Here is a 57,671-nt window from a genome sequence, read left to right as displayed (position 1 = left end):
GCCCTTGGGTGGTGTCAGGCCGCGATCGCGGCTGGTTACCAGGCCAGGTCGGCCGGCGGCTCTCGGCCCTCCCAGACCACGTGTCGCGGGAGGTTCAGGTCTCCCGCCGCCTCGGGGTTCTCGTTCAAGGCCCGCAGGTCCACGCGCACGATCTGGTAGTCGGGGCTGTGGGAGGAGTCGAGCAGGGGCTGCGGATTCTCCATCCCGACCAGGAGGGCCGTGCCGGTCGCGTCCAAGGCCATCGACATGATGCGGTTCCCGGCTGTGAGGATCGTGGCGAGTTTTCTGTCGCCGCGGTGCACTCCGATCGTCCGCGTCGGGGAGGTGGTGTGCACCGCGAGGTGGCGGCCGTCGGGCAGGATGATCTCGGTCGGAGAGGTCCGCGTCAGGACGTCCGGGGCTTCGCTCGGCCGTTCGCCTTTGGGGCCGATCGCGCCCGTGAAGTATCGGCGGACGCCGTTGACGTCGACCGCTCTGCCGTAGGCCACCCGGCCCGTGCCCGAGACGGCCACGCCCGCGACGATGCCCGCGAGCGGTGGTGTGAGGCTCTCGCGCAGCATGGCCTTTCCGTCGGCGTTCACGGTGAGGCGGTGCAGGCGGGAACTCCGGCCCCGAGGGCCGAGGACGGCCGTGACGTAGTGGCCGGCCTCGCGGTCGCGGGTGACGGCGGTGAACGTCGCCGAGTCGAGCGATCTCGGTGGCCACACCACGTCGGAGATGCGGCCGGTCGTCAGGTCGACGACATAGAGCTCGCCGGTGCCGTCGCTCCAGTTCTTCGGCTCCGCGTAGGAGTTCAGGAGGGCGTACCGATGAGTTCCGTCGGCCGTGAGGGCGGGGCCCAGATAGATCTTGGCGGCGCGGTCCTTGACGATCGGCAGGGCGGCGATGACGAGTACGGCGGCCAGCGGCAGAGCCACGACCGACCACCCGGGCCGGGCCTGCGCGGCGACCGCGCCGGCCACGAGGAGAGGCAGGATCGGGCTCTGCGCCCAGGTGAGAAGGGCTGTCAGGCTCATCGACCGGGGCGTGAGGCCGAACTGGCGCATGGTGCACTCGTCGAGCGGGACCGGGTTAAGGTCCAGTGACACGAGGGCGACGGCGGTGAGTGCCACGACGAAGGCCCAGCGGGCGGCCCGCAGGTGGGCCTCGTCGGTGCCGGTCTTCCGCAGGCCCAGGATCGGGAGCAGGAAGAGCAGTGGCAGGGCGCGGGTGAGGTCGTCGCCGATTCCCCGGGCGAACCACTCGACGCGGTCGGTCGACGTCGGTTCGTCGACCATGGTCGAGGGGCAGGCGATGGGGACGACGTCGTATCCGGGCGCCCACTGCAGGAACTCGAACGTCACGGAGTAGAGGGCGGGCTGGACCGCGGTCATGACGGCGATCCACCACCAGAACGTCGGATCACGCCAAGGGGAGGTCGACAGCTCCCGTAAGCCGGTCGGCACCCTCGTAACTTAGCGATCTCCGAGGTCGCCCGGTCTGCGTCTCAGAAGCCCATCGGGTTCTCGGGGATGTCGGCCCTGGCGTAGATCTGGTGGGTCACGCCGTTCTTGAAGACCTTCAGGTCGACCAGTTCCAGCCCCAGCCGCTCGCCGTCGTCGAAGAGGCGCTTCTTGCCCTCGCCCACGATGATCGGGTGGACCAGCAGCCGCAGTTCGTCGAGCAGGCCCTGCCGCAGCAGCCACATGACCAGGGTGCCGCTGCCGGTGATCGAGATGTCCTTGCCCTCGGCGGCCTTCAGGTCGCGGATCTGCGCCGCCACGTCGCCGGAGATGATCGACGAGTCGGCCCAGGTGGTCTCGGTCAGGGTGTCGGACACGACGTACTTGCGGACGTTGTTGATGAAGCTGGAGAACGGCACCTCCGGGCCCTGGGAGGGCCAGTAGCTCTGGAAGTCGGTGAAGGTCCGGCGGCCGAACAGGACGGCGTCGGCGTTGGCGACGGTGCCGCTGACCGCTTCGCCCATCTCGTCGTTGAAGTAGGGGAAGTGCCACTGGTCGGGGGCCTCCACGACGCCGTCGAGGGAGATGAAGAGGCCCGAGATGATCTTCCGCATGTCTGCTCCTTGGAGGGTTGGTCCCCTTGGCGGGGGCCGGTAGCCATAGCTTTTCACCGACAACTTTTCTTGTCAAGAACAATCCAGTGTTCGGATGGGGTCGCGTGTTCATCCATCCCCCGTACGGGCACAAATCGGATCATGGCCATGGTTGAGCCCCACGACATCCGGTCCCTGCTCGCCTCCGAGATTCCCGACGCCGCGCTGGTCGTCGACGACGGGAGGGTGCGCATCGTCAGCCAGGAGCACGCTCACCACGCCGTCGTCGTGGTCACGAAGCAGACCCTCGTCGACAAGCTCGACGCCGGCGGCATGTCACCCGACGAGCTCACCGACGACCACGTCAAGCACATGGCGGCGGCGCTCGATCAGCTCGCCCAGAAACCCGGCGTTTAGCCTCGCTGCGGTCATTCGGCCTTTTCGGGTGATTTACTCTCGGTTGCCACACTCCAGCCGTGAAGATCGTGCGGCTCGCCAACTTCGTCACCGCGACCTCTGGTGGGCTGCGCACCGCACTGGCCGAGCTCGGGGCGGGATACCTCGCCGCGGGACATGAGCCGTTCCTCATCGTGCCCGGGTCGATCGCGTCGGTCCGGGAGTCGGAGTCGGGGCCGGTCATCACCCTGCCCGGGCGGATCGTGCCGGGGACCGGCGGCTATCAGGTCATCACTGCGCGCGGGGCGGTCCGGCGCGTGCTCGAACAGATCAGGCCCGACCGGATCGAGGTCTCCGACCGGTCGACGCTGCGGTGGACCGGGCGCTGGGCGCGGGAGCGCGGGGTCGGGTCGGTCATGGTCTCGCACGAGAGCCTCGCCGCGCTGCTGCCGCCGCTCGCCGATCCGCTGAACCGGGCCACCGCGCGGGCGTACGACACCGTCGTCTGCACGACCAACTGGGCGGCGGCCGAGTTCCGCAGGATCGGCGCGCCGAACATCACCCATGTCCCCCTGGGCGTGGACCTCGACCGGTTCGCCCCCGACCACTTCGATCAGGCCACCCGCGACCGGCTGGCCCGCCCCGACCAGGTGCTGCTGGTCGTCTGCTCCCGGCTGTCGATCGAGAAGAGACCCCACCGGGCCGTCGACGCCCTCGCGGAGCTGCGGCGCCGCGGGGTGAACGCGGTGCTCGCGGTGGCGGGCGAGGGACCGCTGCGGGCCCGGCTGGAACGCCGGGCCGCGGGACTGCCGGTCAGGTTCCTCGGTCATCTCACCGACCGGGCCGGTCTCGCCGCTCTGCTGGCGACCGCCGACGTCGCCCTCGCCCCGGGCCCCGCCGAGACGTTCGGCCTGGCCGCACTGGAGGCGCTGGCCTCCGGGACCCCGGTGGTGGCCGATCGGCGCAGCGCCCTCGGAGAGGTCATCGGCCCTGCGGGGAGATGCGTCTTCGGTCATCCCGGGGCGTACGCCGACGCCGTGCAGGATCTGCTCGGCCGCGACGACCGCCGGGATCTGGCGCGGCGACGCGCCGAACGCTTCAGCTGGGCCGCCTCGGTGGCCGGATTCCTGAAGGTGCACTCGACATGAGGGTCGCCGTCATCTCCGAATCGTTCCTGCCCCAGGTCAACGGGGTGACGAACTCCGTCTGCCGCCTGCTCGACCACCTCGCCGCCAACGGCCACGAGGCGCTCGTCATTGCTCCCGACCCTGGGCCGGCCAGCTACGCGGGGTTCCCCGTCGTGGCCACGCCGGCCCTCGCCCTGCCCTTCTACCGTGACTTCCGCGCCGGGCTGCCGAGCCGCCTGGTGCTGCGCACGCTGCGGCGGTTCCGGCCGGACATCATCCATCTCGCCTCCCCGGCGGTGCTCGGCGCGTCCGGGATCCGGGCCGCGAGCCGCCTCGGCATCCCCGTCGTCGCGGTGTTCCAGACCGACCTGGTGGGCTTCGCCCGCCAGTACGGCCTGCGCGTCGCCGGTCCGTTCATCTGGCGGCGCCTGCGCGCCATCCACGGGGCGGCCGCCCGCACCCTGGCCCCGTCGAGCGCGACGCTGAACGAGCTGCGCGCCAACGGCATCCCCCGGCTGGCCCGCTGGGGCCGCGGCGTCGACCTGACCGGGTTCCATCCCGGCCGGCGCTCCGACGCCCTGCGCGAAGAGCTGGCGCCCGGCGGCGAGGTCGTCGTCGGGTACGTCGGCCGGGTCGCCGCCGACAAGCGGGTGCACCTGCTGGCCGGGGTCGCCGACATCCCGGGCGTGAGACTCGTGGTCGTCGGCGACGGACCGGCCAGGGAGGCGCTCGGGAAGCTCATCCCGCGCGCCGTCTTCACCGGGCTCAAGACCGGCTCGGCGCTGCACGAACTGGTCGCCTCGTTCGACGTGTTCGTGCACCCGGGCGGCAACGAGACCTTCTCCCAGGCGGTCCAGGAGGCCCTCGCCTCCGGGGTTCCGGTGGTGGCGGCGGCTGCGGGCGGGCCGCTCGACCTGGTTCGCGACGGCCGTACCGGACTGCTCTACAAGGCCGACGAGCCCGCCGCGATGCGCGGCGCGGTCGAACGGCTGGTCGCCGACGCCGACCTGCGGCGGCGGATGGGCGAGGCGGCGCGGGCGTCGGTCGAAGACCGGACCTGGAACGCCGTCTGCGCGGAACTTCTCACGCACTACCGGGAGGTGCTGCTCGAAACGGACGCGCGCGACGACCTAGTGTTGACGGATGGCCAAGGGCGAGAAACGTGACGGCGTCGAGCTGACCAACCTCGACGTCCAGCTCTTCGACGGCGCGAACGCGACGAAGCGCGACCTGATCGACTACCTCGACGCCGTCTCGGCGCGGATGCTGCCCGGCCTGCGTGACCGGCCGCTGTCGGTCATGCGGGTCAGGCCCGGCCAGCCGCCCTTCATGCAGAAGAACCTGCCCAAGTACGCCCCCGACTGGATCCGCACCGAGGAGATCTGGGCCGAGGCGTCCAAGCGCGAGGTGCACTATCCGGTCTGCGACGACCGGCGCACCCTGCTCTGGTTCGGCAACCAGCGCGCGGTCGAATACCACGCGCAGCTCTACCGGTCGTCGGACGACGTCCACCAGACCCATCTGGTCCTCGACCTCGACCCGCCCGAGGGCGCGGGCTTCGACGTGGTGGTGAAGGCCGCCGCGCTGGTACGCCAGGCGCTGGCCGACACCGGCCTAGAGGCGGCCGTGAAGACGAGCGGCTCGAAGGGCGTCCACATCCTGGTGCCGCTGGCCGGCGCCCCGTCGTTCGAGGACGTGGCCGCCGCCACCCGCGCCCTGGCGGTCCGGGCAGAGAAGCTGGGGCCCGAGATCGCGACGACCGCGTTCATCCGCGAAGACCGCGAGGGGAAGGTCTTCCTCGACTCGACCCGCGCCGGGGGCGCGACGATCGTCGCGGCCTACTCGCCCCGGATCAGACCCGAGGTGCCGGTCTCCCACCCCGTGGCCTGGGAGGACCTGGAATCGGTCACGCCTCAGGACTTCACCATCAGGACGCCGCTCCCCGACGACGACCTGTGGGCGGCCCTGATGCCCGAGCCGCAGACCCTGCCCGCCGAGCTGATCGAGCACGGCCACACGATCCCGGTGGCCCGGGTGCAGGCGATGCACGAGGGCAAACGCCGGGCGAAGGCCCGCCGGGAGGCCTAGTCGGCCAGCCAGTGGCCGTGGAAGCCGCGCGGCACCCGGCGCGGGAGGTGGACCGAGGCGACGTGGCCGAGGTCTTGGGCGTCGAGGACCAGCAGGTCGGAGCCCTGGTCGGTGAAGACGAGGGAGACCAGCCAGCCGTCGTCCTCGGCGGTGCCCCGGGGTACGAAGACGGCCTCTCCCGGCCCGTTCGCCTCGTGGACCCGGACGGCGCCGGAGGTCAGGTCGTACTTGACGATCTCCCCGCCTCCCGCCGCGTAGACGTAGCGGCCGGGCAGCCCGGTGTGGGCGTCGTTGATCGTCGGGAACTCGACGGTGCGGTCGTCGAGCTGCTCCTCCCTGGCGGTGGCGCCGGAGATGGTCCAGCGGTGGAGGCGCGACCCGATCACCTCGTGGACGGGGTTCGGGCTGCCGCTGATGTGTCCCCACATGCCGGTGAAGGTTCCGGGTGAGTAGCGGACCGCGTCGACGACGATGTTCCCGGCCGCGTCCTCGCGGGCGTTGCCGACGTGGAAGACGTAGCAGGGGTCGACGTCGACCCAGGTCACCGGGCCGCCCGTCTTGCGCATGTAGCCGATGCGGGCGCCGTAGTGGTCGTCCCAGCGGTAGGGCATGCCCTCGCCCTTGAACGCCAGGTCGAGGTCGAACACGACGGGCAGGTCGAGCCAGACCACGTAGTTCTCGGTGATCGCGAAGTCGTGCATCATGGTCGGCCCGGGAACCGGAATCTCGCGGCTCTCGACCAGGACGCCGTCCTTCGACAGGCGGTGGTAGGTCAGGTAGGGCGCGAAGAAGCCGTAGCCGAAGGCGAACAGCTCGCCGGTGATCGGGTCTTCCTTCGGGTGGGCCGTCATCGCGGTGGTGAGCCTGCCGCCGAAGTCGACCGGGCCGATCGTGTCGAGCTCGGGTGACATCTCGTAGGGCAGTCCGGCCTCGACCAGGGCGTAGACGCGGTCGTTGTGCCGGATCACGTTGGTGTTGGCCGGGACCACCGCCAGGTCGAAGTTGCCCTGGTCGTCGACGTAGACGCCCTTCTTGGTCTTGACCCACCGGTTGCGGTACCACTCGGCCCGGCCGTCGCGGAGCCGGACGCCGTGGATCATGCCCGGCCCGGTGAACCAGTGACCGGGATCCTGGCCCGGCAGCGGGTTGGGGCCGTTGCGGAAGTAGCGGCCGGTCAGCTCGGGTGGCAGGGTGCCGGTGATCGGCAGGTCGAACGCCTCGATCTCGTCGGGGACCGGTGCGAGTTGCCCTTCCAGGTACGTCTTCGCCATGTCGCGCTCCTCTGACATTCCAGTAGTGACATGTCGAAGGTAGACGTTCCAATAGAGACATGTCAACGAGGATAGGTAGGGTTCGGGACATGAGCCTGCGCCACGCCCTGCTCGGGCTCCTGTCAGAGGACCCGGCGAGCGGCTACGACCTGCTGAAACTCTTCGAGAACTCGCTCGCCAACGTGTGGCCGGCGACGCAGAGCCAGCTCTATGGGGAACTCGGCCGCCTCGCCGACGCCGGGCTGATCACGGTGCGGTCAGAGGGGGCCCGGGGACGCAAGGAGTACGCCGTCACCGACGCCGGACGCGAGGAACTGCGCCACTGGCTGCTCGACGTTCCCCCGGTGCCGATCAGGCGCTACGACATGCTGCTGCGGGTCTTCTTCTTCGGCCAGATCTCCGCCGACGACGCCATCGCCTACCTGCGCGAACAGCAGCAGGCGGCAGCGGCCGAGGGAGAGCGCCTGGCCGAGCTGGGCAAGATGATCGCGCCCCACCAGGACAACTTCACGGTCTACGGGCGGCTGGCCCTGGAATGGGGCCTGCGCTCCAGCCGCCTGCACCAGGAATGGGCCGAGTGGGCCATCGGCGAGGTCAAGGCCCACGACCCGGCGGCGAACACCGACCCCTGCGAACCCGGCTGATCAGCCCAGGATCCGGCGCAGGCGTTCCCTGGCCGGGCCGCGCAGCCGCGCCAGCCAACGCGTCAGCACGGTCTCGCCGAACCCCTGGATCAGCACCTTCTCCTCGTGCGGGGTCAGGTCGCCCTCCAGACGTTCCTCCACCGCCGGGAGCAGGTCGTCGGCGAACGGGGCGGCCGTGCGGAGCACCAGGTCGCGGCTGACGTTCTGCTCGACCCAGTCGGGCGGCGCGTTCACGTAGCCGCCCAGCGGGCCGGCGATCATCCGCTGCAGCGCCGGTACGCAGCGCGGGTCGCCCTGCTTCACCAGCACGCACATCGCGATCTCACCCAGATCGGGGTCGTCGGCGAGCTCGGCCACCCGGTCGAGGTAGCCCGGTTCGTCGATCCAGGCCACGATGTTCCGCAGCGCCGCCTGCCGCACGCTGAAGTCGGGATGGTCGGTCAGCGCCAAAACCAACGGGCCCAGGGAGCGGCCGTGGTCGCTCTGGGCGGCCAGACCGGCCGCCTCCCAGCAGCAGGCCGCCGGCGGGCGCTTGCGGCTGAGCAGGATGGTCAGCAGACGGCCCAGCGCCTCGGGGCGGCAGCGCAGCCGCTCGCACACCACGCCGGTCACCGTGTCCCATTCGGGGTCCATCCACGGCAGCCGTTCGGCACAGTCGGCCACGCCGTTCTCGGCGCACAGGGCGAGCGCGGCGACCGACGCGTCGTCGGTCTCGCCGGCCCGGATCAGCAGCCCGAACGCCGCGCCGAAGCGCAGCTCCGGATGTTCGGAGCGCAGATGGCCGCGGACGAAGGGGACCTGGGCGGGGTGCCGCGACAACGCGACCAGGGTCGCCATCCCGGCGGCCGTGTCGGGCTCGACCTCCATGTGGCCGCGCAGCACCGGGCCGAGGGCGGGGTCGGGGACGTACGAGAGCGCGAAGGCCACCACCCGCCGCAGCCCGGGTGAGGGGTGGCCGAGCAGGTCGAGCAGCCGGGGCACGTCGCACGTCACGGCGGCCAGCCGCGCGGACCACGGCCCGGCGGGGGAGGCGTCGACCTCGTCGGCGAGCCAGCGCAGGCCGGCGGCGCTCGCGGTGCCAGGTTCGTCGCCCGAGGTGCCGAAGTCCCGGACGACGTCGTCGGCGGCGAACACGCTACGTCGCGGCGAAGTAGGCGGCCATGACCTGCGAGTGCAGGGGGAACGCCAGCTCTTGCGGCTCCTTCACGACCAGCCACTCGGAGGTCTCCGGAGTGGGGGCGAACACCGGGAGGTCCGTGCTCGACAGGGCGGGGCCCCGGCCGAAGACGAGGACGGTGCCGTCGGGGGCGCTGAGCACGTCGAACAGCGTCACGTCGGCGGCGGAGACCGTGATGCCGGTCTCCTCGAACAGTTCGCGGGCCGCGGCCTGCTGCCACGACTCGCCGAGGTCGATGAAACCGCCCGGGAGGGCGAGCTGCCCGAGCCGGGGCTCGATCGCCCGCCGGATGACGAGCAGGCCCTCGTCGACCGGCAGGACCATGACGGCCACCGGCAGCGGGTTCTGGTAGGAGGTGTTGCCGCAGGCGGCGCAGAGGCGGGGCCAGGGCTGGTCGAGCGCGTAGGAGGCGCCGCAGAAGGTGCAGTGTGAGTTCCGGATCGCCACCTGCTGAGCGTATCCGGAAAAGGTGCAGGATAGCCGGGTGAACGCGGGCACCGTCGGCCAGGCCATCGGCCTGTTCGCCATTACGAATGTGGACGATCTCGTCCTGATCGCTCTCTTCTTTTCCCAGACCACCGCTTTCCGCATCGTTCTGGGGCAATACCTCGGATTCGCCGCGATCCTCGCCGTCTCGGTGGTGGTCTCGATCGGCGCGGCGGCGCTGCCCGGCGACCTCGTCAGGTGGCTCGGGTTGATCCCGCTCGCGCTCGGCATCAGAGCGCTACTGAGCAAAGACGACGACGAAACGGAGAAAGCACCCACCGGGGTGCTCGCCATCGCCGGCATCACCCTCGCCAACGGCGGCGACAACATCGGCGTGTACGTCCCGGTCTTCGCCACCCAGGGCGTCGTCGTCTACGTGATCGTCTTCCTGGTCATGGTCGGCGTGCTCTGCCTGGTCGGCCGGTTCCTGGCCACCCGGCCCGTCGTCGCCCAGGCCCTGGCCAAGTGGGGGCACCTCGCCTTCCCGATCGTGCTCATCGGGATCGGGATCCTCATCCTCGTGGCGCATACATGATGACCAGCACCCCGAGCAGGCAGATCGCGGCCCCGGCCAGGTCCCACCGGTCGGGGCGGAAGCCGTCGAACACGATCCCCCACACCAGCGACCCGGCCACGAACACCCCGCCGTACGCCGCCAGGATCCGGCCGAACTCGGCCGAGGGCTGGAGCGTCGCGACGAACCCGTAGATCCCGAGCGCGATCACTCCGGCCCCGGCCCAGACGAGCCCGCGGTCTTCGCGGACCCCCTGCCAGACCAGCCACGCGCCGCCGATCTCGGCCACGGCGGCGATGGCGAACAGCACCAGGGAGCGAACGATCGTCACCCCGGTGACTGTAGTTACTCCTTGGTCGAGTACGAGTGGGCGCCCGCCCCCGCCAGGTGCCCTCCTTCCACGATCAGGTACTCCTCGCGGATCGGGCGGCCCTCGAAGAAGCACTCCAGGATCTCGCGGGTGCCCGCCGAGTAGCGGGCCTGGGCCGACAGGGAGGAGCCCGACATGTGCGGCGTCATCCCGTGGTGGGGCATGGTGCGCCACGGGTGGTCGGGCGGGGCCGGCTGCGGGAACCACACGTCGCCCGCGTAACCGGCCAGCCGGCCGCTCTGCAGGGCCCGCACGATCGCGTCGCGGTCGGTGATGCGGGCGCGGGCCGTGTCGATCAGGTAGGCGCCGCGCTTCATGGTCGACAGCAGCTCGTCGCCGAACAGGCCCTCGGTCTCGGGGTGGAGCGGGGCGTTGATCGTGACGACGTCGCACACCGGGACCATGTCGGCGGTGCTCTCGTGCCACGTCAGGTTCAGGCTCTCCTCGACCTCGCGGGGCAGCCGGTGCCGGTCGGTGTAGTGGAGGTGGACGTCGAACGGCGCCAGCCGCTTCAGCACGGCCAGCCCGATGCGGCCCGCCGCGACCGTGCCGACGTGCATGCCTTCGAGGTCGTACGACCGCTTGACGACGTCGGCGATGTTCCAGCCGCCCTCCTTGACGACCTCCCACGCGGGCAGGTAGTCGCGGACCAGCGAGAGGATCATCATCACGACGTGCTCGGCCACGCTGATGCTGTTGGAGTAGGTGACCTCGGCGACCGTGACGCCCTTCCGCACGGCCGCGTCGAGGTCGGTGTGGTCGGAGCCGATGCCGGCCGTGATGATCAGCTTCAGGTTGCGCGCCTTCTCGAACCGCTCCGCCGTCATGTACGCCGGCCAGAACGGCTGCGAGATCACGACGTCGGCGTCGGGCAGTTCGCGGTCGAACGTCGAGTCGGCGCCGTCCTTGTCGGAGGTGACGACCAGCGTGTGGCCCGCGCCTTCCAGGTATTCGCGGAGACCGAGCTCGCCCGAGACGCTGCCGAGCAGGACGCCGGGGGTGAAGTCGATCGCCGAAGGGGTGGGCAGGGTCTGCCCGCCGGGATATCCGCTCAGTTCCGGCAGTCCGTCGCGCGCGTATTCCTTCGGATAGCCGTCGACAGGGTCGTCGTAGAGCACACACAGGACCTTGGCCATGGGTATCGCCTCTCGTCCGCCAGGAGGTGGTCTAACCCCAGCCTTGAGGCGGCGTCATACCAGGTCAAAGCGTATGTGCCTGTCGTCGATAGGCCGCGCCTATCGGGCCAGGTGGCTCCGGAGCGTGGTGTCGAGGGCGTCGCGGAGGTCCAGGCCGCGGGCGACGTCGAGCAGCGCCCGCACCACCACCGGCTCGGGCGAGCGCTCGGCGGTGACCAGCCCGATCTGGGGCGAGTGCGACGGGGTCTCCATCGGGATGATCCGCATGCCGTCGGGGACGCCGATCATGTGCAGCCACGCGTGCGCGATCACGCTCGACCAGCGGTGGGTGGCGACGTGCGCGAACAGCGCCGACACGCTGTCGGTCTCGATCGCCGGGACCACCGCCGCCCCGGCGTCGTGGAACAGCTCGTCGAGGATGCGGCGGTTGCGCATCTCCTGGCCGAGCAGGCAGAGCGGCAGCGCCGCCACCTCCGTCCAGCGGGCCCTCGGGCGGTCGGCCAGGTCGCCGTCGTCGGGGGTGAGCAGCAGGTAGCGCTCCTCGTAGAGCGGGATGGCGCGCTCGCCGTCCTCGCCGTCGAGGTAGGTGAGGGCGGCGTCGATCTCGAAGTCGGTCAGCCGGCGGTGGATCTCCCGGGACGACAGGCTGCCGAGGGAGATGCGGGCGTGCGGGTGGCGTACACAGAAGGGGGTGGTGAGCAGTGACGCGGCCGCGAGAGCGGTGGGAATGGCGCCGAGGCGGAGCGTGCCGGAGACGCCGGCCCGCATCTGGCCGAGGTCGTCGCGCATGCCGTCGAGGTCGGCGAGGATGCGGTGGGCCCACAGGAGCACCCGCTCGCCCTCCTCGGTCAGGCCGGTGAACCGGCGGCCCCTTCTGACCAGGGTGACGTCGAGGTCGGTCTCGAGGCGGCGGATGCCGGCCGACAGAGAGGGCTGGGAGACGTGGCACGCCTCGGCGGCGCGGGCGAAGTGGCGCTCGCGGGCCAGCGCGACGAGATATTCCAGCTCGCGGAGCAGCATGCCCCCAACCTAAGCCGCCAGGCCGACGGGTGACCGTCGACCTGGCGGCCGGGGCGTCAGAATCCCTGCGACAGGCGGTAGTAGGCCTGGTTCCAGCGCAGTTCCTTGGCGAACTGGCGGGTGGTGGTGTTCGCGTCGATCAGGAGGAGCTCGACGCCGAGCATGTCGGCGAAGTCGTGCAGCTCCTCCGCGCCCACCGCCGCCGACAGCACCGTGTGGTGCGGCGCTCCGGCGGACAGCCACGACTCCGAGGAGGTGCGCAGGTCGGGGCGGGGCTTCCAGACCGCGCGGGCGACCGGGAGGTTGGGCAGGGCCTCCAGCGGCTCGACCACGTCGATCTCGTTGGCGATCAGGCGGAAGCGCTCGCCCATGTCGGCCAGGCCGATGACGACCGCCGGGCCGGGGGCCGCGTCGAAGACCAGGCGGACCGGGTCCTCCCGGCCGCCGATGCCGAGGGGGTGGATCTCGCACGACGGCTTCCCCGCGGCGATGCTCGGGCAGACCTCCAGCATGTGCGCGCCGAGGATGAGCTCCTCGTTCGGCGTCAGGTGGTAGGTGTAGTCCTCCATGAACGAGGTGCCGCCCCCGGGCACCATCGCCTTCAGAGTCCTGAGCAGGACCGAGGTCTTCCAGTCGCCCTCGCCGCCGAAGCCGTAGCCGTCGGCCATCAGGCGCTGCACCGCCAGGCCGGGGAGCTGGCGCAGGCCGCCGAGGTCCTCGAAGTTGGTGGTGAACGCCTTGAAGCCGCCCTCGGTCAGGAAGGTGCGCAGGCCGAGCTCGATCCGGGCGGCGTAGCGCAGCGACTCGTGCCGGGCGCCCTCGCTGCGCAGTTCGGCGGCGACGTCGTAGAGCTCCTCGTACTCCTTCACCAGGGCCGTCACGTCGGCGTCGGCCTGGGCGTCGACCACCGCGACCAGGTCGTTCACGCCGTAGGTGTTGACCGACACGCCGAAGCGGAGCTGCGCCTCGACCTTGTCGCCCTCGGTCACCGCCACGTCGCGCATGTTGTCGCCGAAACGGGCCAGCTTCAGCGAGCCGACCTCGGCCCGGCCGGCCGCCGCGCGCGCCCACGCCGAGATCCGCTCGGCCACCGCCGGGTCGGAGACGTGACCGGTCACGGTCTTGCGGGCCACCCCCAGGCGCGACTGCACGTAGCCGAACTCACGGTCGCCGTGGGCGGCCTGGTTCAGGTTCATGAAGTCCATGTCGATGGTCGCCCACGGCAGCTCGCGGTTGGCCTGCGTGTGCAGGTGCAGCAGCGGCTTGCGCAGGGCGTCCAGGCCGGCGATCCACATCTTCGCGGGGGAGAAGGTGTGCATCCAGGCGATGACGCCGCCGCACTCGTCGTCGGCGTTCGCGGCGAGCATCACGTTGCGGATGGACGTCGCGTCGAGGAGGACCGGCTTCCACTCCAGTTCGAACGGCAGGGCGTGGCCCAACTCCGTCGCGATCGCCCGCGACTGGTCGGCGACCTGGGCCAGAGTCTCGTCTCCGTAGAGGGACTGGCTGCCGGTCAGGAACCACAGTTTCACTTGGAACTCCTCTGTCCGTAGACGTTCTGGTAGCGGTCGTACAGAGCGTCGATGTGTTTCGGCTCGATGGGGATGACGGAGCCGAGCTGGCGGGCGACGTGCACGGTCCGGGCGACGTCCTCGCACATCACGGCCGCCTTCACGGCGGCTTTGGGGGTCGCGCCGATCGTGAAGACACCGTGGTTCTGCATCAGGACCGCCGGGGAGCGGTGGCCCTTCAGGGTGTCCACGAGGCCCCGGCCGATGTCGTCGCCGCCGATCAGGGCGAACGGGCCGATGGGGATCTCTCCGCCGAACTCGTCGGCCATCGCCGTCAGGACGCACGGGATCGCCTCACCGCGGGCGGCCCAGGCGGAGGCGTAGGTCGAGTGGGTGTGGACGACGCCGCCGACCTCGGGCATGTGCCGGTAGATGTAGGCGTGCGCGGCGGTGTCGCTGGAGGGCGCGTAGTCGCCCTCGACCAGGTTGCCGTCGAGGTCGCAGACGACCATCGTGTCGGGGGTCAGGTCGTCGTAGGAGACGCCGCTGGGCTTGATGACGAACAGGTCCTCGCCCGGGATCCGGCCCGAGACGTTGCCCGCCGTCCAGGCGACCAGGCCGTAACGGACCAGCTCCGAATGCAGGGCGCAGACGGTCTTCTTCACTTGGACGCCTCGTTCCGGATCGCGCGCAGCCGGTGGAGCACGGCCCCGTCGGCGAAGTGGTCGTGCAGGGTGCGGTATTCGGCGTAGAGCCGGTCGTAGGCGGCGGCCCGCTCGGGATCGGGGGTGTACGCCCCCGCGATCCGCTTGCCCATCGCCGCCGCCGCAGAGGGGATGTCGGGGTAGGCCCCGGCCGCCACGGCGGCGTGGATGGCCGAGCCCAGCGCCGGTCCCTGGTCGGAGTCGATCACCGACAGCGGCTTGCGCAGCACGTCGGCGTAGGTCTGCATGAGGAACGCGTTCTTCAGCAGGCCGCCCGCGACCACGAGTTCGTCGACCGGCACGCCGGAGGCCTCGAAGGTCTCCACGATGACCCGGCAGCCGAACGCGGTCGACTCCAGCAACGCCCGGTAGACGTCCTCCGGCTTGGTGGACAACGTCTGACCCACGACCACTCCCGAAAGATCGTGGTCGACGAGTACCGACCGGTTGCCGCCGAACCAGTCGAGTGCGACCAGTCCGTGCGCGCCGACGGCCTGCCCGGCCGCCAGAGACGTCAGATGTTCGTGGACGGACACGCCCGCCGCGGCGGCGTCGGCCACGTAGGAGGCGGGCACGTTGTTGTCGACGAACCAGGCGAAGATGTCGCCGACGGCCGACTGCCCGGCCTCGTAGCCCCACAGCCCTGGAACGATCCCGTCTCGTACGACGCCGCACATGCCCGGCACCTCGGCCAGGGTCTCGCCGTTCATGACCAGGCACGTCGAGGTGCCCATGATCGCGACCATCTGGCCCGGCCGCACGGCGTCGGCCGCCGCGGCCGTCACGTGGGCGTCGACGTTGCCGACCGCGACCGCGATGCCCTCGGGCAGCCCGGTCCACTCGGCGCCCTTGGCCGACAGCGACCCGGCCCGTCCGCCCAGCGGCGCCAGTTCGGCGCCGAGCTTGGCGGTGAAACCGGTGAACTCAGGGTTCAGCGCCGCCAGGAACTCCTCAGAGGGGTAGGCGCCGTCCTGGTAGATCGCCTTGTAGCCGGCGGTGCAGACGTTGCGCGTCTCGACGCCGCTGAGCTCCCAGATGATCCAGTCGGCCGCCTCGATCCAGCGGTCGGCCAGCGCGTAGAGCTCCGGGTCCTCTTCGAGCAGCTGGAGGCCCTTGGCGAACGCCCACTCCGAGGAGATCTTCCCGCCGTAGCGGGGCAGCCACGGCTCGTTCCTGGCGGCGGCCAGCTCGTTGATCCGGTCGGCGTGGGCCTGCGCCGCGTGGTGCTTCCACAGCTTGGGCCAGGCGTGCGGCCGGTCGGGGAACCGGTCGCTGAGCGGGGTTCCGTCGGCCAGGGCGGGCAGGATGGTGCAGGCGGTGAAGTCGGTGGCGATGCCGATCACCTCCGACGGCGCCACCCCGGCCGACTCGATCGCCTTGGGCACGGCGATGCGCAGCACGTCGCGCCAGTCGTCGGGCGATTGCAGCGCCCAGTCGGGGGTAGGTCCGGAGATCACCCCCCGGGCGTATTCATGGACGGCGGAGCCGAGTTCGGCGCCGTCCCGGACGCGGACCACCACGGCCCGGCCGGAAAGGGTGCCGTAGTCGACTCCCACCACATAACTGTCATCGTTCACGCGAGACTCCTGTCGTCACAATGAGGCGCTGGAGAAGGATGAAGACCAGGAGCAGGAGACCGATGACGATCTTGGTCCACCACGAGCTGAGGGTGCCCTCGAAGCTGATGACCGTCTGGATCAGCCCGAGCACGAGCACACCGAGAACCGTCCCGAGCAGGTAGCCCGAACCGCCGGTCAGCAGTGTGCCGCCGATGACGACCGCCGCGATGGCGTCGAGCTCCATGCCGACGGCGTGCAGGCCGTAGCCCGAGAGCATGTAGAACGAGAGCAGCAGGCCGCCGAGGGCGGAGCACAGGCCGCTGATGGTGTAGACGGCGATCTTGGTCCGGGCCACCGGAAGGCCCATGAGCAGCGCCGACTGCTCGTTGCCGCCGACCGCGTAGACGTTCCTCCCCAGCCGCGTGTAGTGCAGCGTGTACGTCGCCACGAGCACCACCGCCAGCGCGATCAGCACCGTGGGGGAGATCCACAGCTCGGGGGCCAGGTCGATCCGCGTCTGCGCGATGGCCGTGAAGGTGGGGTCGCTGATCGGGATCGAGTCGGTGCCGATCGTGTAGCACAGGCCACGGGCCAGGAACATCCCGGCGAGGGTCACGATGAACGGCTGGATCTCGAAGTAGTGGATGATCGCGCCCATCGCCGCGCCCAGCACCCCGCCGATCGCCAGGACCAGCAGGATCACCAGGAAGGACGGTGTCGACGGCAGCAGGGAGGCCGCGATCATCGTGGTCAGCGCCACCACCGAGCCGACCGACAGGTCGATGCCCCCCGTGAGGATGACGAAGGTCATGCCGACGGCCACGACCAGCAGGAACGCGTTGTCGATGAAGACGTTCAGGATGATCTGGCCGGTCGCGAAGCCCTCGTAGCGGATGCCGCCCGCCGTGAACATCGCGATGAACAGCGCCCCGGTGACCAGGACGGGCAGGTAGTTGCGCGGCAGCCGGCCGGGCAACTGGCGCGGGAGTGCCAGGGTTTTCACGTGCGGACCGTCACTTTCTCCCCGGCGGGCACCGTCGGCGGGGCCGGTTTTCTACGGGATCGGAAGACCTTGGCCCGGAACGCCGGCGACTGGAGCAGGCAGACGATCGTCACGACGAGCGCCTTGAACAGCAGCGTCGTCTCCGGCGGCACGCCGATGGAGTAGATCGTCGTGGTCAGGGTCTGGATGATGAGGGCGCCCAGGACCGTGCCGCCGAGGGAGAACCGGCCGCCGGCCAGCGAGGTGCCGCCGATGACGACGGCGAGGATGGCGTCGAGTTCGATCCACAGGCCGGCGTTGTTGCCGTCGGCGCTGGACACGTTGGAGCTGATCATCAGGCCGGCGACGCCGGCGCAGAGGGCGCAGAAGGCGTACACGACGATCAGCAGGCCGTGGGACCGGATGCCCGACAGGCGGCTCGCCTCGGCGTTGCCGCCGACCGACTCGATCAGCAGGCCGAGGGCCAGCCGCCGGGTGACGAACGCCATCAGCGCGAGCACGACGGCCACGATGATGATGCTGAACGGCAGGGTCAGCCAGTAGCCGCCGCCGATGAGCTTGTAGGGGTCGCTGTTGATCGTGATGATCTGGCCGTCGGTGATGAGCTGGGCCAGGCCGCGCCCGGCGACCATCAGGATCAGCGTCGCGATGATCGGCTGAATGCCGACGATGGCGACGAGGAAGCCGTTGCCGACGCCGAGCGCGACGGCCAGCCCGAGCGCGATGCCGATGGCGCCCAGGACGCCGCCGATCGAGTCCTGCGACGAGAGGGTGCTGATCTCCAGACAGGCCATCGCGCCGGTGATCGCCACCACCGAGCCGACCGACAGGTCGATGCCCCGGGTCGCGATGACCAGCGTCATGCCGAGCGCCACCAGGATGAGCGGGGCGCCGAAGCGGAAGATGTCGATCAGGCTGCCGTAGAGGTGGCCGTCCTTGATCTCGATCTGGAAGAAGTGGTCGGTGAAGATCAGGTTGACCAGGAGGAGGGCGGCCAGTATGCCCGCCGGCCAGGCGAGGCGCTTCATTTGGCTCCCCCGCTCGCGATGGTCTCCATGAGCACGTCCGTCGTCAGGGTGTCGTCGTTGGGCAGCTCGGCGACCAGCCGCCGGTCGCGGAGCACGGCGACCTTGTGGCTGAGGCGCAGCACCTCGTCGAGTTCGGCGGAGATGAACAGGACCGCCATGCCGCCGTCGGAGAGCTCGACGACCAGCTTCTGGATCTCGGCCTTGGCGCCGACGTCGATGCCCCGGGTGGGTTCGTCGAGGATGAGCAGGCGCGGTTCGAGGATGAGCCAGCGGGCCAGCAGCACCTTCTGCTGGTTGCCGCCGGACAGGTTCCTGATGAGCATCTCCGGGTTGTCCGGGCGGATGTTCAGCGCCTTGATGTACTTGGCGACCAGCTCGTCCTGCTTCTTGCGGGGCACCGGGCGGCTCCAGCCGCGCCGGGCCTGCAGTGCCAGGATGAGGTTCTCCCGTACGGTCAGCTCCGGGACCAGGCCCTCTTCGCGCCGGTTCTCCGAGCAGAACGCCACCCCCCGGGCCATCGCGCCGCGCGGGGTGCGCAGGGTGACCTGGTCGCCGCCGATGCGCAGGGTGCCGGACGCGGCGTGGTCGGCGCCGAACAGCAGCCGGGCGATCTCGGTGCGGCCCGAGCCGAGCAGCCCGGCCAGGCCCACGACCTCGCCCTCGTGGATGGTCAGCGAGAAGGGCGCCACCCGGCCGCCGAGATCGGTGGCCTCCACGAGCGGGTCGGAGGTGCGGGCGGGGGGCCGTTCGTCGAGGCGTTCCAGCTCGGCCAGCTCGCGGCCGATCATCTTGCCGACCAGTTCGACCTGGGGGAGTTCGGCGGTGACGTACTCGCCGACGAGACGGCCGTTGCGCAGGATCGTCATGCGGTCGGCGATCTCGTAGATCTGGTCGAGGAAGTGCGACACGAACAGGATCGCGATGCCCTGCTCCTTCAGGCGGCGCATCACCCGGAAGAGCTGCGCGACCTCGCCGGCGTCGAGGGAGGAGGTCGGCTCGTCGAGGATCAGCACCCGGGCGTCGATGTCGATGGCCCTGGCGATGGCCACCATCTGCTGGATCGCCAGCGAGTAGTGGCTCAGCGGCTTGGAGACGTCGATCGGCAGGTCGAGCTGCCTGAGCAGGGCGGTCGTCCGGCGCCGCATCTCGCCCCATTTGATGCGGCCGAACTTCCGGGGTTCGCGGCCGATGAAGACGTTCTCGGCGACCGACAGGTTCCGGCAGAGGTTGACCTCTTGGTAGACCGTGCTGATTCCGGCCTTCTGGGCCTCCAGCGGGCCGGCGAAGGCCACTCGGTCACCGGCCAGCTCGATCTCTCCGCTGTCGATCGAGTAGACCCCGGTCAGGACCTTGATGAGGGTCGACTTCCCGGCCCCGTTCTCGCCCATGAGGGCGTGCACCTCGCCGGGCAGCAGCCGGAAGTCCACGCCGTCCAGGGCCCGGACACCCGGGAACTCCTTGCCGATCCCGGTCATCCGCAGGATCGCTTCAGCCATGCGCATTCCTTCGATTGGAAAAGGGGCCGCCCCGATCTCAGGGCGGGACGGCCCCCGGCTCCTAGTACTGGCGGGTCGGCAGGGCCTGCTTGGCCTGCTCCTGGGTGAAGGTGGTCTCCTCGGTGACGACCCGGTCGGGTACGGTCTCACCGGCGAGGACCTTCTTGGCCAGGTCCATCAGCTGCGGGCCGAGCAGCGGGGAACACTCGACGATGTAGTTGATCTTTCCGTCGGCGAGCGCCTGCATGCCGTCCTTGACGGCGTCGACCGTGATGATCTTGATGTCCTTGCCGGGCACCTTGCCCGCGCCCTCGATCGCCTCGATGGCGCCCAGGCCCATGTCGTCGTTGTGCGCGTAGAGCACGTCGATGTCCGGGTTGGCCTTCAGGAAGGCGTCCATGACCTCCTTGCCCTTGGCGCGGGTGAAGTCGCCGCTCTGGGAGGCGATCACCTTGAACTTGGGGTCGGCGCCGATGACCTCGGCGAAACCGGCCTTGCGGTCGTTGGCGGGGGCCGAGCCGGTGGTGCCCTGGAGTTCGACGATGTTCACGTCGCCGGTCTCGGAGGCGTACTGCTCGACCAGCCACTGGCCGGCCTTCTTGCCCTCTTCGACGAAGTCGGACCCGAGGAAGGTCTTGTACAGCGTCTTGTCGGGGGAGTCGACGGCGCGGTCGGTCAGGATGACCGGGATGTTGGCCGCCTTGGCCTCCTGGAGGACCGTGTCCCAGCCCGACTCGACCACCGGCGAGAAGGCGATGACGTCGACCTTCTGCTGGATGTACGAACGGATCGCCTTGATCTGGTTCTCCTGCTTCTGCTGCGCGTCGGAGAACTTGAGGTCGATCCCGGCCGCCTTGGCCGACTCCTGCACCGACTTGGTGTTGGCGGTACGCCAGCCACTCTCGGCGCCCACCTGGGCGAAGCCCATGGTGATCGTCGAGTCGCCGCCACCGCTGGCGGGAGCGCCGCCTTCGGCCGTCGTTTCGCCGCCACTGCCGCACGCGGTCGCGAGCACGCCGACCGCCACCAGAGCCATGATCTTCTTGAACAAGGCCAAGTCCCTTCCGTATTTGTTAGCGCTCACACAATTTGCCCGGCCGGGAATCAGAGTGAAGCTTGGTCTGCCGTGTCGACTGTGAGCGCTAACATAGACGAGCGTCAAGAGTCCGCCTCGTCACGGTACGGTCACATGCGCTGAACCGACTTGTGAGCCATGGCGCCGTACGCGAGAGACACCACGACGACCAGCACCGGGAAGGCGATTCCGGCCAGGAGCCCGGTGCTCAGCCCACCCCCGGTCGCGTCGGCGACGGCCCCCGTGGTCCACGGTCCGACCGCCGCGCCGAGGTCGCCGAAGACCGCCAGCACCCCGAACATCGCCGCCCCGCCGAGGGGGAACCGGGCCGACGCGAGGCTGAAGGTGCCGGGCCACAGGAGGCTCACCGCGAACCCGCACAGGGCGCAGCCCGCGAAGGCCAGCACGGGGTTGGACGACAGGCTGGCGAGCAGGTAGCAGAGCGTCGCCAGGGCGCCCGAGAAGACCATCGCCGGCACCAGGGGGATCTTCTCCCCGAACAGTCCGTAGACGATGCGCCCGATGCCCATCAGCACCGCGAACAGGCACGGCCCGGCCAGGTCGCCCCAGACCTTCGACGCCCCGAGCCCTTCTTCGGCGAACAGCGACGACCACTGCGACATCGTCAGCTCCGAGGCGCCCGCCGCCAGCATCAGCACCATCGCCGCGATGAACGCGGGCGTGCGGAACAGCGAGATGAGCGAGGTCCGGTGCGCGTCGGGCACGGTCTCGGGCATCGGCACCCGCAGGAACGCGACCAGGTTCGCCAGCGGCACCAGCGCCCAGATCAGCGGCAGCACGTACCAGGCCTCGCGGCCGATCCCGGCCAGCAGCAGGGTCGACCCGGCGACCACCGCCACCTGCCCCCAGCAGTAGAACGAGTGCAGCAGGCTCATCGCCGCCGCCTTGCCCTCCTGCGGCGCGGGCAGCGCGTCCACGACCGGGCTGACCAGCACCTCCAGCAGCCCGCCGCCGATGGCGTAGACGACCACCGCGACGCACAGCCCGATGTACGGCGTCGGCGCGACGAACGGCGCCACCGCGAGCAGCACCAGCCCGGCCGCCGACATCACATGAGCCAGCACGAGCGGCCCCCGGTAGCCGAGCCGGTCGACGTAGCGCACGGCGATGATGTCGGTCAGCAGCTGGGCGCCGAAGTTGAGCAGCACCAGACGTCCGAGCATTTCCAGCGGCAGCCCGTAGGCGGTCTGGAACACGATGAACAGCAGGGGGGCCAGGTTGTTGACGATGGCCTGGGTGACGTAGCCGGTGTAGCAGGCCCAGCGCGTAGCCGTGTAAGACACCCGAAACCCCCCGAAGGCGACAGAAATCACCCGATGTTAGTGGAAGGTTCCGGGTACGCAGAAGGGCCGCGCATCCCCTAAGGGATACGCGGCCCTCTGACTGCCACTGGAGGCAGATTCCCAGCGCGAGCCACGGTCGGCCTTCGGCCGCCCGCGGCTCGCTCAGCCGTCAGCTCTCATGGAGCCCGAGTCGGAGACTCAGGTGGCCACGCGGAACGGAGGCGTCTGGTTGACCCAGTCGGTGCAGTTGTTCGGGTAGGCCGCCGGACCGAGCAGCTGGCCCGGGGCCAGGAAGCCGCCGGGAATGGGCACACCCACCTGGCAGACCGTCCGGTGGATGCCACCGGAGGTGGTCTGAACCGAGACGTGCAGGGACGGAACCCCCGCGAGATCGATGATGATCTCGGACGATACCGACTGCACATCGGCCGGGTAGCCGAGCAGCGTGGACAGGTTGTGCCACATCGGCGTCGTCCGCGGGTCGCGAATCCACGTCTCGCCGTTGGGCCGGACCGAGACCTGCAGGGTGTCCAGCAGGAGCGGAGACAGCGACACAGACGTTCCCGCGCCAGGTCCAGGCGGACCCTGCGGACCCACCGGGCCGGCCGGACCGGCAGGACCGGCAGGACCGGTCGCACCAGTCGCACCGGTCGCACCAGTGGCACCGGGCGTACCCGCCGGACCAACCGGACCCACGGGCCCAGCCGGGCCCTGGGCGCCCGTCGGACCGGCCGGGCCGGTCGGCCCCTCCGGACCAACCAGACCCGGGGCACCCGCCGGACCAACCGGGCCGACAGGGCCGACAGGGCCGGCCGGGCCAACCGGGCCGACCGCACCGGGCGTACCCGCCGGACCACCCGGACCCGCGGGTCCAACCGGACCCTGGACGCCCGCCGGACCGGCCGGGCCGGTCGCACCGGGCGTACCCGCCGGACCCTGCGGTCCAACCGGGCCGATGCCACCCTCCGGGCCGGCCGGACCCACGGGTCCAGCCGGGCCCACCGGGCCGAGCCCACCCGCGGGGCCTGCCGGGCCCACAGGACCCGCCGGGCCCTGCGCACCGGGCGTGCCAGGCGCACCCGCGGGGCCGACCGGACCAACCGGGCCGATCAGACCCGTGCTACCGATCGGACCCTGGGGACCGACCGGACCCTGGGGTCCAGCCGGGCCTTCGGGGCCAGCCGGGCCCTGGGTGCCAGTCCCCGCGGGGCCCTGGGGTCCAGCCGGGCCCGCGGGGCCCTGGGGTCCCTGCGGCCCAGCAGGGCCGCCCGCCGGTCCCTGCGGTCCCTGCGGTCCCTGAGGTCCGAAGGGGCCACGCGGTCCCATCGGGCCACGCGGGCCCATCGGACCACGCGGGCCACGGATGATGATGGGCTTCTTCCAACGCGGGTCGTCGTGCCACCCCGCCACACTCTGTGCCCGCATGGGGGCCGTTGAGTTGACGGGCACGTTAGGGTTTTGGGCCCCCTGCTGCGCGCCGGGCACCTGAGCGCCCTGCTCACCCTGCGGACCCTGCGGCGTGGCGACCTGCGGCTGCTGCGGCTGCTGCTGGTTGTCCCAGCCGCCCTGCTGGTTGTCCCAGCCGCCCTGCTGCTGGTTGTCCCAGCCGCCCTGGTCGTTGTTGTCCCAGCCGCCCTGGTCGTTGTTGTCGTCCCAGCCGCGGTCGTTGTTGTCGTCCCAGCCGCGGTCGTGGTGGCCGTGGTGGCCGCGGTCGTGGTGACCGTGGTCGCCGTGGTCGTGGTGGCCGTGGTCGTGGTGGCCGTGGTGCTCTTCCTCTTCGTGGTGGTGGCGGTGCTTCTTCTTGTGGTGCTTGTGGTGCTCTTCGAAGCGGTGGTGGTCGCGGCGGTGGTGGTGCCGCTCGTGCACGTGGTGGTGGTGGTTGCAGCGGTCGTGGTGGCCGTGGCCCCAGTCGCCGTCGCCGCCCCAGCCACCGGTAGCGCCCCAGCCCTCGTCGTCCCAGCCGCCGTGGTGGCCGTGGTCGCCGTCCCAGCCGTGGTGACCGTGGTGCCCGTGGTCACAGTGGTGGTGGGAGCGGTGGACGAAGTGCTGGCGGTGGTGACGGTGGAAGAAGCGGTGGTGACGGTGGTGGTGGTGGCGGAAGCGCTTGATCACCTTGATCTTGACGCGCTTCAGCGGCCGCTTCTCGTTGAACTTCCAGCCGATCGCGCCGATGTTGTCGCTCAGCATGCTCGCGCCGGCGACGGCCGAGCTGCTGGCGCTGACGCCGGTGGCACCGGTGAGAACCAGGCTGCTCGCCGCCACAGCGACGGCGAGCGCCTTGGCGCCGCGGACGGCGCGACGACCGAACTCGCGCCCTTTATCCTGAAAAGTCATGTCAGTCCATGCTCTTTGGTACGTGCATCCGAATTACGGCATCTGAATTGATTCCGTAATGCTGAGTAGGGTGCCCGGTGCACCAAAAAGCGAAAAGCTGGACATAGCTAACTAACGTAAACGACTTTCTATTGCGCAGGAAAAGCGCCGACGTTCTGACATGAGAGGACGTTCGTCATCGCCTCGCGGACTTCGCTGGTCGGATCGCTCAAATCCTCGACGGTGACCCCCCGCAGCGCCGAGCGCAGACGCGTCAGATCGGCGGTGAGCACGGGGTTCGCGCGATCCGAGACGTCGTCGAGGCGGCCGGCCACCAGACCGTCGATAACGGTGAGCGTGGCGGCGAGATTCGGACTTTTCGGATCAATCTCCTGAACTTGGGCGACGATTTCGACGGCGGCTTCGCATGGTGTCCGGTTATCTGCCCAAAACAGGACGTATAACCCCAGGCCCGACATGACTAATATGACGGAAATTGCGACGGCGACGCGGGGCATTGGCACTCCGAAATGACGAGGGAACACGCCACAGGATGCCGTGAATAGGGGAAAGGTTGTCTTCCTGTGACGAATACGTTGGAGTTCCGGGAATTGCCCGTCCCGACATTTCCGTATTTGTCGTGATGTACCGCTTGACCTGGAGCGCGGTCCAGCACGCAGACTCGGTCGCGACGACGGGAGGAACACATGAGATACCGCACGATCGGCACCACGCCCGCGACCCGGCGCGAGGTGAGCGTGCTGTCGCTGGGGGCGATGCTGTTCGGCTCGGTGACCGACGAGGCGACCAGCTTCGCGATCCTCGACCGGTTCGTGGAGGCGGGCGGCACCTTCATCGACACCTCGGGCAACTACGCCTTCTGGACCGACGGGAGCCAGGGCGGCCACAGCGAGGAACTGCTCGGCCGCTGGCGTAGGTCGCGGGGGGTCGGCCGCGAGATCGTGATCGCCACCAAGGTCGGCGGCCGGCCGCTGGCCCCCGGCACGAGCTACACCGACAACGCCGAGGGGCTGTCGGCGAAGGTCATCCGCGAGTCGGCCGAGCGCAGCATGGAGCGGATGGGCCTCGACCGGATCGACGTCCTCTACTCGCACATCGAGGACCCCCGCACCCCGGTCGAGGAGACCGTCGAGGGCTTCGCCGCCCTGGTCGCCGAGGGCCTGGTCGGCATGCTCGGCGTCAGCAACCACGCCGCCTGGCGGGTCGAGCGGGCCCGCGCCCTGGCGAAGCAGCGGGGGCTTCCCGGCTACGAGATCCTCCAGTACGCGCACAGCTACCTGCGCCCCCGGCTGGACATGCCCGACGCGCTGTTCCGCGACGGCAACCTCGGGACGGCGGGGCCCGACCTGCTGACGTACCTGAGGGAAGAGCGGGAGCTCGTGCTGGTGGCCTACTCGCCGCTGCTGTCGGGCCGCTACACGCGGACCGACAAGGAGTTCCCGCCCGACTTCCGGCACCCCGGCGTGGACGCCCGCCTGGCGAAGGTCCGTGAGATCGCCGCCGAGACGGGGGCGACGGTCAACCAGGTCGTGCTGGCCTGGCAGATGGGCCACGAGGTGCCGATCGTCCCGCTGGCGGGCGCCTCGTCGGTGGCGCAGCTGGAGGAGAACCTGGCGGCCGTCGACCTGGAGCTGACGCCCGAGCAGCGGGCGGCGCTCGACGCGACCCACTAGCTAGCCTGGTGGAATGCGGAAGATCATGATCACGACGGCGGTGTCGCTCGACGGTTACATGGAGGGGCCCGGCCGGGACATCTCCTGGCACCGTGTCGACGCCGAGCTGCACCGCCACCTCAACGACCTGCTCGCTCCGCTGAGCGCCTTCATCGACGGGCGGGTCACCCACCAGCTGATGGCCGACTACTGGCCGACCGCCGGCGAGGACCCGGCGGCCTCCCGGGAGATCGCCGACTTCGCCGAGATCTGGCTCTCCAAGAAGAAGTACGTCTTCTCCCGCACGTTGCAGGAGGACCGCTGGAACACCGAGGTGGTGCGGGAGTTCGACCCGGAGTGGGTCAGGGAGCTCAAGGCCACCTCGGGGGCCGACATGGCGCTCGGCGGGGCGAACCTGACGGCGCAGTTCATGCGCCACGGCCTGATCGACGAATACCGGCTCTACCTGAACCCGGTCGTGGTCGGCGGCGGCACCCCGCTGTTCCCGCCCGACCTCACGATGGACCTGCGGCTGATCGAGACCCGGCCGTTCGGCCAGGGCGTCGTCGAGCTGACCTACCGGCCGGGCCCGAACAGGTCGTAGAGGGCGACCAGCAGCGCGGCCACCACGAAGGCGGCCGAGGTGAGCATGGCGACCTGGAAGCTCTCCGCCCAGTCGCCGCGCGAGGTCGCCAGGTGGGTGAAGTAGACCGCGCCGACGGCCGCGATCCCGGCCGCCGACCCGATCCGCTGCCAGGTCTGCAGCACGCCCCCCGCGCTGCCCGCCCGCCTGACCGGCACGCGGCTGAGCGTGAGGGTCTGGTTGGGCGAGATGACGAGCCCGCTGCCGATGCCCGACAGCAGCAGCGGCCCGGCCGCCGCCCATCCGGCGTGCCGGCCCGGCACCTCGTGCACGGCCAGCATCGTGGCCACGAACCCGACGGCCACGATGAGCAGCCCCCACGCGACCAGCGCCCGGCCGTAGCGGTGGACCAGCCGCCCGCTGAACCCGGCGGCGATGCCCGAGCCGATCGCGAACGGCACCGAGGCGAGCCCGGCCATCAGCGCCGAGTACTGCAGGCCGTTCTGCAGGAACAGGGTGAACACGAAGAAGATCGCGGTGAACCCGGCGAAGTAGAGCACGCCGATCAGCCCGCCGAGCGTGAACGACCGCGACCGGAACAGGTCCATGTGCACCAGCGGTTCGATCCGCCGGCCCGCCCGCAGCTCCCACCGCACGAACCCGGCCAGCACGGCCGCCCCGGCCGGGACGAGCAGCCACTTCGAGGCCCCAGGCCACTGCCGCTCCTGCAGGAACGGCAGCAGGGCCAGCATCAGCCCGGCGGCCAGCAGCAGGACGCCGACGGGGTCGAATCCGGCCTTCAGGGTGCGGCGCACGTTCTCGGCCGGCAGCAGCCGCATCGCGAACGGCAGCGACAGCAGGCCGATCGGCAGGTTGACGTAGAAGACCCAGCGCCAGCCGTTCTCCTCGCCGAAGATCTGGATCAGCACGCCCCCCAGCAAGGGGCCGACGGCGGTCGACAGGCCGATCACCGCTCCCAGGTAGCCAAAGGCCCGGCCCCGCTCCGAACCCTGAAACATCTCCTGGATGTAGCCGCTGACCTGCGGCATCATCAGGGCTCCGGCCGCTCCCTGGACCAACCGGGCGATGATCAGCCACCACTCGTTCTGGGCCGCGCCGCAGGCCGCGCTCGCGAGGGTGAACAGCACGATCCCCCACATGAACACCGCCCGGCGGCTGCGCGCGTCGCCCAGCCGCCCGCCGGGGATGAGGGCGAGGCCGAAGGTGAGGGCGTATCCGGAGACCACCCACTGAAGCCCGCTGTCGCTGGCGCCGATCCCGGTCTGGATGTCGGGGAGCGCGACGTTGACGATCGAGACGTCCAGCAGCGTCATGAACGCCGGGACGAGGCAGACGGCCAGAGCGCGCCAGCGACGGGGATTCATACCCGTCCAGTGCCCTCACCCGGGGACTCCCAGTCACCGCGGACCGACCATCGCCGAGGGTGTGCCGAAATCTGGCCATGGTGCTCGAAGAGCTTCGTGACCTGCTGAATCGGCACGCCGGCGATCGTGTCGGACGTGCGCCTGCGTCGCCGGCCGGTGGGCGAGCGCGCCGCAGCCTGACCGGTCACCACCCGTCGCGCAGGGTCCGTTCGAGGGCCGCGGCGAAGAACCCGGCGCTCTCCTCCGACAGGACCATCGGCGGCTTGATCTTCAGGATGTTCAGGTGGTCGCCGGTCGGCTGCACGACCACGCCGAGCTCCAGCATCCGGTCGCAGATCGCCGAGGTCTCCTCGGTGGCCGGGGAGCCGTCGGGCCGGTTCAGCTCGACGCCCATGTAGAGACCGAGGCCGTGGACGGCGCCGATGATCGGGTGCTTCTCGGCGAGGGTCTCCATCAGGTCGCGCAGCCGGTCGCCCACGGTGAGGGCGTTGGCCTGGAGGCCCTCCTGCTCGATGACGTCGAGCACGGTCATGCCGGTGACGCAGCTGACCGGGCTGCCCCCGGCGCTGGAGAAGAAGTAGCCGACCCTGCGGTAGGTCTCGGCGATCTCCCTCGTGGTGATGACCGCGCCCAGCGGATGGCCGTTGCCCATGGCCTTGGCGATCGTGATCACGTCGGGCACGACGCCCTGCTGCTCGAAGCCCCAGAAGTGACGGCCGAGGCGGCCGTAGCCGACCTGGACCTCGTCGGCGACGCACAGCCCGCCCTTCGCCCGCACCGCCGAGTAGACGGCCGCGAGGTAGCCGTCGGGGAGCGGGATGCCGCCCGCGTTGCCGTAGAAGGCCTCGGCGATGAAGCCCGCCGGTTCGCCGATCACGGCGAGGGTCTTGGCGAGGGCGTCGGGGTCGCGGTGCGGGGCCGGGACCGGGCGGACCCAGGCCGGGCGGGTGGCCAGGGCGTTGGGGTTGTCGGCGGTGGACGTGCTGACGGCGTCGGAGGCCATCGTCCAGCCGTGGTAGGCCTCGGCGACGCAGAGCGTCTCCTCGCGGCCGGTGGCGACCTGGACCAGCCGCAGCGCCAGGTCCACCGCCTCGGAGCCGCTGTTGACCAGGAACACCGTGTCGAGCGGGTCGGGGGCCAGGTCGGCCAGCCGCCGGGAGAACTCGGCGATGGCGCGGTAGTTGAACCGCGAGTTCGTGTTGAGCAGGGCGAGCTGCCGTGAGACCGCCTCGGTGAGGCGCGGGTGGGCGTGGCCGATCGCCGCGACGTTGTTCACCATGTCAAGGTAGGTACGGCCGTTCACGTCGGTGAGGTGCTGCCGCCAGCCGCGCTCGATCCGGGGCGGGTCGGCGTAGTAGTGCTCCTGGACGTCGGCGAGGGCGTCGCGGGAGAAGGGGGCCGGTTCGGGGGCCGGGCGGATGCCGAAGAGGGGGCCCGGGTCGGGGCAGACCGCCTGCCAGGCGCCCGACTCCTCGGGGGTGACGAAGGCCGGGGGTTCGAGGTCGCGTACCGAGCAGAGGGTCGCGTAGACCGGACCGGAGACGGCGCCGATCTGGTCGCCGGCGCGGACCGGGCCCTCCCACAGGTCGACCCCGCTCAGCCGCAGGTCGAGGGTGGCGCCCCGCAGCACCCCCAGATGCACCTCGCCGTCGAAGGGGGCGTGCACGGCGGTGCCCGCCGGGAGGCGCGACTCGACGCCGAGCGGGACCGTCGCGGGCGCGTCGAAGGAGTGGATCCGGGTCTCGGTCAGCCGGGGTTCGCCGGCCCGATGGGCGACGCCCTCTTCCGGCGTGTACGCCTCCACCACCCCGCCCGGCAGATCGCTCGTCACCGAGAGGTCCCGCACCGGCAGCACCGGCACGATCGGCGCCGCGAAGAACCGGGCCGGGGGAGTCTCCCGGAACGCCGCCTCGGCCACCTCGAACGGCAGGCTCAGCGCGGTCTCGAAGGCGCGGAACTCGGCGTCCTGCCGCTCGGTCGCGTAGTCGTTGTCGGGCTCCAGCAGCGCCTGGTGGACCCCGCTGACCACCAGCACCGCCGCGCGCGCCACGATCGCCGGCCAGAGCGCGGCCAGCTCGTCGCCGGTCAGCGGCACGACCCGCTGGAAGGCCCGCACCGCCGGGAGGATCGCCAGCGGCCGTTCCGGCGCATGGTGCAGCAGCGACGCGCAGGTCACCGCGAGTTCGCCGACGATCCAGCCGTGCCCGAGGTCGCCGAAGTCGATCACGCCCTCGGGGACCGGACGCCCGTCGGGGCCGATCGAGCAGACCACGTTGTCGTCGGTGAGGTCGCCGTGGATCGCCTGCGTCCGCAGGTCCGCGGCCAGGGCGTCCAGCCGGTCGCAGGCCTGGTCGGCGGCCCGGCGCACCAGGTCGCGGCCGGTCGACAGCGAGCCGATCATCTGGTCGATCTCGGTCCGGGCCCGGCGCAGGTCCCACTGGGAGACGCGGTCGAGGCCGGGGTGGTCGAGGTCGGCGAGGTTGGCCACGAGCCGGCCGGCCAGGTCGCCGAGCCGTCCGACGACCACGGGCGCGAGATAGGCGTGGTCGATCAGGGGCGTGCCCGGCACGAACGTCAGCAGCCGCGCCCGCAGCCCGTCGCCGAACCTGGCCACGTGTCCGCCGCCGGCGGCGGGCCGGGGCTCGGGGACCTTCATCCGGCCGGCGAGGTGCAGCAGCGCGGCGTCCTGGGCGTCGAGTTCGGCGTCGGTGTAGCCCGCGTTGGCGACCTTCAGCAGGAACCGGCCGTCGACGACGTAGTTGCGGTCCTGGTTGCTGCCGACCTCCCTGATCTCGCCGCGGACGCCGAAGCAGGTGTCCGCGACCTCCCGGGCCTGGTCGAGGGTGAGATCAGGACGGACGACGTTCATGTCGCCAAGTCTCGCATCACCAGACAAACCGAAGTGATCTGAGTTGTCACCGTTTCGGTAGATAGCTCTTCTTTGCCGGATCGGCGAGCATGAGGCGGCCGATTCGGGGGCCGTCGATGGAGGGGACTTCCGCGTGCGTAGCGATGCTTCGATCCCGAGCTATGAACGACTCTTCGGAGAACTCGATCTGCGGACGGGAGATGAGGCGCGCTCGGTCTACTCGCCCGCGGCCTATCTGACCGACCTGCTGACCTTCCTGCAGGAGACCTTCCAGCACGACCCCGGCGGGGTCTCGCTGCTGAGCCGCCGCCCCGGCATCGGCCGGATCCCGCTCGACGAGGAGAACACCACCACGACCGTGCCCTACCTCGACATCGTCAACGAGGTGCTGGAGGCGCTGGTCGGCGACCGCCCCTACGACCGGTTGCCGGAGCTCAAGCACCCGCTCGCGCTGCCGTTCTCGCTCGACGCGGCGAGGTTCACCACCTACCTGCGCCACCTGGGCGTCGACCCCGTCGAGTTCCACCGCCTGTTCGCCGCCGAGGTCGACCGCGACCGGGTCGCCCGCGACCACCTCGGGCTGACCGATGCCGACGTCGCCGTCATCACCACCCCGCGCACCGACGCGGCCGGGCTGGCCGAGGCCTACGGGCTCGACGACGAGGCGTCCACGGTCCTGCACGATGTCGAGCGCTTCATGAAGGCCACCTCCCTCACCGGCCCGGAACTGACCGAGCTCCTCTACGGCGACCCCGACCTGGAACGTTCCCTCTCCGGCGCCTTCGTCCACCAGGGCGCCGTGGTCGAGGTCGGCGAAGACGGCCGGACGCTGACGCTCCGCGACGGCGGCGCCGTGCCCGACGCCTGGCTCGACCGCGCCCACCGGTTCATCCGGCTGGCGAAGAAGACCGGCCTGTCGTTCACCGACCTCGACCGGGTCGTCGGCGCGTTCACCTCGGTCCTGGACGCCGGGACGTTACGCGCGGTGGCCGCCGCCACCCACCTCCACCGCGCCCACGGCGTCCCGTTCGACCTGATCGAGACGCTCACCACCCGCACCCTCCCCGCTGAGGTCGGCGACCTGCCCCGTCCGGCGGGCGACATCCTCGCCCCGCAGAACCGGACGTTCCGCCGCGAATTGGCACGTTCCATCGATCTGGCCGAGTCGGAGCTGGTCGAGACCGTACGCCGGTTCCGCGACCGCTACGCCGGGCCGCTGGAGGAGAGCCCGTTCGACCGGGAGATCAGCCGGGCCTCGATCGTCGTCCTCTACCGGGTCGCCCGGCTGACCGGGCACCTCGGGCTGTCGGTCGCCGAGCTGTTCGCGGTGCTGACCGCGCTGGAGAACGACCCCGCCATCGAGCGCCACTCGACCTTCCCGGTGCTGCCGGTGCTCGCGCCCTCGTCGGCCGACGTCCACCGGATGCTCGAACGCGACGACGATCCCGTCTCCTCGCTCTGGCTGGCCCAGACGCTCGTCGAGGTGGTGGCGTGGATGCGGTCGTGGGGGTTCGCGGGGGAGGACCTCACGGGCGTCCTCGGCGAACCGGCCACGCCGGAGTCGGAGGCCGAGCAGGCCGAGGTGATCGCCTCGGTCGCCGACGGGTTCGCCGCCGTGGCGCTGACGCCCGAGGCGTTGGTCTCCGACCGGTTCGACGAACGGGCCGGGCGGGTGATCCACGAGGCGCTGGCGGCCCGCCGCGACGGCGTGGTCTCCCCGCACGACCCGCGCCTGCTGCGGCTCGATCCGGCGGCCGTCGCCACCGCCGCCTACGACGCGGTCGACGACCTCGGCGTGCTGGCCAAGGGCGACTTCGAGGGGCTGGGGCTGGCCGACCGGCTGACGTCCAAGATCTTCGCCAACCTGGTGATCCGGGGGATCCTGCGGCCCGACGGGCTGCTCGCCACCGAGGACCTGCCCGACCGGCTCACGCTCGCCGGCGACTTCGCCGCCCACCGCGACGGGCTGTTCACCGTGATCGCCGGGCTCCAGGGCGCCTTCTACCCCTCCGACCTCGCGGGCGCGCTACCGGAGCTGGGCGAGGCCGACCGGGCCGAGCTCTACGACAACCTGATCCACAACGGCCATCTCAGCGACGAGGGCGACCTCACCGACCCCGACTTCTTCGCCGAGCCGGTCAACGTGACCGAGTTCCGGGTGAACGCCGTGCTCGACGACGTCGCTCCGGCCGTGCTCGCGCTGCTGCGCGACCGGGTGTCGGCGTACCGCGCGGCCGAGATCGAGCTCGACCGCGCCGCGTTCGCCGAGCTCAAGCTGACCGCCGAGCAGTTCGACTCGCTCGCCCGGAGCCTGCGGTTCAACGGCTTCGTCGACGCCGACCTGTGCTTCACCGACAAGGCGGCCCTCGCGGTGCTCGACGTCGCCGACTTCGGGATCGCGCTGGAGTTCTATCCGCTCCGGCGGGTCGTCCTCGACGCGATCAAGGCCCAGCTGGCCGCCGTCAAGGCCGAGATGCACCTGCTCACCCCCGACGACTTCGCCGCGCTCGCCGACGGGGCCATGGCGACCCGCGTGGTGACCCGGCTCGAAGGGCCGATCACCCGTGCCGGGCGGATCCACGAGGAGCTGCGCGCGGAGCTCGACGACGCCGAGGGCACCATCGACCTGGGCGAGGGCTTCACCGCCGGAGACGGTGAGCTCGTCTTCGAGCGCATCGCGGCGCTGACCCGGGCGCAGACGCCCTACCGGATCGACCTGACCGCCCTGAGCGAGCTCGGCTTCGACGACGACGAGCGGCCCCGGCTGGTCGAGATGCTGGTCGAGGCCGGGCACCTGACCCCGTCGCTGGCGATCCCCGAGGGCCGGCTCGGCTACTTCCGGCAGGTCACCAGCGCGCTCGACTTCACCCTGCCGGGCGTCGACGACTACGCCAAAGACGTCTTCTTCGTGCTGCACGCCACCGCCAAGGAGCAGCTGGCCGCGATCGGCGAGATCGCCGCCACCCTCGGCGACCTCGCCGACCGCCAGCACCGCACGCTGCTCAACGTGCTTCAAGACGTCTTCGGGGTGTCCTCGCAGGTCGTCGAGGCCATCGGCGCGGCGGTCGCCCCCGGCGCACTCGACGTGCTGGTCGCCCCCGCGGTCAAGGGAGCGGCCGGGCCCGACTTCCGCCGGGTCTACCGGCGGCTGCGGCGGTTCGCCCGGCTGGCGGCCAAGCTCGGCCTCGACGTCGACGAGGTCGCCGTCGCCTTCCGCGACCAGGACCTGGCCGGGAAGTTCCCCGAGCCGCTGGCGCTGCCGCGCGGCGTCGACCGGTTCGACGCCCTGCTGACCGGCCTCGACGGCCTGATCCTGCTGTTCCGGGGCACCTCCTACTGGACGTATTCGGCCGGCCACGAGCTCTCCGGCCAGCGGCCGAAGGCGCTCACCGAGCTGTCGCCCCGGTTCTCCCGGCTGACCGCGATCGACGCCGCGTTCACCCGCGACGGCGCCGACTGGCTGATCGGCCGGGGCGACGACGGGAGGTCGCACGCCTTCACCCGCGCGAAGGGCGAGACCCGCTGGGCCCCCAAGGCCCAGACCTGGGGTTCGGTGCGCAACGGCTTCACCGCCCCCAAGAAGATCGACGGCGCCTACGTCGACGCCGAGGGCCGCACCCACCTGTTCACCGGCGACCAGTATCTGCGCTACTCGGCCGACGGCCCGTTCACCGTGGCCGACGAGGGCTTCCCGAGGTCGATCGCCGAGTGGTGGCAGGGCGACACCCCGCTCCCCGAACGGTTCCGCGACGCCGTCGACGCCGTCTTCCACGGCCACGACGGCCGCACCCACGTGTTCTCCGGCGACCGGGCCTTCGACGGCCGGCAGGAGCAGCCGATCACCGAACGGTGGGGCCGGGTCCGCAACGCCTTCGACGGCGCGACCCGCGTCGACGCCGCCTACGCCGACGCCGAGGGCTACCTGCTGTTCGCCGGGAACCAGGTGGTCCGCTACACCGACAACCCCGAGAACGACGAGGTCCGGGTCGCCGACGGCTACCCGCAGCGGATCGAGACCTGGCGGCCGGGCCTGCCGGTCAGGTTCGAGAGCGCCGTCGAGGCGGCCTTCGCGGTCGGCGACACCGTCCACCTGTTCAAAGACGGCCAGACCGTCGCGCTGCCCGGCGGCCAGCCCCGGCCGACCGCCGAGGTCTGGGGCGTGCCGAACGAGGCGCTGCCCGGCGGCCGGGTCGACGCCGCGTTCGTCGGCCTCGACGGGAAGACCTACCTGTTCAGCGGCGACCGGTACATCCGCTACTCCTCGGCCGACTATTCGGTCGTCGACCCCGGCTACCCGAGGGCGATCGAGGGCGACTGGGGCGGGCTCGACCGGGTCGACGCCGCGTTCGTCATGGACGGCTCGGCCCACCTGTTCGGCCCGGTCGGCCTGATCCTCGACCTGCCGGCCGACTACGAGGCCGAACTCGCCGACGGGAACTGCTCACCCGCGCTGCGCCGCCGCCTCCAGGCGCACGGCGTCTCCGTCGGCGCCACCGCCCCGGTGACCGGGGTTTCCCCGCAGTGGGAGGTGACCGCCGAGGGCGGGATCCGGCTGACCGTCCGCCGCGTCGGCGACCGGATCAAGGTGTACGGCGACGACACCCCCTTCTACGTCCGCTACTCCACCCGCGACTACACCCGGCCCGACGAGGGCTACCCGAAGCCGCTGGCCGAGAACTGGCTGAACCTGCCCGACTCGTTCGACACGATCGACGCCGTCTTCACCGGCCGCGACAACGAGACCTGCCTGTTCAGCGAGGGCCGGTTCGCCGTCTTCGACGACCGCCACCGCTGGTGGTCGGAGCCGATGCCGCTGCGCGACCGGTGGGACAGCATCCCGTTCGAGCAGGTCGACGCCGCCTTCGTCGGCAAGGACGGCAAGACGTACGTCTTCTCCGGCCCCGAGTACGTGCGCTACTCCACCGCCGACTACAGCGAGATCGACGACCGCTATCCGGCGGCGACGGCCAACTTCTGGGGCAACGTCGTCAACACGATCCAGCGCACCGGCCGGGTCGACGCGACGCTGGTCGTCGACCTGACCGAGAAGGCCGACGGGATCGAGTCGACGCACACCTACACCTATTTGTTCTCCGGCGCGCAGTACGTCCGCTACCGCGACCACGACTACGACCGCGTCGAGTTCGGCTACCCGAAGGCGCTGTCGTCGCTGAAGTCGGAGCCCCGGCTGAAGGCGCTGACCGCCGACCTCGACGGGGTCGACGCGGCGTTCGCCGACGGGCGGACCGTCTACCTGTTCCGGAGCGACCGGTGGCACGCGGTGTCCGACTCCCTCACCCGGACGTACGAGATCCCGGGCATCACGGCGGCCTACGTCGACCACGGGTCGGTCATGGTGCAGACCTCGGCCGGGTGGCGGCGGCAGCACGCCCTCGAAGGGCCCGCCTTCAGCGCGGAGACCCGGCCGCTGGCGCTGCGGACCGTCCCGGCCGACTACCGGAGCGGCCTCGACGCCGTGCTGACCGGGGCCGACGGGAACGTCTACCTGTTCAAGGGCCCGATGTGCTTCAGCACGGCCGTCGGCAAGGACTACCCCCTCGACGAGGAGTGGGGCCGCCCGCGCAACACGATCTACCAGGACAACTCCGTCGACGCCGCGTTCGTCGGCCGCGACGGGCGCACCTACCTGTTCTCCGGCGACCAGTTCGTCGTCTACGGCGACTCGCCCGACGTGATCGACGGCGAGCCGAAGCCGATCGCCGACCACTGGGGCGGGCTGACCGGCGTGACGCTGGCCTACTACCGCGACGGCAAGACGTACGTGTTCGAGCACCCCGACGCCTCCGGCATGATGCGGCACCTCGTCTACTCGGGCGACGAGGGGGCGTACACCACCCCCGACCCGGGCTACCCCACGCTGACCGACGAGACGTTCTGGAAGGCGCCCGACGGGTTCCCGATGCCCGACGCGGTGGTCTTCGAGGGCGACACGATGGTGCTGCTCGCCGGGGAGCGCTGCGTGCAGTTCAGCGAGGCGACCGGGCTGTGGTCCTACCCCCGGCCGATCGAGCGCGTGTGGCGCGGCTTCTCCGTCGCGACCGGCGACCGGCTGCGGGCGGCGTTCACCGGGGCCGACGGGGCGACGTACTTCTTCTTCACCGAGACCTACACCCGCTGGGCCGACCGGGCGTTCTCCGCGCCCGAGGAGATCCGGTCGCGGTGGGGCCGGTCGGTGAACCCGTTCGGCTCCCGCGTCGACGCCGCCGTGGTCTTCGGCGGGCACACCTACCTGTTCGGCGGCTCCCAGTACGTCCGCTACACCGGCGCCGACTACCGCCACACCGACCCGGGCTATCCGAAGCCCATCTCGGTCGAGCTGCGCCGGGAGGCCGCGTTCGCCGGGCTGCCCGAGGCGTTCGAGGACGCCGTGCTCGACGGCGCCGTGACGGCGGCGGTGGCCAACGGCCGCACCGCCCATCTCGTCGTCGGGAGCACCGTGTTCGCGGTGTCGACGGCGCTGACCGCGACCTACCCGCTCGGGCTGCTCGGCCGGGTCCGCAACACCGTGGCCGACCGGCGGAAGGTCGACGCCGCGCTGGTCCGCGACCGGCACACCTATCTGTTCTCCGGCGACCAGTACGTGCGTTACACCGGCGCCGACTACTTCTACGTCGACGAGGGCTTCCCGCGCACGATCGAGAGCGACTGGACCGGCCTGCCGCCCGAGTTCCGCGACGGGGTCGACGCCGCGTTCCTGCGGGAGGGCGTCGTCCACTTCTTCAAGGGGACCAAATTCACCGCGGGGGGCGTGCTCGGCGACGTCGCCACGACGTTCGGGAAGATCCGCAACGACTTCGCCGACGGCTCGGCCGTCGACGCGGCGTTCGTCACGGCGAAGGGCGAGCTCTACGCGTTCCGGGGCGGCCAGTACGTCCGCTACTCCTCGGCCGACCTGAAGCACGCCGACGAGGGCTTCCCGCGTACGATCCGCGACGACTTCGGCGACCTGCCCCGCACCTTCGAAGAGGGCGTCACCGGGGCGTTCACCCTGGGCGAGGCCACCTACCTCGTCAAGGACGACCGATACGTGCGCTACTCGGGCCGCCTCGACATGATCGACCGCACCTTCCCGCAGCTGTTCCGGCACCGCTGGTCGGACGCCGCCGACTACCGCCTCTCCGACGTGTACACGATCACCGAGTTCGCCGACCTGACCCGCCGCCACAGCGGGCTCGCGGAACTGCTGGCCAAGGGCGCGGCCGAGCCGTACGAGAAGCTGGCCGAGATCTTCCCCTGGGACGTCGAGGAACTCCGCTGGGCCAAGCGCAACGCGGGCCTGATCACCGAGTTCCCCGTCGAAGACGAGCGGTTCGAGATCGAGTTCCTGCTCAAGCTGGTCCGCCTGTTCGCGGTCGCCGCCAAGACCGGCGCGGGGCCGTCGAAGCTCCACGGCGCGACCGCCGACACCCTGGAGGCGCTGCTGCCCGAGGCTCTCGTGCCCCTGGCGCACGGCGACCTCAACGTGCTCAAGCGCGACGCGCTGGTCGCGGCGGTGCTGCACCTGCACCGCGAGCTGGCCACCGCCGCCCAGATCTACGAGCACGCCCTCATCGACGTCGAGATGGGCAGGGAGGGCGTCACCTCCCGCATCCGCGAGGCCATCGCCGCCACCCAGCTCCACCTGCACCGCTACCTGCTCGACCTGGAGGAACTCACTTCGGAGGAGGAGGTCAAGCCGAAGCTGCGCACCTGGTGGACGTGGCTGAAGAACTACCGGATCTGGGAGGCCAACCGGAAGGTCTTCCTGTACCCGGAGAACTACCTCCGCCCCGAACTGCGCGACACCAAGACCCCGGCGTTCAAGGAACTGGAGGACGACCTCCTTCAGGGCGAGATCACCCCCGAGTCGGTGCAGCGCGCCTACAAGCGCTACCTCGACGAGTACACCGAGGTCAGCCGCCTGGCCATCGCCGGCGCCTACGTCTACAAGGCCGACGACGACGCCGAGGGCACCCGGCAGCTCGTGCTGTTCGGCCGCACCCGCACCGAACCGCGCCGGTGGTACTTCCGCGAGGCCGAGTTCCGCGACGGCGAGCGCCTGTCGGCCAGCTGGGAGCCGTGGTCGCGCGTCGACGTGCAGATCGAGGCCGAACAGGTGCACCCCGTGCACGCCTTCGGCCGGGTCTTCGTCTTCTGGACGATCGTCGAGTCGGTCGCCCCCGAAGACACCGGCAAGACCGTCATCACCGCCACGACCAAGGGCGACGAGCAGAACGTGTCGGCCCCGCCGCCCAAGAAGCGGGTGAGGGTCTGCTACTCCTTCCAGAACCTCAACCGCGAGTGGGTCGCCCCGCAGACCCTCCCGCCGGGCGCGCCGCACGACGGCGTGATCGTCGTCGACGAGCTGACCGTGCGGGCGTCGTCGACCGTGCCGGGCAAGGGCACCCACGACTCGATCGTGGTCTCCGCCGCCTACCGGGCCGCGGGCGTCGGTTTCACCACGTCACACGCGCTCACTCCCGAGTTGTACGCCCTCCCGATCGAGGCCCCGGCCTCCCTGCCCCGCCCGATCGACCTCGGCAAGGTGTTCGCCGAGCCGGTCGGCGGCCTGATCCGGTTCAACATGCCGGCCGAGTCGACCGACGGTGCGTGGTTCAGCGTCGACCACAAGGGCGGCAGCTTCCTGGTCCGCCCGATCACCGCCGACCCCGGCGAGGACGCGCGGGTTCTGCCGCTGAAGGAGAACACCCACCGGCTGCCCGGCCAGGGCGGCGACCGGACCGGCGCCGCCCAGTGGACCAAGATCGACGCCGGGTTCCAGCGTGGCGACTCCCGCTACTACTTCAACGGCCCCGACTTCGTCGTCATCAAGCCCACCGGCCCGATCCGCACCACCACGGAGAAGATCGCCGACCGGTGGGGCGACGCGGGCGACTCGGAACTGTCCCGGACCGGCCGGGTCGACGCGGTCCTGGTGCGCGACGGCCACTACTTCATCTTCACGGGCGCGGAGTACTACCGCTTCACCGACCTCAACCGCATGGACCTCGGCTATCCGAAACTCATCAAGGAGAACCCCGACGGCCTGCCCAAGTGGAACTCGATCAACGTCGCGTTCACGATGGACGGCACCGAGTACTTCATCAACGGCACCGACCTGATCACTCGCGACATCGAACTGGGCACGTTCTCCGACCCCACGAAGGTGGCCAGCCGCTGGGGCACCAAGTCGCGGGTGCAGGCCGCCCTCACGCGGGGCGGCACGCTCTTCCTGATCTTCGACTCCACGTACGCGAAGTACTCCGACGTCAACCAGCACAGCCCCGACAAGGACTATCCGCGCGACCTCAAGGGCAACCCCGACCTGCTCCCCGGCGACCGCAAGATCAGGTCGGCGATCGACATGGCCGGCACCCCCTACTACTTCGGCGACGACACCTACACCACCGGCACCGACCCCACCCCCAGGCCGACCCGGCCCCTCGGGCGCGTGTCGACCGGGCTCAACCTGGGCGCGTCGATCGACGTCGCCTACGTGGACGGCGACCACCTCTACCTGGTCAGCGGCCTGGAGTTGTTCCGCTACACGATGACCGGCAACGAGATCCCGGCCGTCGCCGACGCGGGCTACCCGAAGACCCTGCCGCAGGAGATCGACGCGACCTTCAAACGCGGCGACCAGCGGTACGTCTTCGCCGGCGACGCCTACACGGTGATCCCGGCCGACAAGGAACTCACCACGATCAAGGACTTCGTCCCGATCGAGGGCAACTGGCGGTCGCTGCCGCCCGACTTCGTCGGCACCTACAACGGGGCCATGGACACCGACGCGGAGCTCATCCTGTTCCTCGGCGTCAACTTCGCGGTCAACCCGAAGGGCGGCGTGCTGGAGCGGCCCTACGAGTGGGCCTCGGTGCCGCACGAGATCGTGCGGCTCACCTCCAGCACCGCGTTCGAGCTCAACCGCCGCCTGCTGGTCGGCGGGGTCCCGGCGCTGCTCGCGCCGGAGACCCAGGAGATCGACGAACTGCCCTCCTTCAGTACGTCGGACTCCGGCACCACCGTCATCAAGGTGCTCGACGACCTGGCGGGTGTGCCGGCGAGCAGCCACATCGACTTCCAGAGCGCCAACGGCCGCTACTACTGGGAGATCTTCTTCCACGCGCCGATGCTCATCGCCCAGGCGCTCAACGCGGCCCAGCGCTTCGAGGACGCCAAACGCTGGTACGAGTACGTCTTCGACCCCACCGAGCCGGAGCGCTACTGGCGGTTCCTGCCGTTCCTCGCGATCGACCTGCGGGCGCTCGCCGAGGGCTGCCGGATCGACCTGCGCAACCTGCCCGCCCAGGTCGGGCTCGACATGACGCCGCTGCTGGCCGACCTCGAGACGCTGGCCCCGCTGTTCGACCACGCCCGCGCCTGCACCCCCGCCGACCTGACCCTCCTCGACGGCCTGGCCGACCGGGCGCAACCCTTCGCGACTCATGACCGGCTGCGCGAGAAGGTCGGCATGATCGCCCGCCTGCGCCGCCAGTACGACCTCATGGGCGACCGGGGCGCGCTGCTGAAGGCCTACCTCGACGACCCGTTCGACCCGCACGCCATCGCCGCGCTGCGGCCCACCGCCTACCGGCGGGCGGTCGTGATGGCCTACGTCGACAACCTGCTCGACTGGGGCGACCTGCTGTTCCGGCAGTACACGATGGAGTCGGTCGACGAGGCGAGGATGCTCTACATCCTCGCCTACGACCTGCTTGGCGACCGGCCGCAGGGCGTCGGACGGCGCCGCCTGCCGGACGTGCGGTCCTACAAGGAGCTCGACCCGGCCGAAGAGGGCGACCCCTACGCCGAGCGCGTCACGGCGGGCGGCAGCCTGCTCGACGGCATGGGCGCCATCCACCGGGGCGTGGCCGACGGCTACTTCTTCATCCCGGGCAACGCGGTGCTCGGCGAGTACTGGGACCGGGTCGAGGACCGGCTGCGCAAGATCAGGGCCTCGCTCGACATCCTGGGCGTCAGCCGCCCGCTGCCGCTGTTCGAGCCGCCCGCCGACGTGATGGCGCTGGTCAGAGGGGCTGCCGCCGGGCTCACCCCCGACCAGGCCGGCGCAGGGCTGGCGGGGCCGGTGCCGCACTACCGGTTCGGCTTCCTGCACCGCAAGGCGCAGGACCTCGTCGACCGGCTGCGCGCCTTCGGCGGCGAACTGCTCGGCGTGCTCGAACGCCGCGACGCCGAGGAGTTGTCGATCCTGCAGAACCGGCAGGAGGCCAACATCCGGCAGATGACCCGGGCCGTGCGCGAGGCCCAGGTCGAGGTGGCGACCGAATACCTCGCCCAGATGGAGGCCTCCCGCGAGGCGGCCGAGGCGCGGCAGAAGTACTACGAGAAGCAGATCGCCGACGGGCTGACCTCGCTCCAGCGGTCGCAGCTCGACATCATGACGGCCGCCGCCGCGTCCCACCTGACCGGCGCGGGCCTGAAGGTCGGCGCGGCCATCGCGTTCGCCGCCCCGCAGGTGCTGGCCGGTCCGTTCATCCTGGGCACGATGATCGGCGGCGAGCAGGTCGGCAAGGTCATGGAGACCGGCGCCGAGATCGCCGAGGCGCTCGGCGAGGGCCTCAGCGTCCTGGGCGAGCTCTATGGGGTGCGCGTCGAACAGGAACGCCAGGAAGACGAGTGGGGCTACCAGGTCATGCTGGCCAAGGCCGACCACCGCGAACTGGGCCACCAGGTCGCGTCGGCGCGGGCCCAGCTCGCCCAGGCCCAGCGCGACCTGGAGATCATCGACCAGGAGATCGCCGACCTGGAGGCGGTCGCCACCTTCCTCACCGGCAAGTTCACCAACGCCGAGCTCTACCAGTGGAAGGCCGGCCGCCTGGCCCAGATGTACTTCGCCAGCTACGGCCTCGCCCACGAGACCGCCAAGGCGGCCGAGCGCGCCTACCAGTACGAACAGGGCGTGAGCGACACCTACATCCAGCCGGTCTACTGGGAGAGCCGCCGCTCCGGCCTGCTCGCGGGCGAGGCCCTCGGCGTCGACCTCGAACGGCTGGGCAACGCCTACGTCTCGGCCGACGGCCGGGGCTTCGAGATCACCAAGCGGATCTCGCTGCTCCAGCTCGACCCGCTGGCCGTGCTGAACCTGAAGAACGACGGCCGCTGCGAGTTCGCCCTCACCGAGGCGCTGTTCGACCGCGACTTCCCCGGCCACTACGCCCGGCGTATCAAGACGGTCTCGGTGGTCTTCGACGGTCCGGAGGGCCCGCTGGAGGTGAACGCCGTGCTCACCCAGACCGGGCACAAGACGGTGCTCACCCCCGACCCCAAGGCCGTGCGCTACCTGCTCGACGCCAAGGGCGACATGCCCGCGTCGATCAGGTCCGACTGGCGGCCGACCCAGCAGATCGCCCTGTCGGACACCGAGCAGCACCGCGACAACAACGGCCTGTTCGAGCTCCGCTTCGACGACGAGCGCTACCTCCCCTTCGAGGGCACCGGCGCGGTCTCGACGTGGAAGATGGAGGTCACCGGCCGCCGCCCGTGGGACCTGTTCGACGTGACGCTGCTGGTCAAGTACACCGCTGAGCAGGGCGGCGACGTCTTCGCCAACGCGGTCAGGGGGATGCGCAAGCCGTACGCCGCCGCCCGCCACATCGATGTGGCCGGGGAGTTCGCGGCCGAGTGGCAGGCCTTCACCGACGGCGGCGACCTGGTGCTGCCGCTCTCGCCCGAGCTGTTCCCCGACATCGTCGGCGTCCAGCTCACCGGCCTGTACGCCCGCTACGACCTGGCCGACCAGGGCTCGGCCCGGCTGCTGCTGAACGGCCAGGCCGTCAACGACGGCACCATGCTCCGGGTGCCGGGCCTGCGGGCCGAGGAGCTGACCTTCACCGGCGACGGCGACCGCGAGGCGCTGTTCAACGTCGGGCTGATCCTGACCTACCGGGCGGCGTGATGCTGAAGAGGAAAAAGAAGCAGAAGAAGCCGAGCACGACCACGACGACGACGCCCGCGTCCCAGACCGGGAACCGGGTGCCGTCGCCCGGCTTCAGCCTGGCCGGCATCTTCGGCCTGTCGCGCACGCCGGCCCGGCAGCAGCCCAGCCGGCAGAACCCGTCCAACACCACCACGACCACCACCGTGAGCTCGACCCGCACGCCGTGGACGCGGTCCACCCCCACGCAGCGCCCCCAGCGGAGCGACATCACGATCCACAACCGGCGGTCCGGCGAGGGGAGTTCGTCGTCCTCGTCGGAGCCGGAGAAGGTGGTGATCCCCGACGACGTGCCGGAGTCGAACGAGTCGGGGGAGTCGTCCGCCGACCAGGGCATCCCGTCCGGGGTGCTGCTGGCGATCGAGGAGATGGACGAGGTCCTCCAGCTCCCCGGGGCCGACGAGGCCGTCTACCTGCCAGTGGGCTCGCTCGGCCTGACCTTGAAGATCGACTACGGCCCGCTCCGGCGGATGGAGGACGGCGAGGAGGCCGACTTCATCAACGCCCGGATGGCACAGATCATGGGCGGGCCCTATCCGATCGGCGTCCCGTTCATGCGGAAGTACGGCACCTCCGACCCGCGCATGACCGTCTGGGTGATGCGGGCGCTGTGCCTGCTCTCCGACAACGCCGAAGAGTTGTCGGCCATGGGAGTCGACCCGAAGAAGGCGGTCGAGCGGCTCATCGCGATGGCCAAGAAGCAGAGCCGGATGTCGATCTCGGCCCCCTCCCACGGGTTCGAGATGCAGATCCTCCAGGTCGGCGGGTTCGTCGAGAGCAAGCTGCTGGCGGACCTCCTCCCGCCCAACCAGCCCACCGTCCTGAAACTGCTGTCGCTCTACCACCCGGCCAGGACCGAACGCGGCGAGATCCTGATCCTCCCGCCGCTCAAGACGCGGCAGCTCGACCTCCAGCTCAAGAAGCTGATGCACCAGGTCGTGGTCGGCGAGTACAAGGCCTGGCGGGAGACCGGCAAGCCGCTGGCGCACCACTCCATCGGCGAGATCGCCAAGGTGGCGGGTTTCCTGCAGGGCTGGCTGAAGGAACGCTTCGGCACGTTCCCGCTGGCCGCCGTCGACAGCATCTACCACAACGGCTGGACGTACGAGAAACAGATCGTGAGCACGCTGAGCAAGCCGGGAGACGACAACGAGCTGCTCGGCTGGCTCATGAACCGCGGCCAGCTCGTCGGCTGGGGCAAGAACTACGGCGCCCCCTTCACGGCCGCCAGCTACGACCCGTCGCGGCCCCAGGACCGGGAGGCGCTGCAGAAGATCTACGACGACCTGCTGGGGGACCCGCAGTTCAGGAAGGCGCTCACGGCCGTCAGCAAGCTGACCGCCTGCTGCGCCAAGGGGCAGGGCAAGATCATGGTGCAGCCCCTCTACCCCAGCACCAAGGTGGTCACCCGGGTCCAGTTCCACTGGCGGCAGGCCCGGACGCTGATCCACGAGTTCCTGCACGCCCTCACCCACCAGAACCTGACGGAGGCCTCCCGGGGCATCGGCGAGGCGCAGGTGCTGACCGAGGGCCTGACCGACCTGCTCACCGCACACTTCTTCGCGCAGCTCGTCGAGGAGGTGCGGAGCAACGGCGAGATCCGGCAGCTGATCCTCGGCGGCGAACCCTTCGAGGAGCCCGCCGCCAAGCACCTGGAGGTCGGCTACGGCGCCGCCGGCGAGAAAGCGAAGATCATCAAGGCCCTCGTGGGCATGGACAACCTGATGGCCGCCTACTTCCTGGGCGCCGTCAAATTCATCGGCCTGTAGGTGACCTGATGCCCTTAGCCAAGACCAAACGCGACCTGCCCGCCGCCTCACCCGGCGTGGAGAACGGCTTCCGCTCCCTGGAATCCCGGCTGCGCGGCCCCGTCGCCGACGACGACTTCGCGTCCCGGTGGATCGACGTGGCCTGGCAGGACGCCGCCGCCCAGACCTGGATCCTGCGCGGGCTCGACCTGCTGGTCCAGAACACCGACGGGGCCGGTCCCGGCTTCGACGGCGGCCGCGCCTGCTCTCTCCTGGTCGACCAGGCCGCCAGACGCCGCCACGAACCCGGCGACACCGGTTTCGCGTACGAGATCCTCACCGTCTCCGGCTGGCTGGAGACCGCCCTCCCGGCCTCGCTGCCCCGGCCGCGACCGGGCCCCTTCTTCCCCGCCTCCGGCCGGTTCGACCCCGACCGGCTCACCACGGAGTTGCTGCCGCTGCTGGCCGAACGGCTCATCCAGGTCAGGGACGCGGCGGCGGACGAGCTCGCCGACGTCGAGCAGCTCGGGCGGACCGCCGGGGAGATCGAGGCGCTGATCCGCGCCGACCCGTCCATGTGGGCGATGGCGCGGGCCGACGGGCCGCTGCACGAGGGCTACGTGTTCGCCGACAACGTGCTCCCGTCGGCCGCCCGGCCGACCGGCGACGCCGACCGGCTCGCCCACCTGCGGCAGCAGGTCCACCTGCTCGGCCGCGACCCGGCCGCCGGGTCGCTGCTCGACGGCTACGACCACGCCGCCCACCGGGAGGAGCTCGACACGCTGCTGAAGGGCTGGCTGGCCGGGTCGCCGGAGCTCGACGCCCTGGTCGCCGAGCTGATCGAGGTCAGCCCGGCCCACCAGGGCGGGCTCCGGAGCCCGGTCTACGCGCCGCCGGGGCCGCACCTGCGGCGGACGCTGGCGCACGAGTTCCTGCACCGCCTCGCGCACCCCGGCTACCTGACGCGGGCGGCCGAGACGGCCGATCCGCAGATCCTGGTAGAGGGCGTCGCCGACGTCCTCACCGCCGACCTGCTGCCCGAGGTCGGCGACATCGGCTACGGCTCGTCCGGCGCGGCCGCCGTCGAGCTCTACGAGACGGTCGGGCCCGACCGGCTGAAGGCCGCGTACTTCCTGGGCCGCACCGAGTTCATCGGCCTGTCCTGACGAGGAGCCCCATGGCGTTCAAGAAGAAACGCAGCGCATCCGCCCCGGTCCGGCCGAGGGCGCGCTCCGGCAGCGCGCCCGAGGTGCGGATTCCGGAGGCCGACCCGGTCGAGGCCGACTCGGTCGAAGCCGACTCGGTCGAAGCCGACCCGGTTGAAGTCGACCCGGTCGGCGAGGTCCCGCCGCTGCGCCTGTGGGACGTGCCGCAACCGGCCCCGCTGCCCGGCCCGGCGTCCCCTCGCCAACCGGGCGAGACACTGACCGACGCCGACCGGCGATCGGTGAACTACCAGCGTGACCTGGAGTTCTTCCAGGCCCTGTGGGAGGTCTACTACGACGGGGCGACCGGCGCGCGCGACCGATCGATGAGCGAGCGGATGCTCTACGGCCTGATGAGCACCGACGACCCCCTGCAGGACGCCGACTACCTGCGCGAACCGCTCGGCGAGGGCACGATCGCCGCCCTCGCCTCTCTCGGCCTGCAGACCAGCCGTTTCTCCGTCTTTTCGCAGGACGACCCCGACCTGCTGCAGGCCGCCGCGGCGGGCGACTACTTCCACGTCGCCAACCTCCAGCACCCCTTCGACCCCGCCAGGAACGCCCGGCGGGCCCGTCGCCTGGCGGTCAACGTGCGGAGCCAGGAGACGGCGCTGACGCTGGCCATGGGGCTGACCACGCTGTTCGGCGACGCCCAGGTGGGCCCTTACTTCGAGAAGCTGAAGGTCTTCCTGTCCGAGACTCCGGCGGACAGCCCCGTCAAGACCGACAAACTGATGCTCTACTACCTGACCGCCGCCGACGCCCAGGACGGCGGCCCCGACGTGGTCGGCGACCGGCTGCTCACCGCGATCAACTCGCTGCTGCCGCCCGGCGAGGGCGTCATGCTCACCAGTCCCTTCTACTCCCGCGTCGCCACCGCGGTCACCTGGTCGGAGGACGCCCAGCACTTCATGCCGGGGGCCGAGGGGATGAGCTTCACCGACACCCGCGCCACCCTCATCAGGGAGGTCCTCGACACCGACGAGCCGATGCCGAACCCCGAGGCGCTGGCCCAGGCGGTGTTCGACGTCTTCGAGGTCGCCGGTGTCCCGTGGAACCAGCGCCACCGCCACACGATCCCCGATCAGCACTAGACGCCGAGGAACTCGGTCCGGCCGAAGAAGATCGCCACCTTCAACCGGTCGGACCCGAGCTCCTCCAGCAGCGTCACCGCCGGCCCCTCGGCGGGCGGGACGCCGTCGCCGTATTCGGCGGTGAACAGGGTGACCAGGTCCTCCTCCAGCCATCCGGCCCGCGCGCGGAACCCCGGATGGACCAGCACATGCAGGAAGGCGTGGGTCAGCAACGCCCTGTCCGCCGCCGGTACGCACACCTCCCGGCCCGGCCCGTGGGAGACGTCCCGGGTGATCAGCCGCCCGACGCGCCCGGCCAGATCGGCGTCGGCGTCGAGCACGGCCGGGTCGCCGCCGAGCATCGCCAGGTAGGCCGCCCGCGCCGCCGGGCCGTCGGGCAATTCGACGGAGTCGCGGACGCGGGAGCTCAGGTCGTACCCGTCGTAGAGCGGGCCCTCGTAACGGTTGCCGGGGAACTCGGCGCGGAGCCCGGCCTGGACGACGGCCCCCAGGTCGGCGGCGGCGATCGGGTCGAGGAAGCCCTCGGGGGCGGCGGCGAGACGGCGGTCGACCTCCGCCGAGATCCACGCATGGTCGGCCGGTTCGACGGACAGGTCGGCGGGCTCCGGCAGGGTGAGCGTGGCGGGGAAGACCGCCTCGGTCCAGCCGCTCACGGCCAGCACCTCGCGCTCGAAGGCGTCGCCGCCGGGCTCGGCGGTGTATCGGCGCGCGTGCCCGACCAGCCGGGCCACGGCGGGCGCGCGCTGGTAGTCGGCCGGGTTGCGCGTCAGCAGGTGGAGGGCGTGCACCAGCCAGGCCTGCTGCGGCAGGGACAGGCCGGCGACGTTGATCCAGTGCGAGCCGAGCGGCCCGTCGCCCAGCAGCTCGGCCTCCAGCGACCGGAACGCCGCCTCGACGCCGTCGCGCAACCGCTCGTCCAGCCCCGGATCGTCGGCGCCGCGCTTGGTCTTGGTCAGCGTCATCTGCCGTCCTCGGTTCACTGATGCTCCATGATCGCCAGGCGTTTCAGGTCGCCGAGGAAGAAGCCGACCGCCACGTTGCCCTGGCCGAGCACGTCGGCGATCTGCTGCGCGTCGGCGCCGTCCTGGCCGTAGCCGGCCTTGAGGTAGGCGGCGGGAGGGGGCGTCCACGGCGTGCCCGGACCGAGGATGAGGGCCCGCAGTTCCGGGTCGTTCGCGGCGCGGTCGGACAGTCGCCGCATCACCAGCGCCGTGAACACCTCGACGAAGCCCTCCTTGAGGATCTGCGGCTGGTCCACGCCCTCGGCCGCCTCGACGACGTTGGGGTGGGTGATGTGGTGCATGAATTCGTGGATCAGGGTGTGCGTCATCCGCCACCGCCAGATCTCGCGCGACCGCACGGCCGGGTTCGGATAGCAGGGCAGCAGGTAGGTCATGCCGTCGGCCGCCGCGTGCTGGGGCGTGTGGTTGATCAGCCGGGCCACCTTCCCGGCGAATTCGGGGTCGCTCAGCAGGTCGGCGTAGATCTGCGTGAGCGCCTCCTGGTCGGCGGGCCGGCCCGGGTGGTAGTTCGCGACCTTCATGGGCGCCCCGTAGTTCGGGTCACGCCCGACGCGGGTGCCGCGGTTCCACATCCAGCCGAGCAGCCTGTCGGTGTCGACGGCCACCTCCTCCGAACTGGCCAAGCAGCCGGAGTAGGGGGCGCCGTAGAGGGGGCCGTCGGCGTAGGCCAGCGGGAAGGGGCTGAGCACCGTGCAGATGAACCCCTGCAGGAAGTCGGCGATCTTCGCCATCTCGGCGAAGTCGACCCGTTCGAGCTGCCGGCCGGGCGGCGGGTCCCATGGTTTGAGCTGGTCGTCGAGGACCGTGGTCAGGGCCGTCCGCAGCCCCGTGCGCAGCAGGTCGGGGTCGAGCGCCCCGATCAGCTGTCGCCTGCCCGGGAGCCCGCCCGGGAAGTAGAGCCCGTTGAGCTCCGCGAGGACCTTCGGCTCCACCTCCAGCGGCACGGCGCACAGCGAGGCCTGCATCCAGCCGCCGCACAGGACGACCTCGTTCTCGAATCCGTTCCCGGCCGTGCCCGGCTGCGTGAGCACATCGCGCCGGACCATGTGAAGCAGCCGCCGCACCACCGTGGGGAGCTCGACGCCCAGATCGGTCAGCTTCCCGGCGTTCTGGCCGTAGATCGTCAACGCCCGCAGCAGCCACGCGAGCTGGACCGGCGAGAACCGGTCGACCAGCTGCCGGCCGAGCTCGGGGTTGTGCTGGCCGAGCGCGCTGCAGAGGTGCTGCAGACAGCCCGCCATCCCGACCTGGTTCAGCAGCGCCGAGGTCGCCCGGTAGTCGAGCCGCACGACGATCGAGGTGTTCGGGTACGAATAGTCGCGCACGACCTGTTCGAGCACCGGCGGCGGGTCGATCTCCTGGATCTCGATCGTCTCGGCCGGGGCTTCGAAGAGGATCGGCTCCCGTTTGCTCTTGCGCACCGGCGACGGGCTGCGTGACTTCCTCACGTCAGGACCGTTCCAGACGCCGGGGAGGACGGCTGTGATCTTGGCAGGGGCACGGCTTCATGCTCCACCACTGATCACGGCCGTCAACTGACCCATAAGCGATAAGTCCCTCCCTTACGGCTGCCCGCAGAGCGCCGTGACCGTGACCGTGACGGTGCCGTTGGTGTTGTTGACCGGGAACAGGACGTTCACCGCGTCGTCGAGCGGCCCGCCCGTCTGCGAGTAGAGCCGCGCCCAGGCGACCGAGTGGGGGTTGAGCAGCGGGACGAACTGGGACGAGACCTGGAAGTCGGAGTCGATCAGCACCTTGCCGGCCGGGCACTTGGCGATGGTCGTGCCGGCCGTGTTGGCCGCGTACTTGGTGGACGCGACGACCTTCTGCAACCCGGCGATGCCGTCGGCGCCCGCCGCGCCCCGCTCACCCTGCGGGCCCTGGGGACCCGAGGCCCCTTGGTCGCCCTTCGCTCCCTGCGCGCCCTGCGGGCCGGTGAGCCCCGGCTCCCCTTGCGGCCCGGCGGGACCCTGCGGACCGGCCGGGCCCTCCGAGCCGGCGGGCCCCTGTGCACCGGTGCGGCCGGTCGGCCCGATCGGGCCGGTGGGGCCGGTCTGGTTCCAGGTGATCTGCTGGTAGCCCGGCGGGCACGTGTCGCCGGGCGGCTCGGTCGGCACCGGCCGCAGCATCGTCTGCTCGATCGGCCCCGGCACGCGGAGCACCCCGTCGGCTCCGACGCAGGCCGTGATCCGCAGGTCGTCGGCCACCGCGACCGCCACCCCGGCCCCGCCGGCGACCAGCCCGGCGGCGATCCCCACGGCCAGCCACATCGCCCGTTCCCTACCGCGACGCATGTCATCTCCCCACTGAAGGCGACGTCCCACGCTAGGGAGGCCCGGCCGGGGACGCGTCCCCCTGGCGGTGCGGGGAGGTCACCCGGGAGAGGGATCTTCGGCGCAGACGCATCACGTCTGGCGAGGCGATCGGCGGGTTCAGCGCGGGGCCAGTCGGTCTCGCAGGCGGCGGCACTCTCTCGTGAAGCGGCTCTTGTTCTCGTTCGCCGCGTAGATCGTGACCTCAGGGATCTCGCCGGTCGCGCCGATCCACGACGCCAGTTCGGTCGCGAAGGCGACCGCCTCCGATTGGGGGGTGGTGGCCCGTCGGCCCGCGCGGGGGAGCACGTGGGGCAGCAGCCTGCGCAGCAGGGCCCACACCTGGTGGGGCGCGCCCTCCTGGGCCAGTTCGGTCAGGGCGGCGATCAACGGGCGCAGGCCCAGCCGGTCGCGCAGGACCAGCGCGCTCAGCTGGCGGGCGAGGGCCTCGGTGGGGAGGGCGTCGCGGGCGGCCAGGTCGAGCAGCAGGCGGATCGGCGCGTCGTCGGAGGCGCCGTCGGCCAGGAAGACGCCGAGGATGACGGCGGTCGCGTCGCCCAGCGGGCCGTCGGTGGCGGCGTGGTGGGTGAAAGCGGCCACGGTGAGGCGGTGGTCGGACCACGGCGTTCTGATCTGGGCCAGGCAGTTGACCGACGCCACCTCGCGGTGCGACGGCACCATCGAGGCGTACCAGTCCAGCTGGCCGGTGAACTCGTCGGACACGTGTCGCCGGGGCCCGGCCAGCATGACCTCGTCGATCAAGTGGTCGCCCGTGGGAGCCGCGAGCCGCAGGAGTGGGGTCACGCGGTCGTGGTCGCCGGGTTCGGTCCAGTCGACCCCGGTCACCGGGTCGGGCAGGCCCCCGCCGGCCAGCCACTCGGCCGCCGTCTTCGCCGCCGCAGAATCGACCTTCGCGGCTCTCTCGGCCGCCGCCGGGTGGGCGCCTCTCGGCAGGCGCATCAGCGCCTGGGCCAGGTCGGCCGGGAGCGGCGCACGGCCGGCTTCGGCGCAAAGCTCCAGCCGGTCGACCAGGACCTCAGGGTCGAGGTGGCCGTTGTCGAGAGTCGGGGTCGCCAGCAGGACGGGCGGGAGCACGTCGTCGCGCAGGGCGTCGAACAGCTCGCCGAACCGGTGCAGCAGGAACAGGTGCAGCGGCGCCACCTGCCGGGGCGTCGGCAGGGCCGGCGATGGTTCGTCCGGCGCCCGGCCGGGGGTGATCACCGCGGCCGACAGGGCCGCCATCCAGTCGCGGGGGTCGGCCCACACGCCGGGCCGGTGCCACCACTCGTGGCGGCGCTTGAGCGACCTGCGGAGCGCCGCGCGGTCGCGGGCGGCCTCGCGGGTGAAGGCGGCGAGCCAGCGCTCCGCGCCGATCCACGTCGCGCCCGAGGCCGACAGCGTCGGTTCGGGGAACGCCTTGGGCGCGGGGACCTCGGGCAGCGGCGGGAACGTCATGGGCGGCGCGGGCTCCTCGCCCGAGCGCTCGCCGGTGAAGCGGGACAGCCGGGCGGCCAGATCAGCGGGCAGGGTCGCGATCCCGTCGGCGATCAGAGAGGCGTCGGTCACGTGTTTGAGGGTCAGGTCGACCGCCCGCGACTGCACGTCGAACGACGTGTGGCCGTACGCCGTCACCAGCGCCGGCCCGAACTCGGCCACCGCCGAGGGGGTGCGCTTGAGTTCGGCGTCGAGCCAGCGCAGCCCGATGGCGGCCAGTTTCGCCTCGGCCCGGAACGTCAGCGACTCGACCGCCTCGACCAGGTCGGCGCGGTCGATCGGGAACAGGGCCTTGATCTGCCTGGTGGCGAGTTCGGCCACGGGGCCGGGCGACGAGGGGAGCAGGCGCAGGTAGTCGCGCAGGCGGCCGGCGGTCTCTTCGGGGGTCGGGGCGAGCAGGTCGTGGAGGCGGACGAAGAAGCGGAGGTCCTGCGGTTCGCCGCCGCACAGGAAGCGGCTGACGCAGCCGTCGAGGGCCCGCTCGCGGGGGACGTCTCTGCGGACCCGGGCCAGCCAGCGGGTGGGGGCCGGGGTGAGACGTTCGTCGCGCAGTTCGCGGCCGGCGCCCTCGGCGTCGAAGATCCGGAGGAGGAGGGCCGACGTCAGGGGGTCTCTCGGGTGGGTCGTCATCCGCAGCCACGCGGCCACCAGCGGGTCGTGGTCGGGGGGTTCGGCGCCGGAGGCGCGCAACAGGGCCACGGCCAGGGGCGCGAACCGGTCGTTCGGACGGCGGATGCGGCGCGCGAGCCGTACGGCGACGTCGCGCTGCCACTCGATCGGGCGGGACGCGGCGACCTCGACGGCGTCGGCGACGTTGAGGCCGGCGGCCTGGCGGCGGTTGACGTCGCGGCCGGTGATCCACGAGACGGCGGCGGCCGGGCCGGTGATGGTGCCGATGCCGGCCAAAAGCAGGACGGAGGCCAGGTCGTCGAGCATCTCGTCGACCTCGAAGCCTTCGTCCCAGGCGCGCTCCCAGTCGGCGTCGTAGTCGCGCGCGGCCAGCTCCGCGAGCTTCTCGGCGCGCAGGTCTTTCACCAGGCCGGGCAACGCGCGGCCGATCTCGCCGCGCTCGGCCTCGGTCAGGGTGAGCAGCCGCCTGCCGAGCTCGTGGATCTGGCCCCGCCGGATCAGGCCGACGATCTGCCCCGTCGTAGTGCTCACAGCGCGACCTCCACGTCGGCGACCCCGAGCAGCGCGACCGGACCGGAGAGGGCCCGCCCGCCGGGCGTCGAAAGCCTGAGACGCCCGTCGACGAGGGAGGAGGGCGCGGCGTAGCTGTACGCCTGCGTCGCTGAGGTCATGCCCCCGGACCTTAGGCGCACCGACCGACAAAACCGGAAATGTCGAGAAGTTGTGAATTAACGTCGCACCAGTCCCGCAAACCCCAAGGCCAATTCACCGGAGCCGATTCTCTCGGAAAATCCCCCGAATCCCGCCATGGCGGTTGAGCTAGTTTGGATGGCATACAGGGGAGGTCGAAATTGCAGCACATGCGGGTATCCGACGCGGAGCGCGACCGCGCCTGCGCCGTTCTGCGGGAGCACTACGCCGTCGGGCGGCTCGACGACCGGGAACTCTCGACCCGGCTCGCGGCCGCGCAGACCGCTGTGACCTGGGGCGATCTCAACGAGCTCATGCGCGACCTGCCCCCGATCCCGGGCATGCCCCTGATGCCCTCGGCCGTGCCCTACGCGGCCCCGCCGCCTCCCCCGGTCGCCTACGCGCCTCCCGTCCATCCTCCGCAGCGCAATCGTGACGTCGGCAAGGCCTACACGGTCGCCGCATGGGTCACCTTCATTCTCGGATTCGCGAGTTTCGGGCTCATGTGGATCCCGGCGCTGATCTTCGCCGTGCTCGGCCGCCGGGCCAGGGAACGGGGCCGCGACGACCACAACACGGGCACGGTCATCACCATCGTGACGGGCGCCGCGCTGCTGCTGACTCTGGTGGGGGTGCCCGCCGCGTTCGACGACGGGGACGAGTCCTCGGCGTCGGATCACTCGGAATACGCGGCGGAGCAGTACGGGGAGTCCGACGACGAGGGCATCCACGAGGTCGTGATGTGGGTCGCCGGCGACCGGCCCGACGCCACCGCCGGCGACTTAGTGATGAACGCCGAAGGCAGCGAGGTCGTGTCCGGCAAGGGGATGGTCCTGCCCTTCGAGAAGGAGCTCGACCTCGCCAGCCTCGACGACCTGCTCGTGGAGGCCGAGGCTGCCGATGGGGCGAAGCTGACCTGTCATATCACCATCGACGGGGAGGTCGTGGCGACAGGGAAGCCCGACCCCGGCAGCGGCGGCTGCACCGCCGCCTACAGCGGCTGATCCTTCCTGTACCGGGTCAGCCAGCGGTCGATCTCGGCGAGCGGCGCGGGGTCGACCGCGTAGAGCCGCCGGGCCCCGTCGACCCGCACGGTCGCGAAGCCGTTCTCGCGGAGCACCCGGAGGTGCTGCGACACGGCCGGTTGGGAGATCCCGAACTCAGCCTGGACGACCGCGCCCAGCTCCCCGGCCGACCGTTCCCCGTCGGCGAGCAGTTCGAGGATCCGCCGCCTGACGGGGTCTCCCAGGACGTCGAAGGCACGCATCCGACTACCTTATATAAGTGACCACTGATACGAACCGCCTGCCCTTCCCCGCCGAACCGACCGAGGCCCAGCGGGCCGCGATCGAGCGCATCACCGAGGGGCCGCGCGGCGGGATCTCCGGCCCGTTCGTGCCGCTGCTGCGCAGCCCCGAGCTGATGACGCGGCTGCAGCTCGTCGGCGAGACGATCCGGTTCGGCGGCGTGCTCGACGAGGACCTCGTCGAGGTGGTCGTCCTCACCGTGGCACGGCACTGGGACCAGTCCTACGAGTGGGCCTTCCACCACCCGATCGCTCTGTCCAAAGGCGTGTCACCCGATGACGTCGACGCCATCGGCAGGGCCGAGCGCCCGTCGGACGGCCGCCTGGCCACGATGTGGAACCTGGTCGACGAGCTCCAGCGTACGAAGGACGTCTCCGACGCCACCTACGCCGAAGCGGTGGCGGTCTTCGGCGAGGAGCGCGTGGTCGGGGCGATCGCCACGGCCGGCTACTACACGACCCTGGCCATGGTCATGAACACCGCCCGCACGCCCCCGCCCGAAGGGCCCGGCGCGGCACTCCCGTGGTGAGGTTCGCCCGGTTTCGCCCCTGGTAGGTGGCGCGTGCAAGCATGTCCCGGGTGAAAGCCCAACCGCAGGTCATGACCCCCGGCCTGACGTTCCTCTTCGCCGTCGCCGGTGGCGCGGCGGTCGGCAACCTCTACTGGGCCCAGCCTCTCCTCGACTTCATCGCCGCCGACCTCGGCGCTTCCACGGCCGGCGCGGGCCTGCTGGTGACGGCCACCCAGGTCGGCTACGCCGTGGGCATCCTGCTCTTCGTCCCGCTGGGCGACGTGCTCGACCGGCGCAAGCTGATCCCGGTGATGCTGGTGGTGTCGGCGGTGATGCTGGTGCTGTGCGCGCTGGCGCCGACGTTCGGCCTGCTGCTGGGCGCGATCACGCTGATGGGGATCACGACGGTGGCCGGGCAGCTGCTGACCCCGCTGGCCGGCGACCTGGCCGACCCGGCCCGCCGTGGCCACGTGGTCGGCGCCGTGACGTCGGGCATCCTGACGGGCATCCTGCTCAGCCGGACGATCAGCGGCCTGGTCGCCGAGTTCGCCGGGTGGCGCACCATCTTCCTGGCGGCGTCGGTCCTGGCCCTGACCCTCGCGGTGCTGCTCTACCGGGCGCTCCCCGAGCTGGAGCCCAAGACCCGGCTGCCCTACCACCGGTTGATCGCGTCGGTGTTCTCGACGGTGCGCCGCGAACGGGTCGTCCGGTGGACCCTCGCCCTCTCTTGCACGGGCTTCGCGATCTTCACCATGTTCTGGACGTCCCTGACCTTCCTGCTGAGCTCCCCGCCCTTCGGCTACCCGGTCTCGGTGATCGGCCTGTTCGGCCTGGCGGGCCTGGCCGGCGCCGTGGCGGCCCAGCGGGCGGGCCGCCTGCACGACCGAGGCTGGTCGATGCCCGCCACCGGCCTCGGCTGGGTGCTGGTCCTGCTGTCGTTCGGCCTGGCCGGGTTCGCGGGCCGGTCGGTGGTGCTCGTCCTGGTGGTCGTGGTGCTGATCGACGCCGGGATGCAGGGCCTCAACATCCTGAACCAGACCCGGGTCTTCGCGGTGTCCCACGAGGCGCGCAGCCGGCTGAACACCGCGTTCGTGACGGGCAACTTCGTCGGCGGCGCGATCGGATCGGCGGCGGCCTCGGTGCTGTGGTCGGTGGGGCAGTGGCGGGCGGTGTGCCTGGCGGGCATGGTCGCGTCGGTCTTCGCCCTGACGATCTGGGCCTTCGGCAGGCGGAGCGCCCTCGTCGTTACCCCGGCGTGAAAGGCGAACCCCTGCGCCGCAGGTGAATGCGCCGTCACCAGCGCCGTACCTCCCGCGCTTCCTTCGCGAAGGTCAAGGAAAGGCCTCGCGCGACCTCCCCAGGGAAATCAAACCCAACATCGCACACAACCTCCGCCAACTACCGTCAAATCGGCCCATATCGCTCGCTATTACGCCCCGACCAGAAAAAAGTAGAACTGTAAACCAATCTCGGGACGATCCAGAGGAGAAGCCCATGAACGGAAAGCGGCGAGTCGCGATGGTGGGGGCGGGGTTCCTCGGAGCGGCGGCCCTGATCGTGGCCCCGGTGTCAATGGCGTCGGCCGCCGAGGCCGCGACCCCGGCGACCACGACGGCGGTGAGCACGTCGGCCAGTGTGTTCCCGGCCCACCACCACTGGGACGACGGCCACCATCACCACCATCACCACCACTACCACGACTACAACTACGGCTGGTGGTACTGAGGGTTCCTGCCACCGCCCGGGTCGTCGCCCGGGCGGTGGATCATGTTCGGGGAGGCCCGGTGGGATAAGGGCCGCGTAAGGGCTTTACCGACACGTGATGGGCCGGACCTTCGCCGCCCAAGGGCTTCCCGGACATTCTCCCCATCCGTCCCCAATCGACCCTCTTGTAGGCCGCACTTGGACGTAGCTCAATAAGCCGTACATAAAAGCA

Annotated in this window: 43 protein-coding genes; 17 read left to right on the top strand and 26 right to left on the bottom strand. The window is 70.9% G+C overall.

Annotated features, from left to right (window positions below; translation table 11 throughout):
* Positions 1–35 precede the first annotated feature (35 nt).
* On the bottom strand, positions 36–1,445 hold the full coding sequence (locus FDA94_RS09570; RefSeq protein ID WP_137246681.1) for a hypothetical protein: 1,410 nt from the start codon (positions 1,443–1,445) through the stop codon (positions 36–38).
* A 41-nt stretch (positions 1,446–1,486) separates the two neighbouring features.
* Positions 1,487–2,056: a dihydrofolate reductase family protein gene (locus tag FDA94_RS09565; RefSeq protein ID WP_137246680.1), complete on the bottom strand. Its 570-nt coding sequence runs from the start codon at positions 2,054–2,056 to the stop codon at positions 1,487–1,489.
* Between the two features lie 141 nt (positions 2,057–2,197).
* Between FDA94_RS09565 and FDA94_RS09560 the strand changes: the two genes are divergently transcribed.
* From FDA94_RS09560 to FDA94_RS09545, 4 genes are read left to right on the top strand one after another with little or no spacing between them, the layout of a single operon-like run.
* Entirely contained in the window at positions 2,198–2,452 is a 255-nt protein-coding gene (locus FDA94_RS09560; RefSeq protein WP_137246679.1) for a hypothetical protein, read from the top strand.
* Positions 2,453–2,511: 59 nt separating this feature from the next.
* Positions 2,512–3,579 (top strand): glycosyltransferase, encoded by a 1,068-nt coding sequence (locus FDA94_RS09555; RefSeq protein WP_137246678.1) that lies wholly within the window; start codon positions 2,512–2,514, stop codon positions 3,577–3,579.
* On the top strand, positions 3,576–4,724 hold the full coding sequence (locus tag FDA94_RS09550; RefSeq protein WP_137246677.1) for a glycosyltransferase family 4 protein: 1,149 nt from the start codon (positions 3,576–3,578) through the stop codon (positions 4,722–4,724). Before FDA94_RS09555 ends, FDA94_RS09550 begins: the two co-directional genes overlap by 4 nt.
* On the top strand, positions 4,702–5,646 hold the full coding sequence (locus FDA94_RS09545) for a DNA polymerase domain-containing protein (RefSeq protein ID WP_137246676.1): 945 nt from the start codon (positions 4,702–4,704) through the stop codon (positions 5,644–5,646). Before FDA94_RS09550 ends, FDA94_RS09545 begins: the two co-directional genes overlap by 23 nt.
* Here FDA94_RS09545 and FDA94_RS09540 read toward each other — a convergent pair.
* Positions 5,643–6,917, bottom strand: coding sequence for a carotenoid oxygenase family protein (locus FDA94_RS09540; protein ID WP_281286550.1), 1,275 nt, complete (start codon positions 6,915–6,917; stop codon positions 5,643–5,645). The genes FDA94_RS09545 and FDA94_RS09540 overlap by 4 nt on opposite strands.
* Before the next feature lie 89 nt (positions 6,918–7,006).
* On the opposite strand from FDA94_RS09540, the gene FDA94_RS09535 reads away from it, so the two are divergent.
* Positions 7,007–7,561 carry a PadR family transcriptional regulator gene (locus FDA94_RS09535; protein ID WP_137246674.1) on the top strand — a complete coding sequence of 185 codons (555 nt, stop codon included), beginning with the start codon at positions 7,007–7,009 and terminating at the stop codon, positions 7,559–7,561.
* On the opposite strand, the gene FDA94_RS09530 is transcribed toward FDA94_RS09535, so the two are convergent.
* On the bottom strand, positions 7,562–8,695 hold the full coding sequence (locus FDA94_RS09530) for a hypothetical protein (RefSeq protein WP_137246673.1): 1,134 nt from the start codon (positions 8,693–8,695) through the stop codon (positions 7,562–7,564).
* A gap of 1 nt (position 8,696) precedes the next feature.
* The gene (locus tag FDA94_RS09525; RefSeq protein WP_137246672.1) at positions 8,697–9,185 is read right to left on the bottom strand and encodes an NUDIX domain-containing protein; all 489 of its coding nucleotides are present in this window, start codon (positions 9,183–9,185) and stop codon (positions 8,697–8,699) included.
* A 37-nt stretch (positions 9,186–9,222) separates the two neighbouring features.
* Here FDA94_RS09525 and FDA94_RS09520 point away from each other — a divergent pair, with 37 nt between their 5' ends.
* Positions 9,223–9,759, top strand: coding sequence for a cadmium resistance transporter (locus FDA94_RS09520; protein ID WP_137246671.1), 537 nt, complete (start codon positions 9,223–9,225; stop codon positions 9,757–9,759).
* Here the strand turns inward: FDA94_RS09520 and FDA94_RS09515 are convergent.
* The 12 genes from FDA94_RS09515 to FDA94_RS40395 all read right to left on the bottom strand — a co-directional run bounded on the left by FDA94_RS09515 (position 9,737) and on the right by FDA94_RS40395 (position 22,499).
* On the bottom strand, positions 9,737–10,069 hold the full coding sequence (locus FDA94_RS09515; protein WP_137246670.1) for a YnfA family protein: 333 nt from the start codon (positions 10,067–10,069) through the stop codon (positions 9,737–9,739). The genes FDA94_RS09520 and FDA94_RS09515 overlap by 23 nt on opposite strands.
* A gap of 14 nt (positions 10,070–10,083) precedes the next feature.
* The gene (locus tag FDA94_RS09510) at positions 10,084–11,244 is read right to left on the bottom strand and encodes an NAD-dependent formate dehydrogenase (RefSeq protein ID WP_137246669.1); all 1,161 of its coding nucleotides are present in this window, start codon (positions 11,242–11,244) and stop codon (positions 10,084–10,086) included.
* A 99-nt stretch (positions 11,245–11,343) separates the two neighbouring features.
* Positions 11,344–12,264 (bottom strand): LysR family transcriptional regulator, encoded by a 921-nt coding sequence (locus tag FDA94_RS09505; protein WP_137246668.1) that lies wholly within the window; start codon positions 12,262–12,264, stop codon positions 11,344–11,346.
* 56 nt (positions 12,265–12,320) lie between these two features.
* Positions 12,321–13,796, bottom strand: coding sequence for an L-arabinose isomerase (gene araA, locus FDA94_RS09500; RefSeq protein WP_137246667.1), 1,476 nt, complete (start codon positions 13,794–13,796; stop codon positions 12,321–12,323).
* Positions 13,793–14,440 (bottom strand): L-ribulose-5-phosphate 4-epimerase, encoded by a 648-nt coding sequence (locus FDA94_RS09495; RefSeq protein WP_137246666.1) that lies wholly within the window; start codon positions 14,438–14,440, stop codon positions 13,793–13,795. Before FDA94_RS09495 ends, araA begins: the two co-directional genes overlap by 4 nt.
* Positions 14,437–16,038 (bottom strand): ribulokinase, encoded by a 1,602-nt coding sequence (gene araB, locus FDA94_RS09490; protein ID WP_137246704.1) that lies wholly within the window; start codon positions 16,036–16,038, stop codon positions 14,437–14,439. Before araB ends, FDA94_RS09495 begins: the two co-directional genes overlap by 4 nt.
* A 7-nt stretch (positions 16,039–16,045) precedes the next feature.
* The gene (yjfF, locus tag FDA94_RS09485; protein ID WP_170990860.1) at positions 16,046–17,041 is read right to left on the bottom strand and encodes a galactofuranose ABC transporter, permease protein YjfF; all 996 of its coding nucleotides are present in this window, start codon (positions 17,039–17,041) and stop codon (positions 16,046–16,048) included.
* The gene (locus FDA94_RS09480; protein ID WP_137246665.1) at positions 17,038–18,069 is read right to left on the bottom strand and encodes an ABC transporter permease; all 1,032 of its coding nucleotides are present in this window, start codon (positions 18,067–18,069) and stop codon (positions 17,038–17,040) included. Before FDA94_RS09480 ends, yjfF begins: the two co-directional genes overlap by 4 nt.
* Positions 18,066–19,565, bottom strand: a complete 1,500-nt coding sequence (locus FDA94_RS09475) for a sugar ABC transporter ATP-binding protein (protein ID WP_137246664.1) — start codon at positions 19,563–19,565, stop codon at positions 18,066–18,068. The genes FDA94_RS09480 and FDA94_RS09475 overlap by 4 nt, the downstream gene beginning before the upstream one ends.
* A 61-nt stretch (positions 19,566–19,626) precedes the next feature.
* Positions 19,627–20,616 carry an ABC transporter substrate-binding protein gene (locus FDA94_RS09470; protein WP_246059692.1) on the bottom strand — a complete coding sequence of 330 codons (990 nt, stop codon included), beginning with the start codon at positions 20,614–20,616 and terminating at the stop codon, positions 19,627–19,629.
* 134 nt (positions 20,617–20,750) lie between these two features.
* Positions 20,751–21,944: an MFS transporter gene (locus FDA94_RS09465; RefSeq protein ID WP_137246663.1), complete on the bottom strand. Its 1,194-nt coding sequence runs from the start codon at positions 21,942–21,944 to the stop codon at positions 20,751–20,753.
* 198 nt (positions 21,945–22,142) lie between these two features.
* The gene (locus tag FDA94_RS40395; protein ID WP_246059690.1) at positions 22,143–22,499 is read right to left on the bottom strand and encodes a hypothetical protein; all 357 of its coding nucleotides are present in this window, start codon (positions 22,497–22,499) and stop codon (positions 22,143–22,145) included.
* A gap of 903 nt (positions 22,500–23,402) precedes the next feature.
* Here FDA94_RS40395 and FDA94_RS39065 point away from each other — a divergent pair.
* Positions 23,403–24,329 carry a hypothetical protein gene (locus tag FDA94_RS39065; protein ID WP_170990842.1) on the top strand — a complete coding sequence of 309 codons (927 nt, stop codon included), beginning with the start codon at positions 23,403–23,405 and terminating at the stop codon, positions 24,327–24,329.
* Positions 24,330–24,406: 77 nt separating this feature from the next.
* Here the strand turns inward: FDA94_RS39065 and FDA94_RS09450 are convergent, their stop codons facing one another.
* Positions 24,407–24,775: a hypothetical protein gene (locus FDA94_RS09450; RefSeq protein ID WP_137246662.1), complete on the bottom strand. Its 369-nt coding sequence runs from the start codon at positions 24,773–24,775 to the stop codon at positions 24,407–24,409.
* A 189-nt stretch (positions 24,776–24,964) separates the two neighbouring features.
* Here FDA94_RS09450 and FDA94_RS09445 point away from each other — a divergent pair, with 189 nt between their 5' ends.
* Both FDA94_RS09445 and FDA94_RS09440 read left to right on the top strand, forming a co-directional pair.
* Positions 24,965–25,951, top strand: coding sequence for an aldo/keto reductase (locus tag FDA94_RS09445; protein WP_137246661.1), 987 nt, complete (start codon positions 24,965–24,967; stop codon positions 25,949–25,951).
* 13 nt (positions 25,952–25,964) lie between these two features.
* Complete coding sequence (locus FDA94_RS09440; RefSeq protein WP_137246660.1) at positions 25,965–26,534, top strand: dihydrofolate reductase family protein; 570 nt, start codon at positions 25,965–25,967, stop codon at positions 26,532–26,534.
* Here FDA94_RS09440 and FDA94_RS09435 read toward each other — a convergent pair.
* Together FDA94_RS09435 and FDA94_RS09430 are read right to left on the bottom strand one after the other, a co-directional pair.
* Positions 26,507–27,898, bottom strand: coding sequence for an MFS transporter (locus tag FDA94_RS09435; RefSeq protein WP_137246659.1), 1,392 nt, complete (start codon positions 27,896–27,898; stop codon positions 26,507–26,509). The two genes, FDA94_RS09440 and FDA94_RS09435, sit on opposite strands and share 28 nt — an antisense overlap.
* Before the next feature lie 184 nt (positions 27,899–28,082).
* Positions 28,083–30,767 (bottom strand): aminotransferase, encoded by a 2,685-nt coding sequence (locus FDA94_RS09430; RefSeq protein WP_137246658.1) that lies wholly within the window; start codon positions 30,765–30,767, stop codon positions 28,083–28,085.
* A gap of 133 nt (positions 30,768–30,900) precedes the next feature.
* Between FDA94_RS09430 and FDA94_RS09425 the strand changes: the two genes are divergently transcribed.
* The 4 genes from FDA94_RS09425 to FDA94_RS09410 are packed head-to-tail and all read left to right on the top strand — an operon-like array spanning position 30,901 to position 47,769.
* Complete coding sequence (locus FDA94_RS09425; protein ID WP_137246657.1) at positions 30,901–43,683, top strand: hemopexin repeat-containing protein; 12,783 nt, start codon at positions 30,901–30,903, stop codon at positions 43,681–43,683.
* Positions 43,683–45,491: a hypothetical protein gene (locus FDA94_RS09420; RefSeq protein ID WP_137246656.1), complete on the top strand. Its 1,809-nt coding sequence runs from the start codon at positions 43,683–43,685 to the stop codon at positions 45,489–45,491. The genes FDA94_RS09425 and FDA94_RS09420 overlap by 1 nt, the downstream gene beginning before the upstream one ends.
* Positions 45,492–45,499: 8 nt before the next feature.
* Entirely contained in the window at positions 45,500–46,636 is a 1,137-nt protein-coding gene (locus tag FDA94_RS09415) for a hypothetical protein (RefSeq protein WP_137246655.1), read from the top strand.
* Positions 46,637–46,647: 11 nt separating this feature from the next.
* Entirely contained in the window at positions 46,648–47,769 is a 1,122-nt protein-coding gene (locus FDA94_RS09410; RefSeq protein ID WP_137246654.1) for a hypothetical protein, read from the top strand.
* Here FDA94_RS09410 and FDA94_RS09405 read toward each other — a convergent pair.
* The 5 genes from FDA94_RS09405 to FDA94_RS39060 form a co-directional block, all read right to left on the bottom strand.
* Complete coding sequence (locus FDA94_RS09405; protein WP_170990858.1) at positions 47,766–48,749, bottom strand: hypothetical protein; 984 nt, start codon at positions 48,747–48,749, stop codon at positions 47,766–47,768. The genes FDA94_RS09410 and FDA94_RS09405 overlap by 4 nt on opposite strands.
* Positions 48,746–50,239 (bottom strand): hypothetical protein, encoded by a 1,494-nt coding sequence (locus FDA94_RS09400; RefSeq protein ID WP_137246652.1) that lies wholly within the window; start codon positions 50,237–50,239, stop codon positions 48,746–48,748. Before FDA94_RS09400 ends, FDA94_RS09405 begins: the two co-directional genes overlap by 4 nt.
* Before the next feature lie 114 nt (positions 50,240–50,353).
* The gene (locus FDA94_RS09395; RefSeq protein ID WP_137246651.1) at positions 50,354–51,085 is read right to left on the bottom strand and encodes a collagen-like domain-containing protein; all 732 of its coding nucleotides are present in this window, start codon (positions 51,083–51,085) and stop codon (positions 50,354–50,356) included.
* Between the two features lie 138 nt (positions 51,086–51,223).
* Positions 51,224–53,758 (bottom strand): hypothetical protein, encoded by a 2,535-nt coding sequence (locus FDA94_RS09390; RefSeq protein ID WP_137246650.1) that lies wholly within the window; start codon positions 53,756–53,758, stop codon positions 51,224–51,226.
* A complete protein-coding gene (locus FDA94_RS39060; protein WP_170990841.1) occupies positions 53,755–53,898 on the bottom strand; it encodes a hypothetical protein in 144 nt (47 codons plus the stop codon). The genes FDA94_RS09390 and FDA94_RS39060 overlap by 4 nt, the downstream gene beginning before the upstream one ends.
* A 189-nt stretch (positions 53,899–54,087) precedes the next feature.
* On the opposite strand from FDA94_RS39060, the gene FDA94_RS09385 reads away from it, so the two are divergent.
* Positions 54,088–54,921, top strand: coding sequence for a DUF1707 SHOCT-like domain-containing protein (locus FDA94_RS09385; RefSeq protein WP_137246649.1), 834 nt, complete (start codon positions 54,088–54,090; stop codon positions 54,919–54,921).
* On the opposite strand, the gene FDA94_RS09380 is transcribed toward FDA94_RS09385, so the two are convergent.
* Positions 54,909–55,184 (bottom strand): ArsR/SmtB family transcription factor, encoded by a 276-nt coding sequence (locus FDA94_RS09380; RefSeq protein WP_137246648.1) that lies wholly within the window; start codon positions 55,182–55,184, stop codon positions 54,909–54,911. The genes FDA94_RS09385 and FDA94_RS09380 overlap by 13 nt on opposite strands.
* Positions 55,185–55,201: 17 nt before the next feature.
* Here FDA94_RS09380 and FDA94_RS09375 point away from each other — a divergent pair, with 17 nt between their 5' ends.
* From FDA94_RS09375 to FDA94_RS09365, 3 genes are all read left to right on the top strand, one after another.
* Positions 55,202–55,753 (top strand): carboxymuconolactone decarboxylase family protein, encoded by a 552-nt coding sequence (locus FDA94_RS09375; RefSeq protein WP_137246647.1) that lies wholly within the window; start codon positions 55,202–55,204, stop codon positions 55,751–55,753.
* 50 nt (positions 55,754–55,803) lie between these two features.
* Positions 55,804–56,994 (top strand): MFS transporter, encoded by a 1,191-nt coding sequence (locus tag FDA94_RS09370; RefSeq protein ID WP_212735244.1) that lies wholly within the window; start codon positions 55,804–55,806, stop codon positions 56,992–56,994.
* Between the two features lie 235 nt (positions 56,995–57,229).
* Positions 57,230–57,460: a hypothetical protein gene (locus FDA94_RS09365; RefSeq protein WP_137246645.1), complete on the top strand. Its 231-nt coding sequence runs from the start codon at positions 57,230–57,232 to the stop codon at positions 57,458–57,460.
* The last annotated feature ends 211 nt before the right edge of the window (positions 57,461–57,671 follow it).

This window comes from Herbidospora galbida (assembly GCF_005233835.1).
Taxonomy (GTDB): Bacteria; Actinomycetota; Actinomycetes; order Streptosporangiales; family Streptosporangiaceae; genus Herbidospora; species Herbidospora galbida.
This window is presented reverse-complemented; position numbering and strand designations above follow the sequence as displayed.

What these genes read in the sequence shown, in the direction of transcription:
- FDA94_RS09565 (WP_137246680.1), bottom strand. Translation starts at nt 2,056, where the DNA reads ATGCGGAAGATCATCTCGGGCCTCTTCATCTCCCTCGACGGCGTCGTG.
- FDA94_RS09560 (WP_137246679.1), top strand. Translation starts at nt 2,198, where the DNA reads ATGGCCATGGTTGAGCCCCACGACATCCGGTCCCTGCTCGCCTCCGAG.
- FDA94_RS09550 (WP_137246677.1), top strand. Translation starts at nt 3,576, where the DNA reads ATGAGGGTCGCCGTCATCTCCGAATCGTTCCTGCCCCAGGTCAACGGG.
- FDA94_RS09545 (WP_137246676.1), top strand. Translation starts at nt 4,702, where the DNA reads ATGGCCAAGGGCGAGAAACGTGACGGCGTCGAGCTGACCAACCTCGAC.
- FDA94_RS09540 (WP_281286550.1), bottom strand. Translation starts at nt 6,917, where the DNA reads ATGGCGAAGACGTACCTGGAAGGGCAACTCGCACCGGTCCCCGACGAG.
- FDA94_RS09535 (WP_137246674.1), top strand. Translation starts at nt 7,007, where the DNA reads ATGAGCCTGCGCCACGCCCTGCTCGGGCTCCTGTCAGAGGACCCGGCG.
- FDA94_RS09510 (WP_137246669.1), bottom strand. Translation starts at nt 11,244, where the DNA reads ATGGCCAAGGTCCTGTGTGTGCTCTACGACGACCCTGTCGACGGCTAT.
- FDA94_RS09505 (WP_137246668.1), bottom strand. Translation starts at nt 12,264, where the DNA reads ATGCTGCTCCGCGAGCTGGAATATCTCGTCGCGCTGGCCCGCGAGCGC.
- FDA94_RS09480 (WP_137246665.1), bottom strand. Translation starts at nt 18,069, where the DNA reads ATGAAGCGCCTCGCCTGGCCGGCGGGCATACTGGCCGCCCTCCTCCTG.
- FDA94_RS09475 (WP_137246664.1), bottom strand. Translation starts at nt 19,565, where the DNA reads ATGGCTGAAGCGATCCTGCGGATGACCGGGATCGGCAAGGAGTTCCCG.
- FDA94_RS09450 (WP_137246662.1), bottom strand. Translation starts at nt 24,775, where the DNA reads ATGCCCCGCGTCGCCGTCGCAATTTCCGTCATATTAGTCATGTCGGGC.
- FDA94_RS09445 (WP_137246661.1), top strand. Translation starts at nt 24,965, where the DNA reads ATGAGATACCGCACGATCGGCACCACGCCCGCGACCCGGCGCGAGGTG.
- FDA94_RS09440 (WP_137246660.1), top strand. Translation starts at nt 25,965, where the DNA reads ATGCGGAAGATCATGATCACGACGGCGGTGTCGCTCGACGGTTACATG.
- FDA94_RS09435 (WP_137246659.1), bottom strand. Translation starts at nt 27,898, where the DNA reads ATGAATCCCCGTCGCTGGCGCGCTCTGGCCGTCTGCCTCGTCCCGGCG.
- FDA94_RS09430 (WP_137246658.1), bottom strand. Translation starts at nt 30,767, where the DNA reads ATGAACGTCGTCCGTCCTGATCTCACCCTCGACCAGGCCCGGGAGGTC.
- FDA94_RS09420 (WP_137246656.1), top strand. Translation starts at nt 43,683, where the DNA reads ATGCTGAAGAGGAAAAAGAAGCAGAAGAAGCCGAGCACGACCACGACG.
- FDA94_RS09415 (WP_137246655.1), top strand. Translation starts at nt 45,500, where the DNA reads ATGCCCTTAGCCAAGACCAAACGCGACCTGCCCGCCGCCTCACCCGGC.
- FDA94_RS09410 (WP_137246654.1), top strand. Translation starts at nt 46,648, where the DNA reads ATGGCGTTCAAGAAGAAACGCAGCGCATCCGCCCCGGTCCGGCCGAGG.
- FDA94_RS09395 (WP_137246651.1), bottom strand. Translation starts at nt 51,085, where the DNA reads ATGCGTCGCGGTAGGGAACGGGCGATGTGGCTGGCCGTGGGGATCGCC.
- FDA94_RS39060 (WP_170990841.1), bottom strand. Translation starts at nt 53,898, where the DNA reads ATGACCTCAGCGACGCAGGCGTACAGCTACGCCGCGCCCTCCTCCCTC.
- FDA94_RS09385 (WP_137246649.1), top strand. Translation starts at nt 54,088, where the DNA reads ATGCGGGTATCCGACGCGGAGCGCGACCGCGCCTGCGCCGTTCTGCGG.
- FDA94_RS09380 (WP_137246648.1), bottom strand. Translation starts at nt 55,184, where the DNA reads ATGCGTGCCTTCGACGTCCTGGGAGACCCCGTCAGGCGGCGGATCCTC.
- FDA94_RS09365 (WP_137246645.1), top strand. Translation starts at nt 57,230, where the DNA reads ATGAACGGAAAGCGGCGAGTCGCGATGGTGGGGGCGGGGTTCCTCGGA.